This is a genomic window from Novosphingobium sp. NBM11 (assembly GCF_015390225.1).
Classification (GTDB): Bacteria; Pseudomonadota; Alphaproteobacteria; order Sphingomonadales; family Sphingomonadaceae; genus Novosphingobium.
On sequence record NZ_VUOG01000001.1, the window covers coordinates 680867 to 738537 of the forward strand.

Here is a 57671-nt window from a genome sequence, read left to right on the forward strand (position 1 = left end):
CATTCTTGGTCAGAAGCGACGGCACGGACTTGGCAGCTTCTTCTACATAGGCGGCAAGTTTGAACCGCACTCCCGAAGCCCCCAGCGGCTTACCGTATCGATTGACGAAGATCCGCTCGTCTGGCGCACGCGGGTGGCGTTCCAGCAACTTCCTGAGCAACGTCACAGTTTCCGGCCAGAGTGGGCAGATCCGTTCCTTGCGTCCCTTGCCATAGAGGCGCGCGCAGTACGGCGCATCGAACCGGATCGCGTTGGAACACAGATCGAGGGCCTCCTGGATGCGCGCGCCGCTGTTGTACAGGAATGAGAGCAACACATGGTCGCGCATCCCTACGAGGGTCGTCCGGTCGGGCCGGGCGAGGATCGCCTCGACCTCGCTCGGCTCGAGATAGCAAGGTGCTGATGTCGGTTCCCGCTTGAGCGGGACGGTCAGGACCTCGGTACATTGCGCGACGTATTCAGGATCTTTGTCTGCCACGAAGCTGAAGAAGCTGCGGATCGCGGCAAGACGGCAGTTGCGTGTGCCGATCGTGCCCCCGCGCTCATGCTCGGCATGGTGAAGGAACGCGCGAACCTCTCCGGCCGAGATGTCGGCCAGTTTGATCCGCGCGACGCCGCAGCCATTTCGCTCCGCGATGAACCGCAGGAGCAGCCGCCAGGTGTCGCGATAGGATCGGATCGTATGGATCGAAGCACTGCGTTGCTCGGCCAACCATTCCTGGAAGAACGCCCGCAACAACGCGGGGAACGGATTGCCCTTGGTCATGGCCGCACCTCCATGGTGAGGCATCGGGCACCGACGGCACGGAACCGCTCGCTTGCTTCCTGCAGCAGGTCCTGCGTGACAGTGATATAAACCAGCGTGGAGTGGATGTCCCGGTGGCCCATGTAGGTGGATAGGAAGCGCAGTTTGTCCTGCGGATTGACGCCAGATCGATACCATTGGAGGATTCGGTTCACGACCATCGAATGGCGCAGGTCATGAACGCGCGGCCCCGTCCGCCCGGATGGGGGCTTGAACCCGGCGCGGCGCATGACCTTGGTGATCATCGTTGAGACCGACACCGGGGTATAGCGATCATTGAAGTGCTCGTGCCAGAAGAGCCCGGATTGGGGATTCTGCGGCGCACCAGCGCACCGCCTTTCATCGATATAGTTGCGTAACTCGGCCACGACGCTTGCGTTCAGCGGCAAGATTCTGGTCTTGTAGAACTTCGTTTCCCGGATCGTGATTGTGCCCGATTGAAGGTCAACATCGCCCAGATCGAGCCCAGCGAGTTCGCCGCGGCGCAGTCCGGCACAATAGGCCAGGACCACCATGGTGTAGAGAACCATCGGCCGCAGCGGCGCATCCGGTGACGGATAGGACCGGGCAGTGTCGAGCATCTGCTGAACGTCGGACGGGCTAAAGATATGGGGCCGCCGATGTTCACGTGCTACTTCCCGCTCCAGCCGGGCGTTGAAGCGTTTCGGTGGGATGCTGGGATCAAGGCGATACCGTGCCTTGGTCAGGAGGCGCCCGAGCTTCTGGCATTCAGCCGCGTGATTGCGGGTTGGTTTGGCCGCTTCCCAGCGCGCCAGCATTGTTTCAAGCGACGCTCCGGCAAGTTCGGGATTCGCCTGAAGGAACCGATCGAACCGTAACAGCCAGTGAGCCTGCGTCTCATACTGGTAGCCTCGGCTGCGCATCAACGCGACATGATCGCGCATGAAGTTGCCAAGAACGCTGCCGTAGGGCGCAGGCCGTCGCAATGCGGAAAGGGCCTCGTCGGGATTGGCCGAAGCCAGCGCCCGCCAGATCGGCTTGTTCTGTTTGACGTTGTACTGAGTGCGCAACAAGGCGATGGGGTTGTTGGCGATCAGCCCGATTTCAACGAGGTGGTCGAGGAAGCGGTCGACAATGCAGACCTGGTTCAGCAAAGCCGAGAGTCGCCAACGCTTTTCCATGTCCTTCAGCCAAGCCTCCAGCATTGGTCGATCTACTGCTGTATGCCGCAGAGCGGCTTCCTCAAAGCTGCGGAGGAACCAGCGATAGGTGGGTCTGCTTGCCGGCCGGAACTGCGATATTTCCAAGAAGGCGTCGATGACGGTGTGTTCGGGATCGTGCCAGGCGCTCATGACAGCACCTCCGATCCGGGCACTTCGAGCGCCACGGCTCGGAGATCTTCGGTGGCCAGCTTGAGATAGGCGTTGGTGGATTCGGTGGATCGATGCCCGAGTACGTCGCCGATGATCTTTTGCGGAACCGACGCCCGCAGCAACTCGACCGCCCGCGCGTGGCGGAACACATGCGGCCCTCGTTTTCCTGGCAGCTCGACGCCTGCAGTTGCCAACCGCCCGCGGATCATGCCGTACAGGTTCGTCATTGCGATATAGGGTGCGCAGGATCGGACGAAGATTTCCCGCACATCAACCTGGGGGCGACCAAGGCGCAGATAATCGAGCAGCGCCTCACCAACCGGCGCCATAAGCGGCATGTAGGAGTAAGCATTGGTCTTCGTGTGACGGATGCGCAGGGATTCTTCGCGCCAGTTTACGTCCTCAAGCCGAAGGCGGCAGATCTCGCCTTGTCTCAGACCGTATGTGGCAAGCATTTGAAGGATCGCATAATCGCGCAGACCCCGCGGCGATCCGTCCTCCTTCGTCGCGGCCAACAATGCGGCGATTTGGCTTTTATCCAGCGTGGAGGGCACATCTTCGTAGGCATAGAGCATAGGGCCGATGATGTGAGGTGTGAGATCGGACGGGATGCGCCCCGTCCGGTGGAGATAGCGGACCACCGAGCGGAGCCGCTCAGCGACATCGGCCAATGATTTGCGCCGTAAGCCAGGCGCGCGCACGTCCATGTAGAGATCGACGTCCACGATACTCAAAGCTTCGAGGCTGGCAGCACCGCCGCGGTCGAACTGCCATCGCAGGAAGTTTCGCGCCTCCCACATCAGCGCCTCAATGGACGCGCTTGCCAAGCCGCGCTCCTCACGCAGCCATGCCTCGTATTCGAGGCAAATTCCATGTCGATGCACGGCGTCGGGGCCGATCATCTCTGCATCCGGTGGCCATTTGCCTTGAGCAAGCCGAAGTAACTTGGCGATTACGGCGCGTGGCAACATATGCCATCGCGCACTGGGAGGTCGGCCGTACTGGACCTCAAAATCCTGAACCGCATAGCAAAAATACTGATCGACCTGTGCCGGCGTCACCGTCTCGACCGGCATGTCGCACTCGGCCAGATAATCGAGGAATGCGCGGGCGTAGAGACGGTGGTTCGCCACGACCACGGGGTTGTAATTCTGGATTTCGAGAAAATTCGTGATTTTGGCGATCAACTCGTCGTGCAACTTCAACATGCTTGCCTCCTCAGCTGGTCCAGGGACCGCCGAGGTTCGCAACCAGTATAATGCGCAGCAACTGCGCCCACTATCACGGGAATTCGGTGGCTACGCCGCGTTCCTGCGCATTACCGCGACCTCGCGATAAGCGATGATCCAGCGCAACATCGGGGTAACGAATTTCCGCCTCGCCGAGCGAGGGCTTGGTAATGATGCGCTGGCTAATGCTATCGACCGGCTGCGACAGGCGATTGCCACGCTCGAGTTGGTGGACGATGCCCCTCTCCTGGTCACCAGTTGGCATGACCTCGGCAATGCCCTGAGACTGCAGGGCGAGCGTCGGGCCGATGCCGACATTCTACGCGAAGCCGTTGCGCTGCTGCGCCAGGTCGCGGATGTCCGGTGGCAAGCGAAAGAATTGAACCTGCATGCAGCAACCCAGGCAGACCTTGGCGCGGCGTTGTTCAAACTCGGCGAGGTTGAACCAGGAGCGACCTATCTCGTCGAAGCTATCCTCACCTGCCGTCTCGCTGCCGCAAGGCAGGCGGCCCTGTCGGGCACTGACCAGGAACTCGCGACGCGCAATACGCTGGGTGCCGCGCTGCGATCGCTAGCCTTTCGCGAAACGAGTCCGGAGGCGGCGCGGGACGCGGTGGAAATCCTCGAAGCCGTGCGGATGGCGGCAATCGCAGGTGGCACCCAGGCCTTACTGATATCGGCGACGAACAACCTGCTCGCGTCGCTGATCCTTCTCGCAGATCTTGCCCAACAGCCGAACCGTCTTGAAGACGCCATCGTCCTCGCCGAGGAGTTTGTCTCCGACGACCTTCGGCATCGATCGCCAGGCGAATGGGCGACGATCATCAGCCATCTGGCCGAGGCGCAATGCGCCCTGGGCCGGATCAGGGCGGACACGTGCCTTCTCGCAGCGGCCGCTACAAATTACCGCCGGAGCCTCGAAGAGCGCACCGAAGATCGCTGGCAAGTCGGCTGGGCGGCGACACAAAATAATCTGGGTACTGCTCTGCGCCTACGCGGCGAGGCCGAGGCGGACCAGCAACTGCTGGAACAGGCCGTCGACGCTTATCGCGCGGCGCTCCGGCATCTCGACCCAAACAAAATTCCACTCGAATGGGCCCGCGCCACCAAGAATCTCGGCAGCACCTATTCGAGGCTCGGCCGTTTCGACGACGCGGTGGCGCTGTTCGATGGCGTGATGGCACGCCTCGTTCCAGTCATCGGGTCGGCGAAATCGATCGAGGAAGAACACGCCTTTCTGCTCGAAGCTGCCGGCATCGCTGACGAGACGGGCTTCGCCCTGATCCGACTGGGACGAAACGCGGACGCCCTGGCGGCTGTCGAACGAGGCCGATCCATATTGCTCAATCAGACGAGCGGGCGCGGCTCAAGCGACCCTGCATTGGCCGCGCGCGAGCACTGGCGCAGCAGCAGCGAAGCTGCCCGGCGGCAAACCGGTATCGTTCTGGGTATGTCGGAAGCAGAGTTGTTGCGCGAAACAGGGCCGGTTGAAGCCCATGCGGCCCTGCACGCCCTCGCCGACACAGCCCATGCCGTTTTGCGCGAGCTTACGCGCGACGAGGTCGATACCCGGTTGCAGCTTGAAGATATGATCAACACGGCAGGTCCGCCCGGAGGGGCGATCGTCGTGCTCGTTGTGGCCAACGCCGGCGCAGCAGCCATTTGCCTTACTGGTGGGACCGACCGAACGATGTGCGCATCCGTGGTTGAGCTGCCTGGGGTTACGGCTGACACCGTCAACGCCCTGCTCATCGATCCGGCGTTTCCTGGAGCCGGATGGCTGCATCGATATGCGAAGCTTTATGGTGATATCGACGACGTCGGATCGGCCCAGGCCCTGGCACAATGGAACGCTTTTGTGGGTCCGTTTCTGGAACGGCTTTGGGATCTCGTCATGGGTCCCGTCGATACGCAGCTCCAGTCTGCGGGTGTGGTGGCGGGCAGCGAGATTACTCTTATCGCACCGGGACGCCTGTCAATTCTACCGCTCGCTGCTGCGCGCGTCCGGGAGAATGGCGGTTGGCGTCATTTTGTGGAGAAGTGGGCGACCAGCCTTGCACCCAGCATCGGTACGGCGGCGAAAGCGAGGCGCAAGATCGCCTCGCACGATTCTAGGACGGCTAGACTCCTCGCCGTGACCGACCCTCTTGGCGACCTGGGCATGGCAGAAAACCCGGCTTGGGGTTTTTTCGCACCGGATGCGCGCCTTCGGCTCGACGGATTGGCGGCAACGACGGAGGCGGTGATGCGAAACCTGCCAGAATATTCCCACCTCAGCTTCTACGGCCATGGCGAATGGGATGCCGAAGATCCGGAAAACTCCGCGCTCATCATGGCAGGTGCCGATCGGCTCTCAATCCGGCAACTGCGGATGCTCGACATGCAGTCGTCGCGCCTCGCAATCCTTGGCGCCTGTGAAACCGGCGTTATCGGCGTCCATCAATTACCCGACGAGTTCATTGGCTTGCCTGCGGCGATGGCCAAAGCCGGCGTCCCGGCTATCGTGTCGACGCTCTGGCCGGTCGATGCCGCCAATACCGACCGCCTGATCCGATCGTTTCTGGCGGCGCATCTCGGAGGAGAATCCCCTGCGAGGGCGCTGCGACGTGCGCAGCTTACGGCGCTCGCCGGCGACGCGGGGGGCACAGTCGACCGGATCGTTTTGCAAGGTGCAGGCAGCCAGCCGACCGATGGTCCAGCATTGATGCGTTCGAGCGAGCCGGCCATGTGGGCGGCCTTCACCGTGACGGGGGTGTGAGGTGGGTGAGACCGGCAGTCCTGAACATGGTCGTCGCCTGGGGCGAAGGCCCGGCGCCTATGGCAAGATAGATCTTAGGGCGCACCTCGATATTGTTGCCGATTATTTCCCCGACAAGGCTGCTGCGCAATCGATCGATGGCCTGTGCCGGGCGATGCGGCCCTATCTGGGCATATTATCGGAGCCACCCAATGTCGTCGCCGTGACCGGCGGCCGAAAGCCGCTAACGCGCAAATTCCTGCGCGCGCTGCACTGCGCCCATGCGTTGAACGAATTCGGTCTTCCCTCGGAAATCTGGCTGAGACCGGAAGCATCCTTCCGGGAATTGCTCGAGAGTCTCTTCTTGACGGACCCGCGAGCGGCGCTTCGACGTCTTGTCGGAGCTGAGTCTTGGGCAACGTTGAGGACATCGCAAATCCTTGGCGCCGGCGCGCCGGTGGCGACAAAAGGTCCTTTCGTTCATGTCGGCGACCGCATTCAGATCGCGTTGCGCCTGCCTCGCACAGGCTATGTCACGATCATCAACGCGGATCCATCGGCCGATAGCGCACTCTATTATTGGCTGAACCCGTGGCTTGAAACTCCGCACGAGGAGATTGTGGCCGGCGACTACCTGCTTCCCCAAGAGGAGCCGTTTTTGCCAATCGGGCCGCCGGACAACGTCGTCAGTTGCCTGATCGCCATTGTCGCCGACGTGCCGCTGACCCTCGACTGGTCGCGCCCCTCTACCCGGTGCTGTCCGCCGGTCGATCTTGCCCGGATGAGGGTATTGGCGGCAAGAACTCTTGCGCTGCCAGCGAGTGCGCGCGCGGTGGCTATCATCGACTATACAGTCCGGCCCGGCCGATCGGTGCCAGCATGATCGGGGCGCCTTGGCGTCGGCTGGCGTTGGGTAGGCCCGGATCAACCCACTCGTCCTCGCTTCACCTGTTGCTAACGCCGGCCACGACCGCTCGCGATGCGTCCAGTGACGCTCCGCTAGTCAGGGTCAGATAGCGAAAGGTCCGCCCGTCGGCTTCGAGCGACGGCTTCAGATGCCGATCGTAGGGACTGTTCTGGAACGTACCGCGGCCGAGACCTACCACCGTGCTGACGCCGGTCACCGCCAGTGACAACAAGGACGGCAGGTTAACGCGCCCGTCCGGATACACGCGGACCACTGCTGTGGCGGCAACCTCCCCCGCCTGCAGTCGTCCGCGCGCGACGAGCTGCTTCAAGAGGCCGTGGCCGCGATACGGCGTGTCGACAACGGCACCGCCGATATAGATCGCGCCCGGCTCGGGCTCAGTGAGATAGAGGCCGCCCGCGAAGCGGGCCTGGCCATCATTATCGTGCTGCTCGGCGAGGATCAGGGTCGCACCGTGCGCCGCGAGCCACGCGCCGTCGAACCAGAAGATCCCCTGACCGTCGGGCGCTCGGCTGACGCGGTCGATGCAGTCGAGATAAGCGCCATCGCACGCAAGGTTGGCGGCGCTACCCGACCGGAAGTGGAATTCGTTGTTCATGACGTCGCTCCCATCTGTGTGGGGCGACCCTGCGAGCTTGCTTGGCCTTAAAAAATTATTCTAAATGATGCGCTTTTGGTCATGGAGTGTCGTTGCGCTCGACCCAGCGGTGACTCCCGCCCTGACGCTAATCCAGCATCGCTGTTGGACAATTGGGATCCCTGAGCCTTGGGCGGCGGCGGCCAAGCGATGTTCTACTGAAAGAGCCGATCTCGAGCTGAGCCCTGTTTCTGCTGCGGGATCAGGTTGTGCGTGTGGTCACAGCGGCTTTGCGACGATCATAGGCATTTAGCCATTTCTCGCGAACTTGTTCGTAGAGGGCGCTCGGCAATTGGCCATAAGCGGCGCTCGATGGATCGTCTGGTCGAGAAATACGCAGGTCGGGACCGGGCCAGATGAATCGATTTCCTTCGGTCACAATGATCCAGGATCGTGCGTCGTCCAGCCCGAGACGGCGCTTTGTCGCTAGTGGCAGCTCGACGGCAATGTCTGGATCAGTCGGTGGCGTGTGGGTGACCGGGAGCGCTATGACCAGCGTTTCGCCGGCGTCGGTCGTGGAGGTGAGGAGAACAGCGCACGGGCGGTCCTTGGTCCCTTCTTCCTGCCCTCGCCGGGCTTCGTCGCTCCAGAGGAATGCGTAGCGAATGACGAGTCCGGGTACCGGCGTCGGGAATGTCACGGTCAGGCGTCGAGTTCGGAATCGAACGCCGCAGCCTCAGAAGGCACCTTGCTCGCCACGACGGCGGCCCTGTCCTCATCGGTAAAATCGTCCATCGTGAGAACTTGGCGATCACGGCGCTTCAAACGGTCATATTCTGCCGCGGACATCAAGACGAGGCTCGCGCGACCATGATTGGTGATCGTCAGCGGCGCGCGCATCGCCTCGCGGCCGAAATGGCCGACGGCCTTCTGAAACTCCACTGACGAAACGCTCGAATTGGGCATGGCGGCCTCCTTACATCCGTATAATAGAGATTATAAGGATTTTTTCAATCGGAATCGGGTGCTGGAAAATCGGCCCATCACGGATCCGGGATGATGATTGTCAGGATGTCCTCCGCCTGATCGGCGGGCACGAACATCCGCGTCTTGTAGGCTATGATCTCGACGAAGCATCCGAGCGATTTGAGCCACTCGCGCCGCTCGGGCGGGAAGTCCCGAATTTCCAGGCGGCGCTGACCATTGACGAGCGCCATGACGAGGCGCGAGGCGCCGAGTCCTGGTAGTAGCGCACCGGCTCCGCCTCTCGCGGCGGCAATGATCTGATCGGGCGTGAGAGAGAGTTCCGCATCGATACCGAAGGTGGACGCGAGATCGCCGATCGCGTGGTCAGGCACGATACGTCCGAGGAGACTGTTGCCGGCTTCGTCAGACACGCGCCATACGCGCACATCATCGGTGGGCAATTTGTGCCAGACCGGCAGGAGCAGGCCGGTCGCGATACTGATCGTCTCGACATCGACCTTCGACTGCGCCTCGACGACTTCTTCGTCCCAGCGCGATTGGAATTCGGCTGGGTCGATGGCCGTCCAGTGCGAATGCCATAAGGAGGCCGCATCATGGCGATCGCTGCCGGTCGGACGCACCATGCGGCACATTGGAATGATGCGGCCTTCCTCGTCCGTGACGGACCAGGACGGAACCCGCAGCGCGACACGGCCGGATCGACTGTTCCACAAATAGCCGATGTCGGGAGTTTCGCCCCAGACCGTCATCAACCTGTGAAAGCTGGTGGCGTGGCGTTTGATGTGCAGTTCGAGACGCTGCAGGCGGGTTTCGGCGCCGGTGACCGGGTCGCGCCGGAGAAGCTGGTCGTCGAGGAGGATGATCTTTTCGGCGAGGATAGTTTCGACGCCGACATCGAGGGTCCCGGCTTCGCGTGCCGCGTCGACCCGGGCCTGGATGAGCCCGAGATATTCCTCGAAAATGGCATTTTGCGTGGCGATGCGCAGCGCAAGGATGCGATTCAGCCAGCGCTGGATAGGCGGAAGGTGCTCGAGCAGCGAACCGTCGTCGGCATTGGTGAGCTTGAGGCCGGTCAGTTCAGCAAAGGCTTCAAGCGTGGTGCTGGCGAGTTTGCCATCGTGGAGCAGGTGATACCATTGGTTCAGCGCTTCGCGGGCATAATCGCTCTCGAGATTGTCGGCCGGGTCGAACAGATTCTGTCCGCCGGTCTGCCGCTGGCCGCGGGTGAGCGCCCCAAGGCTGTCGAGGCGGCGGGCGATGGTGGAGATGAAGCGGCGTTCGCCCTTGCAGTCGGTGGTGACGGGGCGAAACACCGGGGGCATGGTCTGGTTGGTTCGGTGCGTGCGACCCAGCCCCTGGACGGCAGTGGCCGCTCGCCAGCCTGGTTCGAGAAGGAAATGGATGCGGCGTCTCCCGGCGCTTTTGGCGTTGCGCTCGGCATGATAGCTGCGCCCGGTGCCCCCCGCATCGGAAAAGACCAACACGGCTTTGCGCCCGTCCTGAAATGCGTCGGCGTCGGCGATGCTAGCGCGGGCGCCGCGCCGTTCGAGCTTCTGGCGCCCGGTTCGGTCGACAATGATACGACGGCTGCGTCCGGTGACTTCCGCGACGGCGTCGGTGCCAAAATGGCGAAGCAAGGAGTCGAGGGCTGCGGGGATAGCCGGCATCGAACAAAGCTGCTCGATCAGATTGTCGCGGGCTCGGATCGCCTCCTGACAATGGACGGGATTGCCCTGTTCATCAACCATCAACTCCGACCGCAGATCACCCCCATCGGTGCGGAAGGTCCGCATCTGCCGTGTTGGAAAGCCGCTGCGCAGATACTCGATGAGCGTGTCGAGCGGTGAGAGCTCAAGGTCCAGGCTGGCGCGCTCTTCGTCGGAAAGGCCGGCAAGGCGTCGATCGAGGATCGCTTCCGCCGTGGTGACAAGCTGGACGACGGCCGCATGACCATGGCCGAGCTCGGCCTCGATGGCTTTGATGAGGGTCGGCATCTTCAGCGCGACGAGCAAGGCCGAGAAGAACCGCTGTTCTGTCTCATCGCGAGGTGTATCATTTGCGGTAATAGATTGATAAATCACAAGGATTCCCTGTCCGGGCTAAGAGGGCGCATTATTAGGCCGCGCTCTGCTCGGAGGGGCTTCTCTCTCTGGCCGCAGCAGCCTCGTTGATGACCGGCAGCACTCTCCCTCTGGCCACCGGGAAGCGGGGGCCGTGATGGGCCAAGTGGGATCAGGCCGGGTTGTCGGGGTCTTCAGGCCGCAAGCGAACCGGACGCCGTGCGTCCACGAGCTGCCGAAGCAACCCGGCGTTCTGTTTTTCCGCGCGCTCCAACCGGCTCTCCGCCTCGCGGGCGCGTCGAAGCAGACCTGCATTTTCGGTCGCCAAGGATGCGAGCTGGCTTTCAAGATCGCGGATCTTCATGGCATCCGTGCGAGCGGCATCCTCCCGCTTTTCGCGAACGGCGGTGCGCGCGGCAGATATCGCGCGGATGTCTTCGAGTATGTCGGTATGGCCGACGTAGAGAACATTGCGCCCGACGCCGGCTTCGCGTGCGACCGCAGCGGCGGTGATGGGCGCCGAAGATGTGCTGGAGGATAGCGCCTCGAGGGCAGCGCGCAGCTTGGCCTTTGTCCGAGCGTGGCGACGCTGCTGCGGTGTCGGGGCTTCAACCTCCCCCATCGGCAAGGTCCGTTTCATCGAGCATCGCAAGGAGGCGTTTGCACTCGTCGGCGCGCGACATCGCCAGCGTTCGGCTCTCCAGGTCGAGGTCGCTCCTTTCGAGAAGGGCAAGGTTCCTGCTCAACCGTCCCGCCCATATCGGCCGATGCTTTTCGGTGATGACGAAGTTGGCGCAGGTGACACAGACGCTCTGGGTGCGAAGCACGGGATTGGGTTCGCGCTCGGACCCAAGGCACGCCGAGGTTTCTCGCCGATAGAGGCAGTAACCCCAGTCGCAGACGCCAAGGCGCATATCGGTTTCGGCCAGAAGTTGCGTAATGTAGGCGTCAAGGTCGCCACCCTGAGTGCGACCGCGGAACGGGGAGCGCTCCGCGAGCATCTTGCCGGCCTTTCCCGCGAGCCGGGGGGCGACCAGAAGATCCTCAAGCGCCGTGCGCGTATCGGCCATGACCTGGTCATCGATCAGCTCCGCCAGATCGAAGTCGGTGCCGACGTAGCTGCGGTCCGTCATGGCGCGGGTGATGTGACCAAGGTGTTTGCTGAGCGCCGCCAGCGCCGTACGATCGCGGCGGCCGACGAACCGCGCGAACGTCTTGCGCCCTTGATGCGAGGTCACACGCCAGCGCTCGCCTTCATGTTCCGGCAGATCTAGCATCGGGATGAAGCTCTTGTTCAACCGCATATTCACGGCAGCGATGCTGACCGTGTGGATAGGCAAGGCCGATGCTCGCAATGCGGTGCCGGGTTTCTCCTGCACCAGCCACAGTTGCCGCCCACCATGGATTGCCCGCCAGAGCGCGGATAGCTGATCAAGGACAGCGATGGCTCGGACGACAGGATCGGGAACCACCCATCGGTGCGCAAGCCCCTCGGGACCCGGCGCGCCTTTGCGGATGGCCCCTGTCAGATAGGCATAGGCCTCACCGTCGTCCCCCTCATGCCACTCGATGCAGCCTGTTTCGAGGGCGAGGATCTCCGATGCTCGGGCACCCACCAGATATGCGATGACGATGAAGCAGGCGTCATAGAGCCTAAGGATACGATCGTTCAGCCCGTCGATGGGCCTGTGGGTCAGTGTCTCGGGCCGGCCTGGACACATCTCTATGGGCGGCTGCGATCGGAGATAAGCCGAGGCTCGGTATGTTTGTGCGTCATACGTGCCCCCCTGCTGCTTGGCTTCATCATAGATTGCCTGCGCCGCTTCGCGCATTTCGATGATCTGGTCAGCGGGCTCGCCGATCAGATGGAGCGCAGCAGATATCAGCGGGACCGCGACCGCATCCGGCGTATGCGGCTTCTTCGTCCCGTCGTGCCAGGTGCCGAGGCGTGTGAGCATTGGCAACGGTTGCGGCGGAGCTTCCGCCAGCTTGAAGCGCTGCTCATAGAAGGCTCTGATGATCCTGTGGTAGTTGCGTACGGTGCTATAGGAGAGCCCGCGTTCGCCGAAGTCGTAGAACAAGCGCTCGATTGCCCGGCGGTCAAGCCCGGCCCAGCTTTCAACCCGGTTTGCCACCATCCACTGAAGGACGACACGCAGATAATCTGCATAGCGGGCAAGAGTATGGAGCGCGACCGCTTTGCGGCCGTCAGGTGGATCGGCATGCAGCGACCAGATGAGCTGCTTGGCCGGCTGTCGTAGTCGACGCCATTTATCCTCGTTGAACCGGCTACCGTCCGGCATCCTGAACGACCAGTCGATCCTGAAGGCATGATCCCGATGGCCCGGCACATCACGGGCGAGTTGCCACTGATCGTCGGCAAAGTCCGATTCCGGGGATACGCGGACCGGAAGGCCGGGCGTTGCCGCGATCTGTGGAACGATGTTCATTCGATATCCGGTAATGCGGGAAGGCTGTCGGCGAGCTGTTCGGCATCCTTGTGCAGTTTTGCCGGGAACGCAGGCAGCAGATCCTGCTCAAGAACGCGCAGGCTCGGGGCGTAGAAGATATTCCACCTCTCGGCATCGATCCGATCCCGGGATGCCAGTAAATGGCGGTGAGCCTGAACAACGCGCGCGCAATGGTCGATATCGAGCGGAACGATCAGGCCAGGACATGTAAGACAACCACCCAGGTGCCGACAGACACGCTTGCCGCCCGCGCCATCGCTCTCGACCGGCATCATGCAGCGGTGCCCGAACAAGGCCGTCACGGCGCCTGGACCGGGCAGCGACGTATCACCTTCTTCCGGTTCCGGCGTCATGACCCAGGCGACCATCATCCGCTGGAGGCGGACAATGGTCTCGCGCTCAAGCCGACGCGCTGCCGGTCCTTCCACATAGGCGTCGGTCGTCACCGGGTCGCGATGATTGAGGATGGCGGCCGTCGCCAGGAGATCGCCACCCGAGGCCAGGTAATGCTGTGTCGCGACACTCCCTCTCAACTGGCCCGGTGAGAAGCGAGGCAAGGATCGCCGAGGGCGATCGGGATGATCGAGATTCCATTTGGCGATCCTCCGGTTAGCTCCCTTTATGAACCGATCGAGACGGCCGAGGAGTGTGCTGAACGAGATCAGCCCGGCAGGACTGCCATGCTGCCTTTGTGGTGCGCCCGTCAGATAATATACGAGGAAGAGACGTTCGCGATGCTGGTCAGGAACGTGGAGCACGAGGGGCGCCGTCATCGCCAACAGCATTTCAATGAGGCGCGGCGCGGAGCGCGGCCGTCGAACATCGAACGAGCGGCGCTGCATCTTCGGATTGGGCGCGGTCTTGTGCTTTAGCCACTCGACCAGCACCCGGTTGTCGTCGATCGGGTGAGCGACAAGACAGTCGCGGCGGATCTCGCGAAGCGGGTCCGGGTTGGCGGCGAGCTGGATAGCCAGGGCGATATAGAACGGAACGACCGTTCGCGTGGTCAGGTGATAATGCTCCGCGATGCCGCTGCGCCAGCCCCAGCGCAGAAGCCGGCTGTGCGGCACGCGAGCTTCCTTCAACTGGTTCCAGGTCGGCGCAAGACCTCCTGTCAGGCGATGAAGCCGCCAGATCGCGCTGTCCAGGCTCTCCCCGCGTTCGGCACGCGCAGGCGCCTCTGCCGCAGCGATAATCACCTGTCCCCGCTGGAACGTCGCCCATGCGGCATCGATCTCTTCGTAACAGGCCATGAGGATGGCCTGCAGATCCTCCTTCGACAGTCGCGCCTTGGAGTCATGGTGGCGACTGCCGGGAACCGGATTGTAAGGGATCGCGAGAGGCGAACCGAAGAGGTGCGGATCAGCCTGCTCGGCACGCTCGAGTAGCGGACGGATCAATGCCAACTGCGTGGCTATCGTCGGCCGCTTGAGCCGTTTTCCTGCCTCGTCGGGTCGGGCGAGGAAGGCCAGATAACGCTTCATCGTGCCGGCATTCACCTGAGCGGCGCTGGTCACGCCCTCGCTCGCGAGGAACCCGGCGAAGCGGCGCAGCGCACGCCATCGGGTCGGGCGCGTGCGAACCGTTGTCCCTGCATCGTTCAGGCGGAAGGCGGCCATCAGCGGACCCACCATATCTGGTGGTAGAGACAGCGTGGCGGGGTCGAAGCGCTGCACGCTGCCATCGCGAGCATCGCGGAAGATGACGATCTCTGTCGAGGCGACGGGATCGGATGTCGCTGTCGGGCGCCGGATACGCCGATCGAGTTTCCGGCTATTCGGCATCGGGAATGAGTTCGCCGTAAAGCCATGCAAGGCTCTCGGAGAGATCGCGTTCGTGGACCTCGACACACCGCAGATAAATGGCGGTCGTCGCGATCGAGCGATGACCCATCAGCACTTGCAGGACCTTCAACGGATTGAGATCGGGGTTGTCGCGCGCCTGCTGCTGAAGGCGCGCCAGCATCACCATCGCGAACGTGTGCCTCAGCCAGTGGAAGCTGCCCTTGAGCTTGGCGTCGGCGAAGCCTTTGGCGAACAGCGCCGTGAGCCGTTTCGGCGATAGAGCCGTCCCGTGGGTCGTGAGGAGAAGATTGGCAGGTGGCTGATAGCGCCGGTCGCGGGCACGGGCGCGGCGGACAACGCGCGCGCGGTCCTCGCCCGCATACCAGTCGGTGCGGTCGATCAAGCGGATCGGCGGATAGACCGTGCGGGGGCGGTCCCCCTTGGTGATGCGCAGCGGGATGCCGACGAGCGGCTGATCTTCGGCGGATAGCTGATGGCTGTCGGGCACCATGTCGAGGGTCATCCCGCAGATTTCCTTGCGACGAAGCCCCGCTGTAAGAGCCCACTCGGCCGCAAGGTGCGGCGTAGGACCAAGGTGCGCGAAGAGCCGATCGAGTTCGGCGGCACGCAGCGGTCGCGGCAGCTTCTCGGGCTGCGACAGCGTCAGCATATTGGTCGCCGCAAGACGAGGACCATGCCCTTCTTCCTTGAAGGTCACGATGACGCGCTCGCGCCGCCGGAAGGGAAGCTCGCCGATCAGCCCCTCCTCCAGCGCCCATTCATAGAAGCGGCAGACGCTCATTACGCGCGCATTGATCGTCGCCCGCTCATAGGCCCTGTCCGTGTGCGAACTCGGGTTTGCGATCATGCGGTCGCGATATGCGCCGATGACGCCTTCATCGACCGATTGCCAGTCAAGATCGGACTGCTCGAGCGTGTCGAACCAGTCGTAGATGTGTTCGGCGTAAGTTCGCACCGTATCTGGCGCGCAGCCGCGAAGCGAGGCGTGCTCCAGCAGCCACGCAAAGGCCGGTTCGATGATCGCCATCCTGGCATCGAACAGGATCGGGAACCCGAGAGGTATTCCCGGCACGCCGGCGACAGCGCGGATAATTGAGACCATGGCGCGCGTCTCCTCCGCTCATGAGGATCGAGAACCACTATAGCAGAATGAAGACACTATAAGGTCGCGCGTGCGATGCGTAGATCACTATTCAGGGTAGTTAGCGCGCCTCATGATGCCATGAGCGGGCGATAGTCAGCGTCGCCACCCATTTCCTCGGCCCAGATGGCCATCCTAAAATCGTCCAGCGTGAGGCCGCATTCTTCCAGCATCTGCGCGGCCAGCAACGGATATTCCGCAATCGCATCCGCAAAGTCATCACGATGGCCGTAATAGTGGTCGTGCCAGCCCCACCGATCGTCTTCCTGCTTCGAGGGATCGCGCTCGATCACCAGCAAGGAAGCATCGAGGCGTAGCATCGCGGCAAGCAACTTCTCGCAATGATCGACGTCGAGCGTTTCCCTGGGGCCGTGCTGCCCCTGATAGCCCACCGACAGGTTGGTACATTCGGGTATAAGGCCCGCATATTCGTTGGTGTCGGTATAGACGCCCGTGTCGTCGGGTCTGTAGCGGAAGCCCGGGTTCAGGCCGTTGAGCGCGGACGCCAGGCTAATCGCAAAAGCGTCCGAGCATGTCCGCCCGTAGCTTTGATGCGTGATGACGTCGCCCGAGCCGGCACGGTCGAAGGCGATGGCCGCATCGATATCCTTCAACAGGTCCGGCGTATGGCGCTGGATCCAGCGGGAACCGAGGCAGCCTTGCTCCTCGCCGCGATGGAACAGGTAAAGGCCGGGCCGGCCTGCCGCGATCATGTTGAGCATGATCCAGACACCAGCACCATCATCGGCGCCAAGCGACATCCCGGCCTTGCCGTTGCACAAGCCCGCGATTCCGAGCTGGTCGATGCCCACGTCCTGCTGTCCGCCGCGCGCCGCCACCGTGTCGACGTGGCAGCTCCACATCACGTGAGGCTGGTCGCCGATAGCGATCATCCGATTGCCGAAGGCGTCGGCCGTCATGCCGGGAACCCGGTCGAGATACTCCCGGCAGAAGGCGCGTTCGATCGCGCTGTCATGAGGCCGGGCCCACGACAGGATTTCGAGCAGGCCGGTGCGGCCCGCGACATCATGGTAGATCATGGGATCAGGCTCCTGCGAGGGAAGCGGCTGCCGCCAAGTGCGGCGCCGTCATCGCGATGGCGGGAAGGAAGTTTTCGGGGGTGCAAGGCGACTGATCGAGACCACCTTGCGAACAAGCAGCATCGCCCGGCTCACGGACATCGTGCCGAAGTTCTTCGAGGCGGCGCCGCTCTGCCTCGTCCCGCTCGCGCTTCAGCCGCGCCTCTCGGGCTCGCTCTCCAGCGGCTTGCCATTTGGCAACCTCCGCATGGATCGCCGCCATTTCTTCGTGGAACTGCCGGTAAGCAAGGATATGGGCATTGGCGAGAGCGGCATCGTCATCGTCGAACGGCTCGGGAAGCTGATCCTCCGACAGCCATTCACCGTGATATTCGGTGAGATCCTCTATGTGGAACCATTCGGCGGAACCATCGCATTGGCGACAGCAGCCGCTGACCCACCATTCGCAGCGATCTTCGAGATAGACGGCGCCAAAATCCCCCGCATCCTCTTCAAGGACAGTATGCGAGGCATTGTCGGCATAGACGGTGACGAAGGTCTCGACGTCGCTATAGGAACGCTCGTTGTGGTCGCAGAAGGTCGTATGGTTGTTATAGCAACTGTAGCACCACTCTTCAGATGAGCCGTCGGCGTAATAGACCTCGTCATGCGACCTGGTGTCGTCGTCGCAGCGCGGACAGTACCAAGGGCTATGACCCAGCCCATTGGTGTTCTCGGACGAGATGCTCCCGCGGCCGACAACGAGGTATTTGCCATCGTCGGCGAGGTCGTCGCCTGCATCGATATACGGGACGACGAAGTTGTCATCATCCTCGATCCGCCGAACGCGGGCGCCGTTCAGACCGCCCTCGGTGTAGCCGGCGTTCTCGAGGAGCAGCCTCAGACGCGAGACGTCGCCATAAATGCTCGTGTAGATCTTGCGGCTCGGCCAGACGATGCTGCGGGCCTTCGCATCTTCGCGGGAACCGATATAGGCGAGCGCCGTGTCCGGACCGGCATAGACCCGGACAGGATGGCATGAACTTTCGAAGTCGCTCGCCTCATGGGCCATGCAGCTGCTGGGACCGCCGACATAGACGTCTTCGATTTCGTCGGCGTCCTGGGTGATCTTGAGGGTATCTTCCTCCAACTGCACCGACAGCCTGGCGCACCAACCCTCGATCGCATTGTTGTCGAGATGGTCGGAGAAGAAGCGATTGAGGTAGCGACCGGGCGACATCACCAGCTGGCGGTCGATCTGCCCCTTCGCTGCGTTTTCGGTGAACGCGATCTTCCCCGCCTGCTCGGTGGAGACGTGGCAAAAATGCTCGTCATGCCGTGCCTGATACCAGGGCTCGTCGTGCCAGGGGGTCTGCGCGTAAGTGCCGTCGGCAAAACGCAGCTTCTCGCGGACCTGCCAGTCGATATCGTCCGCACACGATCCGGCGACCGCTATGCGAAGTTGGGATTCGGGCGAGCGTTGGAGCAGTCGTTGCCGAGCAGCCTCGGCATCTTCGAACGATGGCCAGAGATATTGCTGGTCACCGGTCGGCGCCAAGCAGAACTCGATCGTTATCGGCCGCCACTCGGTAGCCGAGTGCGGATACAGGATTTGGAACTGTGCCATGGGCGTGACTCCACGCAGCCGCGCGCGGTCGCGCGGGCTGGATTGATTGATTGAGATTGCGGGTGGTTCAGCGCGGGAGCGGCAGTACGACCTTGACTAAGACGCCGGCGGCGCTCCCTCGGTTCGCCTCAGGCGGCTAAGCGATGGCTTCCATGCGTCGCTGCGCGACGCGAGGGACGGGCCGACCACCGCCAGCTCTTTGGGTTAGCGCGGCGGTCGGCCCGCCCCTCATCGCGACCAAAGGAGACAGTCTCTCGGAGAGGACCTAACCGTTGTTTCGAGCTTTCGAAGCGGCTGAGAGCCGAGCTGCGCGCCTGGGCGTTGAGGACGTCGCCCGACATGCGATCGACGATTCCGGAGGCTTTCAGCACCTCGTCGAGATTTCGGTGGATTATGCTTTATCGCGAGGTCGCGATAATGTGAAGGAACGCGGCGTAGGCGCGCAATGCCGGGAGACTGACCACCACGTCCTTCGCATTATTTCACAGGGTGTCGAGCCACTCCATCAGACTGGCATCTCGCTTCCACGAAGGTGGAACGTTGCTCGCCGAAGGCGCACCCACCAGCTCCAAGGCCTTTCGTTTGGTCTCCAGATTGGCCTGTGCGTAGTGGTTGGTCGTGTCGAGGCTGACGTGTCCCAGCCAACTGCGTATGACGGTGATGTCGACCCCGGCAGCGACAAGGTGAACGGCTGTCGCGTGCCGGAAGCTGTGCGGCGTCACATGTTTTGACCGAAGCGTTGGTACGGACTTGGCCGCTTCCTCTACGTAGGCGGCAAGCTTGAACCGCACTCCCGAGGCGCCCAGCGGCTCACCGTATCTATTGACGAAGATCCGCTGATCTGACGCGCGTGGGTGACGTTCCAACAACTTCCTGAGCAACGTCACGGTTTCCGGCCAGAGTGGACAGACCCGTTCCTTGCGGCCCTTGCCATAGAGGCGAGCGTAGTGCGGCGCTTCGAACCGGACCGCGTTGGAACACAGGTCGAGAGCTTCCTGGATGCGCGCGCCGCTGTTGTACAGGAACGAGAGTAGCACATGGTCGCGCATCCCCTCGATTGTCGACCGGTCGGGCTGAGCGAGGATCGCTTCGACCTCCTCCGGCTCAAGATAGCAGGGTGCAGCGGTGGGCTCCCGCTTGAGCGGGACAGTCAGGACCTCGGCGCATTGCGCGATGTATTCGGGATCCTTGTCAGCCACGAAGCTGAAGAAGCTGCGGATCGCGGCAAGCCGGCAGTTGCGTGTACCGATCGTGCCCCTGCGCCCATGCTCGGTATGGTGGAGGAACGCGCGAACCTCTCCGGCCGAGACATCGGCCAGTGTGATCCGCGCAACCCCGCCACCATTTCGCTCGGCGATAAACCGAAGCAACAGCCGCCATGTGTCGCGGTAGGACCGGATCGTATGGACAGAAGCACTGCGTTGCTCGGCCAACCATTCTTGGAAGAACGCCCGCAACAACGCGGGGAACGGATTGCCCTTCGTCATGACCGCGCCTCCATGGTAAGGCATCGGGCGCCAACGGTACGGAACCGCTCGCTTGCTTCCTGCAGCAGGTCCTGCGTGACAGTGATGTAGACCAGCGTGGAGTTGATGTCCCGGTGACCCATATAGGTGGAGAGGAAGCGCAGCTTGTCCTGCGGATTAACGCCGGATCGATACCATTGAAGGATTCGGTTCACGACCATCGAGTGGCGCAGGTCATGAACGCGTGGTCCCGCCCGCCCCGTCGTGGGCTTGAACCCGGCGCGGCGCATGACGTTGGTAATCATCGTTGAGACCGTCACGGGGGTATAGCGATCATTGAAGTGCTCGTGCCAGAAGAGCCCGGACCGCGGATCCTGCGGGGCGCCGGCGCGCCGCCTTGCATCGATATAGGCCCGTAATTCGGCCATGACGCTGCCGGTTAGCGGCAAGATCCTGGTCTTGTAGAACTTCGTTTCCCGGATCGTGATCGTGTCCGATTGAAGGTCCACGTCACCCAGATCAAGCCCGGCGAGTTCACTGCGGCGCAGTCCGGCACAGTAGGCCAGAACCACCATCGTGTAGAGGACCATTGGTCGCAGCGGAGCATCCGGCGACGGTCTGTGGAGAATCGATAAGCGCATATGACATTGGCGGTTGCAGGCAGTATCTGGCGGCCTTCGAGAACCATAAATCTCATTCGCAGAATCGGTTCTCGATTCGCCGGTGGCCCCCGAGAATCGATAAGTGATTCTGCCCCGGATTACTCGATGGTGTAGCCGAGCGCGCGATATCCGGCCTGACGCTTGGCGGCCATGCGTGAGAGCATCGGGACCGCATCGTCGACATAGTCATAGACGAGCACGTCAGTTTTCCCGGCGTGCCGCCGATGCAGGCGCCCGACATACTGCGCGAGCGTCCCTTTCCAGGAGATCGGCATGGTCAGGAACAGCGTGTCGAGACGGTCGTCATCGAACCCTTCGCCGATATAGCGGCCCGTTGCGAGGATGAGCCGCTCCTCGCTGTCAGGCACACGCAGTGCCGAGTCTGCCACCTTGCGTTCCGCTGCGCTCATCCCACCCCGCAGCACCACGAGATTACGCACGAACCGGGATAACCGGCCCTGCAGATATTCGAGATGGTCCTTGCGCTCTGTCAGGATTACTGGCGAGCGCTTCGCCTCCAGGGCACGGAGCACGTCATCGAAGATAAGATCGTTTCGGGCCTCGTCCTGCGCCAGCGCGGCATAAACCGCCGGCATCGGCGGTCTGTCCATGATCGCGAGCGGCTGCGGCAGCCGGAATGCTGTGCGTCGTTGCCGTGTGCGATGGGCGATCCCCCGGCGAGCGGCCTGGGTTCGCGCATCTACCCGATAGCGGATCGGGCCGCATTGCATGAAGATGATCGGCTGATGCCCATCCTTGCGCGCAACCGTGGCGGACAGGCCGAGCACGAACCTGGCCTTGGCGCGCCGGGCTACAAGTTCGAAGCTCGCCGCGGACAGGTGATGGCATTCGTCGACGATGAGGTGACCATAGTCGCCAACCAGATCCGAGACCTCGCCGTGCCTTACGAGGCTCTGTATCAGCGCCACGTCGATCACGCCCGTAGGCTTTCGCTTGCCACCGCCGATCGTCCCGATCAGCTTCGGATCGATATCGAGGAACGTTCGCAGCCGTTCGACCCATTGGCTGACCAGCTCCTTACGATGGACGAGCACGAGTGCATTGACCCGCCGCTTTGCGATAAGGTGTGCGGCCACCACCGTCTTGCCGAACGCCGTCGTCGCGGCCAGCACCCCGTCATCATGTGGATCGAGCGCCTCGACCGCCCTTTGCTGGGGTTCTTCGAGATCACCCTGGAAGGACAGGCCGTCCGGGAGCGGAGTCCCTGCCATTCGCTGGTCGTCGATCCTGACAGTGCTTCCATGAGCAGCTATAAGCGCAACCAGTTCGTCGAGGCATCCTCGCGGCAGCCCGATATGTTTCTGGTGAAGCTCCGCGCAGGAGATGATCCTCGGTTTGCCGAACGTCGGCAGGCGCATCGCCTGCGCCCGATAGAACTCGGGATTCTGGAACGCCGCGAGCCTGACGATCTGCGCGGTTAGCGCCGCCGGCAACCCAGTCCGGTCGATGTAGACCTGATCGCCCAGCACGATCCCAAGTGTCTCGGGCAGCGGTTCGGCCACAGGCAACAAGGGCGGCCGCCGGGACGGTGTCATCCGCCAGGGCTCGGCGGCATGCTCGTCCTCCACCGGCATCCGCACACCCAGCACCCGCCCGCGCATTTCCGCGTCGGCCACCATGCGCGCGGCGTCGTGCGCATCCAGCTGCGACAGCGAAGACAGGAACGCCCATTGATCGGGATAGGGGCGCAACTGCTCATCCACGAACAGGCTGTTTCCACGCCGGCGGGCATGCCCCTGCAGCGGCAGCGCGATCAGATTGCCGAACCCGCCGAGCGGCATGGTGTCCTGGCTCGGGAAGAAGCGATCATAGGAGCCGAACCCGATCTCCGGACGCCGCTCCATCGTGTCGGTCAATAGCGATGCGCCCAGCGCGCGGGCGGTTCGTGCCGGCACGGCGTCGGCGAAGAATATCCAGACATGGCCGCCATTGCCGGATCGGGATCGCTCGAGCGCGGCGGACACCCCTCGCAGGCGGCAGGTTTCCATCATGGCGAGCGCGTCCTCGGCCCAGCTCGCCTTGTCGAAGTCGGCCGCGAGGAACCGGCAGCTCTCGTCCGCAAGCAGCGGGTAAACGCCCGCCACAAAGTCGCCCGCGTCGGATCGCGATACCGCCCGCCCACGCAGATGTTTGTCGATCACCTCGTCCGTCACGGGCAGGAACGCCTGGTGCGCGCACTCGCCGCATTTGACCTGCGGCTTGTCACAGAGTCCGCGTTTCCACTCATTGCCGCAGGCGGGCGCATAGCCGCCGCGCCCGGTCTTGCGATTCTCCCAGCGCAGTGGGAAGACATCTTCACGACCGGCGAACAGCCTGCGGAACAACGCGACCTTCTTGCCTGTCGGCGATGTCGCAGTTACCGGAGGATCGGAGAACAGGGAGATCGCATCAGCTTTTCGGTGCTCGGTCGATTGTTGCGTCGCGACGGCATCCAGCGCTGCGATCACCGCCGCCCGCTCGTCATCCAGGGCCTTGAGCCGGGCCCGCAGCCGCGCCGCTTCATCTGTGCCGGCAGATCCGTTCACATCGCTGCAGTCGTTTCGGGCAACCGATCACGATAGACTCCACGGATCACTTTTTCGGCGCTCTCGCGGTGATAGAAGGGCTGCAGCTTTCGGCTTCCAACGATCGCCGGCACCAGACCGGCGCTTCGCAGATGTTGATGAACCCTGACGGCATGGGTAGCTTTGCTGGGGATACGCGCCAACTCGGCAGCACTGACGAAGCGCGCACCGAACGCTTCGACCTCCGCTCGCCGTAAGGCGGGCACGATCCTGAGCCGTGTCTGTTTCCTGTCGATTGTCAGCCATCCCATTTGTTTGAGCTTTGCAACCGTCGGGATGGTCACGCCGAGGTGGCGCGCGGCTTGCGCCATGAGCATGAACACCGGATCATCCTTATATTCGAGGCCGGCGATCACCGCGTCGGTATCGACCAGTATCTGCGCAATGCCTCGTTCGCTGCGTAAGCGGCCCGTTGCCCTGATCTGGCCGCGCAGCAGCCCGCCGATAATCGCCTCCGAGGACCGATAACAGATGCGCACGGCGCGCAGGATCGTCTCGCTGCCCGGTGGCGGCGCTGTGACGAAGGGCGCATCGCCGTGCAATGCAATGAGGAAGCGGTCGAGATCGGCCAGACGATACTGTGCCGGGATCGACGCTCCACCAAGCGGGAAGGCGCGGGGAAGATAGCGTCGCGTTATGAGCGCCTTGAACAGCCCGAGACCGACGCCGAGATAACGCCGTGCCTCCTCGGGAGAACAGGACTCGCGGAAGAAGGCCGTCAACGGCTCCTCGAGGGATTTCGGCACGACCATACCCCGGGCGTTGCTGGACAGCGAGTCGATCAACCTCAATGCCGCAGCTACGGTCGCGACCCGTTCAGCGGATACGCCGCAGAGCTTCGCCAGACCGCCTAGCGTGGTGAGATCGCCTTCTGTTGCGGGTTGGCGGAACAACATCGTGCCTGCTGTTATCGGCACATTCTTCACCACATGATTCTTGACGGTCTCCCGGATTGGCTCGAGAGCCGGATTGGTGGACAGGCCGAGCCAGTATTGCAGACGCCCATAGACACCCACGGGCGTCAGGCGCTTGAGCGGACATGCTGCCAGCATCCCGTCCAGCATCTTTTCGAACTGGTTGGGGAAGTCCTCGCAGACCGCAAAGCCCGCCGCCATGGTGCGGGCACGCTCCGCAGGCTCCTGCCGGCGCCAGCTGACGATTAATCTGCCCCAGCGTGCGACCGAGCCCACCCATTGCATGATCTCGGCGGCGTCCGCGAACGCCAGGCTGTCGAGGAACGCGTGGGAGATGCAGGGGCCATCGCCAAGCCTGCCGACAAGATAGGCATCGCCGATCTTGCCGTCCGACGTGATCGCTTCAGTACATTCCTGCGTCAGATCGTGCCCACATGTGCAACGCGCTGGTGACAGGTCCGAACGGCGGAACGCGTGCCGACAGGCAGGACATGTCGCCAGCAGCGCCCGACCATGATGAGGACAACTCGATACCTTCGCCAGATCCCACCAGGAGCGCCGCCACGGTCGACAGGCGACCGGCCCGTGACCCTGCTCGATATCCGATCGCATGCAGTCCGGGCAGATACGGGCGAAGTGACAACTATAGCTGATATTGCCGCTGCGGCTCACCAGCTCACCTGCAAGGACGCTCCCACCCTCGGTCTGCATTATCGAGTTACGAAGCAATGTTTCGAGCGGCACGCCGCTGAGCCGCGCGATATCGTGAAAGCGTCGCCCACGCTCCATATCCCGAACGAAGTCGGTCCGGTCGACCAGCGGCACCTGACGCGCAAATTCCAGCTGGGTTTCACAGCCATGCCGCAGGGCAAGCCGGTTGAACAGTGCCCAGCCTGGCTCGAACGCTGCCGGCCGCACCCGCAACGCAAGTCGAGTTGCCGATGCTGTCATAATCCCTCGCGCACGAAGGGCCGCAGGGGTTGCGCGCCGCTTCCGCGCAGCTTTGTGACGCGGCTCATATTCCTGGGCGACGGAGGTACGGTGTCGCGCAGCCAGATCTCGCGTAGGCGTTCGGCCGAACACAGGAAGGGGTTGTCGTGGCGGGCCGGGCCGCCGCTCGGAACTGACGGTTCATCCTCAAGGATCGCATCGAAGTCCAGCATATCCCTGACGTCGGGCTCATAAATCGGATGCCAACCCGCATGAACTTCTCCCAACAGGTTCAGATCGATCGACCGTCGGCCGATCGCCAGTGCCACGCTCAGCGCCTGGCTCAGATATTTGGAGACGATCCCGATCTCGCCGCCCGTCGCGACGTAGATGCGTTTCGCCATCTCATGCTTCGCGAGGCCGGACGCATCCGGCAACCCCATCATCTTCTCCATGACGCCAAGCACGCCAGAGAACATCGTGCGGCCGCTCCGGGTCGCCCAGTCATAGGGCTTGAGGATGATCGTCGGTTGCAACCGACGGCGCAGTTGCATCGTCTTCTCGCCCGGCACGGAGATGTCGAGCAGCCGGGGAAGACCCGCGATCACGATCTGGACTTTCACACGGTTGAGCAATGACTTGATGAACTCGGTCACTTCCGCCGTCATGTCGGGATTATTCTCGTTCACCATGTGATGCCCTTCATCGATGAAGATCATCTCGGTGCCCGTCTCCTCGGCATAGAAGGCGATCTTCTCGATCACCTCGCTGGTGTTCCAATGGTCCCGCGCACGATAGCCGTAGGCGCCGAGGATCGCCCCTACCAGCGCCCGTCGCGTCGTCCGTTCCGGTGCTTCAACATAAACAATGCGGCGGATATCGGCGTCCTCTGTGGCGCTGTCGGGATAGTCGGCCATATAGTCCTCGAGCGCCGTCGTCTTGCCGGACCCAGCAGAGCCGATGATGAGCAGGGCCCGGGCCTTGAAGCGTCGGCTGTCCTCGCGCGGGCGGTATCGGCCATGTAACTCGCGGATCGCCGCCTTCGCTTCCATGTGCCGCGTATGCGGGATCACCGTGGTCTCGAACGCAAGCACGGCGTCGGGCACCGCTGGCCGTGCCGATAACTTCGCGGCGCGATGATGTGTCATCGCCTCGGGTCCGACCATTGTGCAACCAGAGCCTCGATGTCCGCGTCGAGATCTATCACGGGAGGCGACGGCACCGGTGGCTGTTTCGTCGCACGTGGTGCGGTTTCTACCGCCGGTGCCTGCGTTCCTATTTCAGGCGGTCCCTTTTGGCCTTCGATCGGCGTGAAGTAGCGACCGTCGGTCTCGTACCGCGCTGCCCGCGTCTTGCTGCGGACTTTACTCGCCTCACTTTGCAGCTCTCCCGCCGTCTGTTCGGCAAAACCGCGCGCTGCTTCGAGATCGGCGACCGTCACCGGCGCATTCTTCGGCAGGCTTCGCTTTGCGATCGAGCGATGGATCTTGTGCTGATATTTGGAGACGCCCCGCGATATGCTCTGGTCGACACACGGGATCATCAGCCATTCGCCGCGCTCGTCGTCGAGCAGCCAGACCTCACCCAGATCATAGGGATCATAGCGTAACTCCCAGTCTTTTTCCAACCCGCCGCGGCGCGCCAGCAGCGGTTCGAGCTTCTCCCGATCAGCATAGAGCAGCCCCTCATATTGGATGCCGATGTTGGAGATGCGCCGGAAGAAGGTCTCTCCGGTCAGCCGTACAATATGGTCGAAGTCGGGAACTGGGCGCACCGGGTAAAGCGCGCTGAGTTCTCGCCAGCGCTCATAGGGCGTGCATTTCAACGTATCGTGGACGCTGTGATGATAGTCGTCGACGATCCACTTGAGGATACGACTACGCACATCCTCGAGCGACAGCCTTGCCCGCGCCACCGGATCATAGAGATCCATGGTCCGCGACAATGTCGTGCCTTCCTCATGGCTGAACACCTGCACGCCGATGGTCTGGAACACGCGCTCGACCGCGCCCTTCAACCATGGCATTTTCACCGGCAGATTGACGATGCCGATGTCGAGCATCCTGGCGGCCGACTGCAGCGATTGCGACCGGAACTCCTTGCCGTTGTCGCAGATCAGCCATTCGGGCACGCCGTGGCACGGCCAGTCATGCTCAATATCGGCGAGCCCGGAGAGATCCTTCTTCCACAGGGAATGGGCAAGCGCTCTCTGAAGTGAGGCATAGGACGGCGCCTCGAAGCTCAGATGCACCCCTATAATCATGCGGGTGGCGCGATCGAGAAGCGCGGTGAGCCAGGGCCGCCCCAAGGCGCGGCCGCTGTCCGGATGCACCACCACCAGATCGATCAGGCAATGATCCACCTCCACTTCTTCGAGCGGCCGTTCGGGCGGGCTCCGCCGCTCGAAGATGCCGAACTTCAGCCAGGCGGCGCGCCGGCCGAAGCGACGCTCATATTCCTGCCGCTCGGTATAATTGTCGCGGATAAACACGCGGAAGGTCCGGTCGCTGACCGCAGGAACATTCTGTTCGCGGCACAAATCGACATAGCGGCGATAGGCATAGTTCTTCCGCCGCCGCGGCATGCCCAAATACCAGACTTCGACGGCCTGCCGCATGAGCTTGTAGGTATCGGGATGATCGCCGTCCTCGCGCGCATAGCGGGGTTGGCGTGCCCCGCGCCGATGATAATGCGGGATCAGGAGCCGGACATCCCGGCCGTGCCGGCTCCATACGCTATACCACGCCCGCACTGTATAGGGATTGGGCCGGGCCGCTTCCTTGGTGCGGCGCGGCTCGCCGTTCCCTTTTCGCCGCTCCGCGGCCATCCGGGCCGCAAGCGCGGCATCCTCGCGTTCCCATTGTTCATGATGCGCGGCGAAGACAGCCTCAGCGGCAGCGGCATAGGCGCCCATGAGTGTCGGGTGCTCGCCGCGAATCGCGTCGACCATGCGTACATAGGTGTCCCTGCGCTCGGCCTCGCGGCGGATTTCTTCGGGCCAGAACTCCCAGGTTTTCTCCAGCGTCTCGGCGATCACCTTGGGCAGGCCGTCCGCATTGCAAGGATGATGCGCCAGCCGCCGGGCGCCATAGACGATGTCGATTTCATCGTCGCTCCATGTTCGCGCATCGCTGCCGCTCTGCGGTCGCAGAAGATAGCCACGGCGCTTGCGCTCGATCACCAACCAGAGCGCCACCTGACCTTGATCGTCCCGGATCGAGAGCGTGTCGCCTTGCTGGAAGCACATCGGCGTTGCGTTCATTTCGCATTCCTTCCCCGCATGAGGACCGTGTCGTCATCGAGCGGTCGATCGAGATCCACCACAAGCTCGCCGACTGCCACGAGGCCGAGCACAATGTTGACATGCACGGGTCGGCCGCCGAGTGCCTCGGCGGCTGCGCCCAGGTTCGACGGAAAGGGGAGGCGGGTGATTATGGTGTGTATCGCGAGGAGGTTTTCTGCCGCCAGCACCGCCACCGTTGCGCGCAGCCGTCGCGCATTCGATAAGCGTGGCTGTCGCCGGATATCGGTGTCGAGCCACATCTCGTGCCGGGCCCCACGTGCGACGCACTCAGCTTCGATTGCTGGCAACCGTCCGCCCAAGGTCGGATCAGCCGCCAATCGTGTGGCCAGTTTTACCTGCCGGTAGATGACTTCGCCGCTCACCGTCTCCAATCGGATATCGGGGGTGTAACGCCGCTGTCGGCCTGCTTCCGTCCAAACGAACGTTGCCGGTTGCACCCCGAACTGCGCAACATCGGGATCGAAGTCGAGAAGCAGCAGCGCATCGCGCTCGAGCAGGCTCTCATAAGGTAGCGCATCGCCAGCCTTGATCGACTGATACCAGCCCGTGCACGATCTTTGCCCCGGCCGTCCTGCCGGATTTCGGGCGAACCGCACCGTTGCGCCAGAACGCAAACGGGCAGATTTGTCGGTCACGCCGGCATCCACTATTCTCCTTGCGGGAACGACTCGAATTGCCGGTTCAGTATAACTGCTTCCGCAAAGGGCGTTAATCGGTTCCGCTCAGAGACGGATACGAGCGGGCAACATCGAGCAACCGCCGGATGTCGGCCGGACTGAAGATATGCGGCCGTCGATGCTCGCGCGCCACTTCCCGCTCCGGCCGGGCGTTGAAGCGTTTTGGCGGGATGCTGGGATCAAGGCGATACCGCGCCTTGGTCAGGATGCGCCCCAGCTTCTGACATTCAGCCGCGTGATTGCGGGTCGGCTTGGCAGTTGCCCAGCGCGCCAGCATTGTCTCAAGCGATGCCTGGGCAAGTTCGGGGTTCGCCTGGAGGAACCGATCGAACCGTAATAGCCAGTGAGCCTGAGTCTCATACTGATAGCCCCGGCTGCGCATCAACGCGACATGCTCACGCATGAAGTCCCCCAGCGCGCTGCCGAAGGGAGCAGGGCGTCGTAACGCGGCCAGGGCTTCGTCGGGATTGGGGGAAGACAACGCTCGCCAGATCGGCTTGCTTTGTTTTACGTTGTACCGGTGGCGAAGCACGGCAACGGGATTATCGGCGATCAGCCCGATTTCGACGAGGTGGTCGAGGAAGCGATCGACAATGCAGACCTGATTGAGCAGCGTCGGCATTCGCCAACATTTTTCCATTTCCTTCAGCCAGACGTCGAGCATCTGCCGGTCAACCGCCGGATGACGTCGGGCTACATTCTCGAAGCTGCGAAGGAACCAGCGATAAGTCGGCCTGCTTCCCGGCCGGAACTGCGATTTTTCCAAGAAGGCGTCAACAACGGTGCAATCGGGATCGTGCCAGGCGCTCATGACAGCACCTCCAGGCCAGGTACGTCGAGCGCCACGGCTCGGAGATCATCTGTCGCCAGCTTGAGATAGGCATTGGTGGATTCGGTGGATCGATGCCCGAGCACGTCGCCGATGATCTTTTGCGGGACCGACGCCCGCAGCATTTCGACCGCGCGCGCGTGGCGGAAGACATGTGCCCCTCGCTTTCCCGGCGGCTCGACGCCTGCGGCTGCTAACCGCCCGCGGATCATGCCGTACAGGTTTGTCATTGCGATGTAGGGCGCGCAGGACCGGATAAAGATTTCTCGCCCCTCGACCTGAGGGCGCCCATGACGCAGATAGTCGAGCAGCGCTTCACCAACCGGCGCCAATAGCGGCATGTAGGAGTACGCATTACTCTTCGTATGACGGATACGCAGGGAGTCTCCGCGCCAGTTAACGTCCTCAAGCCGAAGGCGGCAGATCTCACCTTGCCGCAGCCCGTATGTGGCAAGCAGTTGAAGTATTCCATAATCGCGCAGACCTCGCGGCGATCCGTCCTCCTTCGTCGCGGCCAACACAGCGGCGATTTGGTTCTTGTCCAGCGTCGAGGGCACGTCTTCATAGGCGTAGAGCATGGGGCCGATGATGTGCGGCGTGAGATCCATCGGGATGCGCCTCGTCCGATGCAGATAGCGCACCGCCGACCGGAGCCGCTCAGCGACATCGGCCAATGATTTGCGCCTTAATCCAGGCGCGCGCATGTCCATGTAGAGATCGACTTCCACGATGCTCAACGTGTCGAGGCTGGCAGCACCGCTCCGTTCGAACTGCCATCGCAGGAAGTTCCGTGCCTCCCACATAAGCGCCGCGATGGTAGCGCTTGCCAGACCGCGCTCGTCGCGCAGCCATGCCTCGTATTCGCAGCAGATCGCCTGCCGGTACACAGCTTCCGGTTCGATTATCTCCGGCTCGGGCGGCCATTTGCCTTGAGCAAGCCGGAGCAGCTTGTTGATCGACGTGCGGGGCAACATCTGCCAGCGCGCACAGGGAGGCCGACCGTACCGGGCTTCGAAATCCTGAACTGCATAGGCAAGATACTGATCGACCTGAGCCAGCGTCACAGTTTCCACCTGCACGTCGCACTCGGCCAGATAATCGAGAAACGCGCGGGCGTAGAGGCGATGGTTCGCTACGACCACCGAGTTGTAGTTCTGCGTCGTGAGCAAATTCGAGAGTTCGGCGATCAACTCGTCGTGCAATTTCAACATGCTTTTATCCTCAGCTGGTCCAGAGACCGCCGAGGTTCGCAATCAAAATAATGCGCAGCAACATCGCCCCGCATTAGGAGAATTCCACGCCGCTGCCGCGTTCCTTCACATTATCGCGACCTCGCGATAACAGGTCTTATGCGCAGCTGCGCATAAAATGGCCCAGCTATCCGCAAATGCATCGTAGATATCGATCTGGTCAGCGGTGAGCTGGTGCTCGAGCGCCTCATATTCGACGCCGGCAAAGCTCAGCGCCCGGGCGGTATAAAGGCCCATGGCCTTCAGGTCTCGCGCGACGATCTCCATGGCGGCAATGCCCCCTTCGTCCATTGCCGCCATGAAGGCGTTCCGGTCGGGAAAGGCTGTGCCCGGACCCCAGAGACCGAGACGCGTGGCGTAGCAGAGATTGGCCGGGTCCGTGGCGCCTGTCGCGGACAGATAGAGGATCCGGGCACGCGGAAGCGCATTCTGGAGCCGGACGCCGGCGAGCCCCTGCTCGGATCCCTTGGCGGCACCGAACTGTGTTTCGGTGCCGGCGGCGTTGGCGAGCGCATGGGCCTCGTCGATAACGATGATGCCATCGAAATCCTCCCGGAGCCAGTCGAGGATCTGCTGGAGCCGCGAGGCTTCATCATAGCGCTGGGAGCGCAACGTCGCATAAGTGCAAAAGAGGATTCCGGACGGCATGGTGATCGGTTTGCCCAGCGGGAAGACGGGTGACGGCGAAGGGGCTTTAGGTATCGGGGCAGTGAGGGCCTTTGCGGCGAGGCCGCGCAGCAGTCCGCTCGGTGCAGTTCGGATCGGCAGGCGAGGCGTGATCGCTGCAGCCGTTGGCGCCGGCGGTGGCTGATCAAGCGAAAGGTGCGGCGGCAGTGCCAGTACCAATGGCAGGGCACCGGCGAGATCCGGCGCGCGATGATGTTCGGTGACGCCTGACCATCCCTTGTCGAACACGAGCAGGCGGACATTGATCGATGTGCCATGCTTCACATAGGGGCTGCCCTCGATGTCGATTTCGACGCGTGGCGTCGCGATCTCGCAGACCGCTTCATAGCCAGGGCCGCCCGTATTGGCGCGGGCAAAGCCTGGCGACATGATCGCGACGCAGCGCCCACCGGGTTGAAGCCGAAGCAATGAGGATCGAAGATGACGCGCGCCGGCGTGCCGGTCATGCCCGCGCGAGGCGCTGCGGCTGAACGGTGGATTGATCAGGATGACCGTGGGACGAGCGGTTTGGGGAAGAAGATCGTCGATGAGCTCGCCATCATGGTCGGTGACGGTCTGGCCGAACATATCGCCGAGCAACGCCGCGCGTTGGGGATCGCGCTCGTTGAGGATGAGCGAGGCGCCCGCACGGGCCGCGTGGACTGCCAGCAGGCCGGTGCCGGCGGACGGCACGAGGACGCAGTCGGTCTTGTCGATGGCGGCTGCGAGCCCGGCGAGCCAGGCAAGGGTGAGCGGGGTACTGAATTGTTGCAGATCGACCTGGCGTTCCGAGCGGTAGGTTTGCGTCGGGAGCGAGCGCTCAAGCGTCAACAGGGATTGGAACCTGTCCTGTGGAGTCGCGCCGGAAAGATGGCGGCAGTCGTCTTCGCGCAGCAGCAGAACCTGCGCTGCTTCGAGCGCCTCGTAAGCGTCCCGCATCGACCAGGCGCCGGACGCATCCGTTCCGCCGAAGCGTTGTGTCATCAGCTTCTGCAAGGCCTGGCGGCTGATTACGCCCTGCCGGAGGAGGTGCTGATGGATCGAGCGGGCGACATCGAGCAGGTTCTCGTAGGGGCGCTCGTCGGTGTCGGGCGGGATGAGCGCGAGCAAGGGCTGGGACATAAAGAGTTCTCCTTATGATGCGCGCGCGTGGCGCACCTCACCCCTCCCCGCTCTCTTCCCTTCACGGTCGGAATCGGTGGCGAGGGCTGGTGGATCGAAGTGTGGGGTTGGCCAGGAGCCCGGCAGCCGACCGAAGCCGGCTGCCGGAGCGGCGTCAGGCGGCGTCGGCGAGCGGTGGAACACCGTCTTCGGGCGCGGTCACGACATCCGTTGCGTCCTCAGTCGGCTGATCCGCGACGGTTTGGGATTTGTCGTTGGAGTCCCGATTGATGCCGAAGCGCATCGCGTCGGGGACCCAGCGCAGCGCCTTGTCCTTCACTTCGGCCTCGACGATGATGTCGCCGGCGAACAGGCGTTCGGCAGAAGCCGCGAGGTCGTGCTTTTTGGACGCGCCGTAGCGTTGTCTGAGTTCGACCCCACCGACCTCTTCGAACAGTCCCAGGATCGCCGGCTTGCTGATGCGGTCGAAATAGGTCCGCGCGGTCGGGCGCCACCACGTCGCGACATCGATGGCGAGCTTGGTCCCAAGATGGTCGAGGAAGTCGCTACCGGTTTTGCCGCTCGGAACCGCGTCGATCGTGCGGGCGATCGCCCAGCCCAGCCAGGCAGCGCGCGCAGCATCGTCGAGGGTACAGAAGGCGTCGTAGCGGTCCTCGATGGTTTCGTGATGGATCCAGCTGCGATCGAGCGCCGCGTCGAGTTTCGTCCATTCAGCTGCGGCCGGCGTGCCGCTTTCGAACCCTTGCACACGCGCTGTCGGGCGGGTCGCCCGAAGCTCGCTCGCAAGATCATCGCTATTCATCGCTCGGGACGCCGCCTCGATCATGATGAAGGTGCCGAGATCGAGCGCGAAGGCCGGATCGCTGGCGATGTGGATGGCGATAAGCTCGGTCTTCATCACCGCCAACTCGTCCGCGAGGCGCTGGCTGATGACAGGCTTGGCTTCACTCGCCACGACGTTTGCCTCGTCGCCATCGAGGGCCGGGCCGTCGCCATCGCTGTGGTCCTCCGTGGGGCGCGGTTCGGGCGCGACATAGAGCTGCTCGTGCACGCGCGGGGCGCCGTCCGGACCGATGACGACATAAGCGACGGCTTCGGCCTTCTGCGTGTCGGTCAGGACCGGCGTCCGGTTGGTGATCGACGCGAGTTCCGCCTCGAGCGCCTCGTTGCGCCGCTCGTCATCCTCGTTTGGCGTATGATCCTCGTCCTCACACGCCGCGGCGATCTGTTCGAGCTCGGCTTTGATCTCGGCCTCGCGAGTCTGCAGGTCGGGCGCGAGCGGCGGCAGGTCACCACGAAGTGGCTGAAGCGCATAGGTCTCGGTATAGGGAACATGCGTCGCCGCAACGACCCGAACCTCCTGGAAGCCGTCGCGTTCGCGGATGGCTTCGGCGGCGGCTGCGAGGGCCTGCTCGGCGAGAGTGTCGACGATCTGGGTGTCGAGCCAGCTTTCGCTGTCGGCGTCCGAGAACAGATCCTTGTCGATCCGGCCGCCTGCCGCGAGATAGGCATCGCGGCCAACCAGTAGCGCGCGCGGATCGCTCGCGCGGTAACTGAACGAGGCGAGCTGCCGGCGGATCTCGCTCACATTGGAGCGATGATAGCCCTCGCCCATCTGGCTGAAGACAGCTGCCTGGCGATCGGTGTCCGAGGTGCTGGCGTAGGCCATGGCGATATCGAGGGTGATGGAGTTGGAGGCAAGCGCGTCGAAGACAGGTTCGGCGAGACCCGCGAGGCGCAGCCGCCCGAGGACGAATTTTTCGGTCACGCCGAACCGCTTCGCGACATCGGCCGGGGTCTTGCCCTCGGTCTCGATGATATCCTGAAAGGCGCGGCAGGCCTCCCCGGGATTCATGGCCAGGCGAAAGAAATTCTCCGCGAGGCTGATTTCGATCGCGTCCTTGGCGTCGGCGAGCGGCAGGACGGGCACGAGATAGTCGGGATCGAACACGGCCTTGTCGATGAGCCGGTGCACGGCGTCGAGCCGGCGTCCGCCCGCAGTGATGCGATATTGGCCCTTCTTGCGGGCGACGGGCACGCCGATGAGATTCTGGATGATGCCCTTTTCGGCGATGTTCGCTTCTAGTTGCGCATCGGCGACGGGGTCCGTCGATTTCCGGACGTTGGTCGGCGACTTGGTTAGCTTCGATGCCGGCACCAGGATGGGTAGCTGGGACATGGATATTCTCCGAAGGCGGTCGCGACCCGACTGTCAGGCCGCCTGCCGCCTCCGCCCCCCACCCCTCTCCCCTTCCCGTCGAAGGACATCGTTCCAGTCGTTCAAGCCGTGCCAGGGCCAGATCGTTTCGATCGTCCGTCCAGGTACTGTGTGCGCTTCCCGCGCGAGCACTTCTGCACGACGGCCTGGTCGATCATTGTCGGGGAGAAGAATGAGGCGATCGACGCGCGTTGGGATGGCAACCCGGCCAAGCCGCTCGTTGCCAAGGGCGGCCCAGACGGGGATGCCGAGCAGGATCATGGCGGAGAGCGCGGTTTCAACGCCTTCCGCCAGGCCAAGCGCGTCGGTGGCTTCGGCCAGCATGACGGTCCCGCGTGCCGGGCGCCCCAGCATTCGGCGGGGATTGCCGAGGTCACGAGCGCGACGTGCGAGCACCGTATCTAGGAACGTCCGCTGAATGGCGATCACGCGCGAGCCTTCTTGCACGGCTGCGAGCATGGCAGGACGAAAGACGATCTGGCGCCGCGGCCCGAGCGGGGTACGAGGGTGAAAACGAAGCGCCGGGGAGAATTGACGGATCGCGCGGTTCAACAAGTATCGTTCAACGGGTGTATCGGTGATCGCGCGGGCCTCTTCCCACAGGTCCATTGCGCGCGATTGCAGCCAGCCTTCGTCGGCACCGGGGTGAGCGGTGTAGCTATTCAGGGGACCGGCAGTCGGAAGTGGGCCGAGCCGGGCGATCGCGCGGAGCACGTCGATCGTGTCGCAGCCGGCGAAACATTTGAACAAGAGGTCTATATCGCCGGTCCGTACCGAAAGACTCGGGCTTCGGTCCGGGTGCGCGGGACAGCGGCACATGCCCTTCCCGGCAGCCCAGTGTCCGCCCAGATTACGGACGAGTGCCATGCCGCGCGCTTCGAGCTCTGCGCGGTCAACGGCGTGGAGCAGTACAGACATCGATATGGCTTTCGTGGAAGCACCGATTTTCGCGTCCAGCCGGATGTCGTGCGCGGCGACGGCGCCCGGAAGGGCTTCTCCCAAAATGGAAACGAAAATTAACGGTTTCGGTCTGGTCGATGGATTCAATCAACCATAGGGTAAGGGTCATCGCGCCCGCCTGCGCTTCGGTCTGCGTGCGGACCGGATCGTGGCGCGTGGTTGTCTCCCAGGCGTCGAGGTGCGCATGTGCCAGCTATGAAGGTCGTATGATGGGAAATGTCGTTCCGTTCGGTCGTGATGAAGACATTGTGTGCAGGGAAAATCCCGCGGTGGTGAAGGCGGTGCGCCTCATGAAGGAGGCGCTCGCGACGCTCGACCGCGGCGGCGCCGGATGCACGGCTTTCGCTTGTCATCTGTCCTTCGCCATCGATGTCGCGGAACAGGCGCCCGTTCCGAAAAACGAGAAGGAATGCCAGGCAATGTTGGACGCGTTGCTGGCGTCGGAGCCTGACGCCGGTCTTATGGCCAAGATGTAGCGCATCGTCTGGAGAACGATATTTCCCGCATCGTCGGCGCCGGTGGCGTCATCTATTTGCGCTTGGAATCGAGGGAAGCGATTGCGATCAGTATTGCGCGTCGGACATACCGGCGCGGTACGTCCAGAAGGAAAGCGATGTCCCGCGTGGTGATGGCGTAGGCGGTCCTCAGAAAGAAAATCTGGCGGACCCGAGGCGGAAGCTGGCTGAGCTTGACGATACTCGGCGCCAATATGTCGGCGAGGCGTGCGGGAACGTCGCCATGCGGTACGAGGACCCACGCTCGTACCTCGATCCCGTCCGTGTGAAGGCGACATTCTGTCTCGAGCGGATCGATCGTGACATGTCCGTGATCGGCATATCGCGACCGTGCCAAGGCGATAGCGGGGGGCCCAGGCTGGTCGGCTGCGGCCCTCAAGATTTGGCTGCGTAATAGGGCGCGCGCCTGCGCCCTGGCCCGGCGGCGGGATCGCGACCAGATTTGGATGAATTCAAACGCCATGAACCGACTCCGCGATGGAATTGGCGCTGGAATCATCGGTCTGATGCCTGTCGCCGATCCAAGCGCGCGCGCCTCCCCCCTCTCCTTCACCTTCTGCTCGCGGTCTGTATGACGGCGTAACCTAACCCTACGGCGTGCCCCGAAGACGCCCTTTCGATCCGAAATGGATTGAGTTTGTTCCGGGGGCGCGGGGCAACATCCCTGCCACATCGGGTCAACCCTCTACCTAGCGGGTATGAGGGTCCAGCATTTTTGGATGACCGTGATCCCGTTGTAATCGGGAGAAAATCATGATCCAGATCTTTCACGGTGCACGAGCGCCTGGCACCAACGCGATTCTCGACGCTATGCATCGTGATCGTAAGCTTGTCTTTGTCGATTTGTTGAAATGGGATGTCCCGGTCATCGACGACTGTTTCGAGATCGATCAATTCGATGACGAACGGGCAATCTATCTGGTCGCAGTAGATGGCGACGGAGCCCATCGCGGGTCCATCAGGCTATTGCCGACGGACGGCCCTCATATTCTCGGGACGATCTTCCCGGATCTGTGTGACGGTGGCGTGCCGCGTTCCCTCAATATCTATGAAATCAGCCGGGGATGCCTGTCGATGCGGCTTCGCGCGCCCGAGCGGCTCGCCGTCCGCAACGCGCTGACGACTGCGGCGGTCGAATTCGCGCTGTTGCACGAGATCCACGCCTTCACCTGCATCGCCGATTCGGGTTGGTTGAGCCAGGTGCTGGCGCTCGGTTGGGACTGCTGGCCGCTTGGCTTGCCGCGCAAGATCGGGCGCAGCCTCACCGGCGCGCTCCGGATCGATATCACGCCGGAGACGCCGCATCTGTTGCGCGAGGCCGGCACCTATGTGTCGGCGCCGCTGACCCTGGCCGAAGCCGGTGCACGGGTGCTGGCATGAACGATATGAGAGCGATCGCGGGCGACGCGCGCCGGAGCGACCTCGGGGTGCATACGGAGTTGCTGCAGTCACAGGGTTACTGCGTGATCCGCGATGCCATGCCGCCGGAAATGGTGCGAGCGTTGGCGGGTGATCTCGAGCCGGTGTTCGACGCGACCCGACTGTCGGTCGGGCCCTTTTATGGCGGCACCACAAAACGGTTTCACGGCCTGCTGCGCCGGAGCCCGCATATGGCGGCCTTCGTGCAACATGTCGGCGTGCTGACGACCGTCGAAGCGATCCTGGGTCGTCATTGCGACAGCATCCAGCTCAATCTCACACAGGCGATCGAGATATTGCCCGGTGGCGAGGCGCAGCCGCCGCATCGGGATCAGGACATGTGGCCAATTCACAGCCCCGGCGTCGAATATCTGGTCAACGTGATGTGGCCCTTCTCGTCCTACACGCCGGAGAATGGCGCGACGATCATTTGGCCGGGAAGTCACCGGCGGCAGGACGAAATCGTCATCGATGCCGAAGAGGGTATCGGGATCGAAATGGAGCCGGGCGCAGCTTTGCTGTTCCTTGGCTCGACCCTCCATGCTGGCGGCGCCAACCGCACGCATAGGGCGAGGCGGGGGATGATCGTGAGCTACAGCCTTGGCTGGTTGAAGCCTTATGAATTGCCCTGGCTTGCATACCCACCTGAGATCGCGAGATCGTTCGATCCAGCCCTTGCAGCGCTCGCCGGTTATCGCGCGCATCGGCCTAATTTGGGCACCTATGAGGGACGCTGCCCTTCATTGATGCTGACCGGAGACGCAGGCGACCTTGGCGCGATCGATGTCTTGCGGCCTGAGCAAGAGGAACTGATTGCGCTCTATCGTGCTGGCGCGATCGTTCCCCAAGTACCTTCGTCGGTCGCCCTCCCATAGGAAAATGGCGGGCGCTGGGATCGCAAGCCCCCGACTCTTCGCAACTCTTGGTGAGATTCTGGAGATGTTTATGAGCGCCGACGTGCCGGCGGGCAGGCGCCATGAAGTGTGTCGGCGACTTATCGCCGAGCGCAGGCTGGTTGGCATCCAGCTGGGATTCGACCTTTGCCCGGCACCGACCTGGGACATGCTGCTGGACTTGTATCTGGCGCATCAGGAAGGACGAAAGATATATCTCTGGTCATTGTGCATGGCGTCGCATGTGCCGACGACGAGCGCGCATCGCAAGATTACCGAACTGACGAGGAAAGGGCTGCTCGTGCGCCGTGCAGATGGCACGGATGGCCGACGCGTTTCGATAGAGCTAACCGAGCAGTGTCTCAGCCGTCTTGATAGCCTTCTCGATTCGATCTCAGCGCAGCTCGGATTACAGCCATAGCGCCATCCATCCGCCGACCACAGGCGATAGTCCGAAACTTGGTGGGTTTCCGATCGAGGCCAACGTCCATGGCGGGACAGCCGATAGTCTTTGCGCCGGGAAGATATATTCTTAGCTTGGGTCGCAGATCGTCCCGCAATCGGCAAAGGGCCTGTCCCTATTCTAATTCGTCGAATGATTGGGAGCCTCAGATCAAGGCGACGAAAAAATCGTCGAGCACGTCTGCCATACCCGGGGCACACTTCAAATTGTGGCTTCGGAGCGGCTCGAGTTTCGGAACTGCGCGATCATAGATTGCGAGATTCGTTTGGCCATTGAGGCGGGACGGACAGAGAATGCCGTCGACCGCTGCCGGATGACCGTAGAATGCCACCGACCATTTTCGGGCGAGGGCCTGCTGGCTCCCGCGCAGAACGTCGCTCGGTATCCCCATCCGCACCGGCCCATCGCCGGTCAAATCGAGTAGGCGGAGGGAATCGCGAACCCGAACCTCCGCATAAAGCCGGTCGTCCAGTTCCTTCTCTTCAACCTCTACGTCCCCGACCACGCCATCGCGATCATCCCGAAGAATGGTTTCGAGGAAGCAGACCTTTAACGATGATCCGAGGTAAAGCACGCCGAAGCGCGAGTCCGGGACGCGCCGGCGAGGGTCGCTGAAGCGTGTCGGGTTCTTCCCGAAGCTCAGGGAATCGGGAAAGGTCAGTCGATGGATTCGCCCGAACTCCATACCTGCGGCGATTGGCGCGATATCGAGTGGGACGCCGGCGAACGCGGGCGTCGGTGGAACGCCTGGCACTAGGAGAAGTCGCCCCGCGCCAGACTTTCCGCAGCCTGCAGCACCTGCTCGGTCTTGCCGCGGCCCAGGGCTTCTCTGGCCGTCGCGCCATTCAGCACCGCGTGACGCTGGGTGAGGAAACGATAGACACCCCAAGGACTGTCCCCGAGGAGTTCGAACAATTGGGGGAGCATGCCGAGGGGCTTCCCGTCCTCATCGACCTGCCACGCGGGAAAGCGAAAACCCCGCTTGGCCCCATCGAGGCCGAGCAATTCGTGCTTCTGCCGCCGCGCATTCACGGTGACTCGGGAAACCCCCAGCCGCTCGGCGAATGCCTCGGCCGTCAACATGTCGGCCTGATCCAGAATTTCAGCGGCCCGCAGGCGCCCGCGCTCGCGTGCGGCCCGCAGCGCGTCATCGAGTCGATCCTCCTCCGCCACCGGTTGCGCCGCCACCGGATCAGGCAAGGCCGACACTTCAGGATTGCCCTCAGCATCGATCATGACGGTGAAGCCGCTGGCGCGACCGTTCTTCTGATTCCGTGCGATCGTCTGGCCGAGGGTCTCCATCAGCCGCTTGATCGTCGGCTGACGGGCAGACAGGGTCTTGAGGACGCTGGACGGCAATTTGATGGCAAACGCGTCGTCGTTGGACATGGCGGAGCCGCTCCGCACAAGCATCGCACTCGTCGCGGCCGAGTGCGCGACGCGAGCGCCCTTTATGCGCTTGGCCTGTGTCGACACGGATTTGGTAGTCGCCATGAGAATCTCCTCGCCGACAAGATGGCGACTACCTGTCATCTCGTCAATACCGTTAACTTGGTAAAGCAGGCCCCACCACTTTTTTAGTAGGAGAGAGTTGGCGACACCTGTCAGGTCAGGGTTGCCGGCGCCTGGACAACCTCCCGAACAACTGGAAGCGACGGATCTGGCACCGTCGGTCGCAGGTGGAAGCCGGGGTGACCACAACGGATCGTGGCGACGGATGGTGGGACAGGCCGTCCTTCCCGTTCGGGCCTGTCCTGCTGCAGCTTCTGACCAATCCCGGCACAGCGCGCGTGTCGGTCGATGTTGATGCCGAATATCGCGCGCTGCTTCCTGCGAACCACAGCTCCTCTCCACCTTCCCTTCCCGCACCGGCCCACGACGGCTCGACGGATTGGTCGGTGTGATAAACACTTGCGTCCAAGACCGAAGCAGGCAAATTAGCGCCGCTCCCGCGACACTCGGGAGTGGGGCATGGAAACCCCTTTCTCGTGAACTCGGTCACAGTCTCTGCGGCCGGGTGGCATGCGCGTATGTCCAGCCGGCTTGCCGGTAAAGGCGCATGCGCCTGCCGCGAGACAGGTTTCCAACATCCGGCTTTGGCCGTCGCCCCGAGTGGACATAGGGCGCGACGAGATGGACCAAGGCCGACAAGACGACACAAATCTTTATAATCACGCTGAAGGCGGAAGCGCCGCGAACCGCGCGGATGCCGCAATGCTGGATTCGTGATGGCGCTCGACGACGACGGCGATCATGCCGGAGCGAGAGAAGCAGGAAATTCGAAAGTCTTGGACGTTTCCGAATTCGATGCCATTTACCGATCGGAAGTACCCGCGCTGGTGCGCTTCTTCCGGCGACGGCTGGGATCATATGACGAAGCCGCTGATCTGGCGCACGAAGCGCTTGCCAGGTTCCTGCGCGTGTCGCCGCTTACACAGGTTTCGACGCCCCAGGCCTATCTGAGACGTATCGCGACCAATCTCCTGCGAGACCGCGCGGAGCGTGCCTCGACCCGCCTTGCGGAATTGTCGGTGCCGCTTGTCGAGGGGCTGGACCATCCGACAGAATATGACCAGCACCGGGAATTGGAAGGGCGCCAGGAATTGCTTCATTATGAAGGCATCCTGCGCCAGCTTAAGCCGAAAACGTTGGAAATCTTCCTGCTCAGCCGCGTCGATGGTTTCACGTATAAAGAGATAGCGAGTAGACTCGGGATGAGTGTTTGGGGTGTTAAGCGACAGATGCTGAAAGCCATCGCACATATCGATCAACACCGGAGGAGCCGGTGAGCGGCCAGCCGAACAAGATCGAGCGGCAGGCCTATCGATGGCTGATGAAGATGCTCGACGATCCCGGTCGGCATGCCGCTGCGCTGGAGCGTTGGCTGTCGAAAGACACCGAGCATCGCGCGGTCTATAAGCGCGTGGCGATTGAGGTCGGCCGCGCCAGCGACAGTGCGGTTCACCTTCCATCATTGCGATCCGACGCAACGATGAGATCTGAACCATTCGGCTGGGCGTCGAGGAGCCGCATGGTCGTCGTCGGTGGTGTGATCGTTATGAGCGTAGCGGTGATCGGGATTCTCGGCACCCATCATGCCTTCTGGAGCGGCCCGGCGCCTTGGGAAAATCATAGGTCAGAATCGCGAAGCTATGAGGCAAGCGCGGAGGACAACAACCTCAAGCTCCCCGATGGCTCGGCCGTAACATTGTTCGCAGGGTCGAGGATCGTCACGCGTTTCACGGAAGGCGAGCGTGCCGTTGACCTCTTGCGGGGCCGGGCGCGCTTTGCGGTATCGCATAATCCTGCTCGACCGTTTGTCGTATATGCCGCAGGCGGCAAGGTGACGGCGACCGGAACGCTGTTCGAGGTTGCGATTTCGCGTGGTGTCAACGTCCGGCTTATCAGCGGCTCAGTTGTGGTGAGCCTTCCTCAAGCAGCGAAACAGAGGCCGGCGAACATCGTCCGTCTGATGCCAGGTCAGCAGGTTTCTTACTCGGCGCCGGAAACCGCATCACAGGTAGCCGCCGGACCATTAGCGTCGGACGCCTCACAGCGTTTGGAGAGCTTCGACGACGTCCCTGCTGCCGAGATCGCTGAAAAGGTGAACCGGTCTTCGGCAATCAAAATTGTCTTTTCTGATCCTGCGCTGGGCAGCCGGAGAATCGTAGCGGATCTTGACATCCAAGACCCTCAGGCCGTCGCCCAGAAGCTCGCGTTGGTTTTGGGTCTGGTGGTTGACCGCAGCCGGCCGGACCGACTTCTGCTCGAGCTAGCCAAATAATTTCAGGGAGCGGCAGGACCGCCCCACATTTCAAGCCATCCCGTCTGGCCAATGCACCCGCACGACAGCGGGAGAACCCAAGGGGGCATTGGAATGAGGCGGAATCGGATCGGAATATACATTGGCGTGATGGCCGCGGCCTTGTCTATAAGTTCGGCGAGCTTTGCGGAGGAGCAGCCTGCGCGGGATTATGACGTCGCCGCTCAGGATCTTAAAACCGCGCTTCGCGAGGTTGCGCGAGAATCAGGACTCGAACTCCTCGCGATAAGCGATGATCTGCGGGGCCGACATGCGCCCGCGCTGAAGGGCCACTATACGCCTGTGGATGCAATCGCGCAGCTATTGCGCGGCACAGGCCTCAACGCAGAAATCTCTGGTGGAACGATTTACATACGGGGGCGATCGGGACCGCCAACAACGGCGGTAGCAGGTTCGAGCGAAACATCCGACATCGTCGTCACGGGATCTCGAATTCGCGGGTCCATTCCAACGTCTCCGGTCATAACGCTTTCACGTGAAGCGATGCACGACGCCGGGCAGAGCACCTTGGCAGGCGTCATCAGCACAATCCCCCAGAATTTTGGTGGCGGGCAGAATCCGGGCGTAGGCCTGAACGTGCCGGAAAGTCGGGGAATAAGCAGCGGCTCGTCGTCGACCCTGAATCTGCGCGGGCTCGGATCCGATGCGACTTTGACCCTGCTGAACGGTCACCGGCTGGCGTATAGCGTCGCAAACCAATCGGTAGATGTGTCGACGATCCCGGTTGTGGCCGTGGAAAGGCTGGAGATCGTCGCGGACGGCTCCTCGGCACTTTACGGATCGGACGCCGTCGGGGGTGTTGCAAACGTCATCCTGCGACGTGACTATCAGGGGCTCTCCACCACGGCACGGCTCGGCGGGTCGACCGACGGTGGCAATCAGCAACAGCAGTATGATGCGATTGCAGGAACCAGATGGGCGAGCGGCGGCATCATGCTCGCTTATGAGTTCGAGCGCGACACGGAGATCAAGGCGAGCGAGCGATCTTACGCAGCAACACGCTCGCCCGGCCTTTTCCTCTATCCCGCCATCAAGCATCACAACGTGATCGCGAGTGCGCACCAGAACGTCGGGGATTCCGTTACTTTTGAAATCGACGGCTTGTACAATTCGAGATCAAGCCACACCCAATACGCGCTGGACTCCCGTGGGGATGTTTCAGCCAATGGCGCGAAGACCGACTACCAGACCGAATCGTTCGCCATAGCGCCGGTATTGCGCATGAGGTTGTCGCCCAAGTGGGAGGCAAGCCTGGTCGGAAGCTACGGCGAGGACCGCTCGCGTTACGACCTATCCTTGTTCGCGAATAATGTGGCGATCTACAAGCAAGCCGGCTGCTACTGTAATGCAGCCGCATCGGTCGAGGGCAATGCGAACGGGACATTGTTCGCCCTGCCGGCAGGAGAGGTCAAGGCGGCAGTCGGAGGCGGCTGGCGCAGCAATGATTTCCATGCGCGTCAAACTTCGGGCGGCACGCAGAACATCAACGTCTCGCAGGCCACCTATTACGCGTTTGGTGAGATCAGCATTCCGGTCATCGCACCCGAGCAGGACATCGCCTGGGCGCATCGCCTGACATTCACTGCAGCCGTTCGATGGGAGGACTATCCGGGCATCGACAAAGTGGCGACGCCGAAGCTTGGCGTCGTCTTCGCCCCCTCGCCCGATTTCGACCTGAAGGCGACGTGGGGAAAGTCGTTCAAAGCACCGACCTTGTTTCAGCGCTATAACGTCGAATTCGCAACGCTATACAGTGCGGCCAGCCGCGGCGGCTCTGGTTATCCGGCGAGCGCGACAGCGATCCTGCTTACGGGCGGTAATCCCGATTTGAAGCCCGAGCGGGCGACGACATGGTCCGCAACAGTAAGCGTTCACCCGCGGCGCCTGTCCGGAGCCCGGTTCGAGTTGAGCTACTTCAACATCGACTATCGCAATCGGATCGTAACGCCGATCCCCTTCCCGACGCAATCGCTCAGCAACGCGATGTTCGCCGATCTCGTGGATTTGAACCCAGTGGCGGCGCAAATCGCCGCCATCACCAGTGGGAACGTTCTATTCCAGAATGCGACAGGAGCGGCGTTCAATCCCGCGAATGTCGTCGCGATCATTCATAACACCAATCTCAATGCAGCGACTCAACTGATTCGAGGCGTCGATGGAAGCGCTAGCTACGCGTTTTCGCTCCCTCACAAGGGGACGCTCTCGTTACTGGCGGCGGCAAGCTACATTACCCTGTCCCAACGCCTCAGCCCGCTCCAGCCGAATACCGAACTCTCCGGCGCGATCTTCAACGTTCCCCATGTGAGGGCTCGCGGCGGCGCGGTCTGGAAGCAGGACGCGCTGACGTTCGCCGGCTTCGTCAATTACACTGGCGGGGTTCGGGACGTTCGCTTCACGCCGGTTGCGGACGTGGCGGCGATGACCACAGTCGATATCGCGGCGCACTACGCGATAGGCGGCGGGCGGAGGTTGTTCTCGAACTTTGAGCTTGGCGTTTCCGCTCAGAATTTGTTCAACCGCCAACCCAGTCTCATTCGGTCCAGTCAGCCCTATGAGGCGCCATACGACTCCACCAACTATTCGCCCTTTGGGCGGGTTCTGAGTGTGAGCCTGACCAAGAAATGGTAGCGGCAAGCGCCCTGCGACGTGCGCGTCGCAGCATCATCACCGCGTGCTTGCTGTCGAGCGCTCATTGCGCCCCGGCGGCGGCAGCCCCTTGTGACGGAATGGACCCTCGAGAATCGACGGAGGTGGCCGCTTCGCGTCTCATCAAAGAAGACGATCTCATTCGCTTGCGCGACATCGGGTACACCTATCTGTCTCCGGGACAGAAGCTTTTCGCGCTTTCTCCCGATCGTCAGCAACTGACGTTCTCGATGTATCGCGCCGATCCATCCAGCAACGCGTACTGCGAAGCGGTCTATATTTTCGACCGTGCGCGGGGCCGGCTGCGTCAGGTTGATTCGGGGATCGAGCTGATCCTCGAAGCCTATCCCATCCGAGGGGTGAGGGTCGATTACGGCTATCCGTCAGTGATCGTGCCGGCCTGGTCACCTGATGGGAAATGGTTGGCGTATCTGAAGCGTGCTGGCGGTCGGACCCAGATCTGGCGCGTCAATGTCGACGGCGAGCCCGCGCAACGTGTTTCCGACGCGCCGATCGACGTAGACCGGTTCACCTGGACACCAGACGGCAATGCTCTCGTCTACCAGACCAGGCCAGGCATTGCCGATATCGAACGCTCGATTGACCAGGAGGGCCTGCGAGGATTTCTCTTCGACGAGCGGATCGTGCCCTATAGCAGCAGCCGACCTGCGGTGACGTTGCCAGCCCTGCCACGCTATTGGCGCCTTGATCTACGCACGGGCCGGAGCAGCGTCGCAAGCGAGGGAGACGCGGCGTTGCTCGCGCCACTCCCCGCGATGGACCCGGCGCAGAATATGCGATCGATTCTCTCGGCAAGCGGACGTCGGACGTGGACTGAGCGTCGTGATCCGCAGGCCTATCTCAGTACGGTCGATCTATGGGCCGAGGATCGCGCCGGCGTTAAGCGACGCTGTCCGGACAGTGTCTGCAGCGGAACGCGGTCGTTCGGTATTCAGCAGTTGTGGTGGGCCTTTGGCCAGCTCGAGGTGCTTTTCTTGAGACGCGAAGGTTGGGGCGGCAGTCAGACAGCACTATTTCGGTGGTTCCCAGGCGAGCGGAAGGCTCGCCGATTGCTCCTGACCGATGATCTCCTTCTCGGTTGTGAGCTCATAGAACCGGAGCTTATCTGTGCGCGCGAGGGTTCGACTGATCCGCGCCGTCTGGTCTCGATCAACGTGACCACCGGACGCGAGCAACTGCTTGTCGACCCGAATCCCGAATTCCGTGCGGTCAAACTTGGGAGCGTGGAGCGACTACACTGGCGAAGCACTGCCGGGGTGGAGACATTTGGTGATCTCGTACTGCCGCCGAATTATGCGGGACAAGGGCGCCTGCCCCTCGTCATCGTCCAATATATCAGCACCGGTTTCCTGCGCGGCGGTGTCGGCGATGAATATCCTGTCCAGCTGTTCGCGAGGCAAGGTTATGCCGTTTTGAGCTTTCATGCCCCGCCAGCGTTCGCAACATGGGATGGCAGCAAGAAGGACTTCGAACAGGCAGTCGCACAGACGTCGCGCGACTGGTCGACGCGGCGGATGATCTTCACATCGCTCGAAAGCGGCATCAAGCTGCTGATCGATCGCGGCATCGCCGATCCGTCGAGAATCGGTATCAGCGGTCCCAGCGATGGGTCGACGACTGTGCAATTCGCGTTGATCAATCGGCCCGGCCTGTTCGCGGCGGCATCGGTTTCTTCCTGCTGTACCGATCCCAGCTTTTTCATGCTTTATGGCGGCATCGGCCTCGCAGAGGAGCGCACCAAATGGGGTTTCCCGCCGGCGCGCGGGCCTGGGTCAGAAGCGTGGCAACCGCTGTCGCTCGCGCTGAATGCGAACAGCATCAAAACGCCTCTGTTGATGCAGCTTGCCGATCATGAATATCTAGGAGGCTTGGACAGCTTCATGTCGCTGCGGGCCGCGCGCCGTCCGGTCGAACTTGTCGTCTATCCCGACGAATATCATCTTATGTGGCAGCCGGCGCACCGACTAGCCGCATATCGGCGAAATCTCGAATGGTTCGATTTCTGGCTGCGCGCGCGCGCGGACGCAAATCCTGTCGATACCGGCCAATATGAGCGATGGCGAACCTTGCAGGCTTCGGCACCGCATTGAGCGCGAATGAGATCAGGCCGTATTCCTGTTGGATCCTACCGTCTGCAACCAGGCCTCGACGTCGGTGAGCGCCATGATTCGCCAATAGCCGAGACCACGAACAGGTCCTTTGTCGACCAGGAAGCTTGCGATCTCGTCGCGATTGACGATGCCGTTTGCCGCCAGAAGACCGTCACATAGCAGCTGCCGTATTCGTTCGCGGTTCGCTTCGAACAGCTCGACGACAAAACTGTCAGGAGTGCCCTTCGACCGTCGTTCGAGAATGTCGGAAGGGAGCGCGTTGGCATAGGCACGCCGCGCGAGCGCCCTGTTCTGACCGCCACGGCTCCACATCCAGCTTGGAATCCGCAGGCACAATTCAATGATAGGTAGCGCCATCAAAGGCCAGACCGTCCTGTGCGAACGCTCGCGCCCATAACCCTCGAGATGATTGAGAATGCCGATAAGCCAAGCGACGTGGGTGGCCTTTCCCGGCAACGCATCTTGTGGAGCATCAGCCCATAATGAAATGCATGCGGATGGCCCCTCGGCGGCCATTTGGGCTGTAAGGAACGCAAGTTCTGGGCGCCAGCGATAGGTCCTGCTACCGAAGCAGGCGCGCCGAACGCCGCTGCGCAATGCTGTCCAGATGCTGCAATCGGCAATCTGGGAGATGTCGCGGGCCGTGGGCCATAACTGACGGAGCCGCCCAGTCATCAGGCAGTCTGCGACCGGAGCAGCGGATTGGAGATAACAAAAAACATTGTCGCCGCCGCCTCCACTGAAGAACGTATCGGCGCCGACATTGCGGGCGACGGCAAGATTGCTGCGGTCGCCGGACTGGGCGAAGCCGCGGGCAATCGGGCGCGGCAAATGAGCAGCATCCGAACGCGTGACATCGACATGGGCGACGTCCTCGAACATTTCAAACAACTGCACGCCCAGATGGCCCGCAAGGATGCGCGCGAAACGGCGCTCGTCACCGGCGGCGTCCCTAGTGAACAGCGTCAAGCAGGACAATTTGGCACCACTTTGGGCAAGCGCAGCCGCGACGATCGAGGAATCGAGCCCGCCGGAGACGCCGAGCACCGCGTGATTGGTGGTTCGAGCGAGCGCGCCAACACACCCGTCTACACAGCGTCGCAGCAGCTCGACGGCCTCTACGTCATCGGTAAGATTATCCCTCCGGTCGGTGAAACGCCAAGGATTCCACGCCTCGAATAATGTGAATTTCCCGCTCGTGATGGAAAGGCCATAGCCACCCATCAACTCGGCGACGCCGAGCAGACAGGTGCGGTGCATCCGGAGGTTGGGCGCAATGACGTGGCGTGCGACGCTATCCCAGTCGACCCCGCCCGGCATTAATCCCAGATCACCTAGGAGGCCGACATCGGGCGTGATGGCGATCCCGTCTTCGGCACTGACATGGTAGGCACCTAACGAACCGAACGGTGCGCGCAGAATGGTGAGATTGCGCCCGTCACTTTCCACAAGCGCCGCAACATAATGGCCCCAGAAGTCGCGGATCAGCGCATCGCCGCGGACACCATCGACGATCGCGCGTTGCGCGGCTCGCGGGAGCGTGTGCGCAGTCTCAAAGGGCGGCTCGCGCGAAAAGAGTTCGCCGATGATCACGCCGCGGCCGCCGTCGAGCATGACGATCGGCAGGTCGGGCGAGCTGAGGATAAGAAGGTCGTCGAGCTCGAGTACGATCCCAAGATCGTGGCGAGGGAGGCCATGCATCAGCCGTGCGCGAAGGTCTCGGCAGCGCCCGGAGAGGATCAGATATCGTCCAGGCATCAGATTACCAAAATCGGAGTATAGCTATGGATATTCTCGAGGTGGTCATTGAGAACAATATGTTCGTATTGCACCCAGCAATGAGCCCGGAATGGCCGCGCTGCGACGCCGAACACCATTTCGACGCCGACGTCGCGCGACAGCAAGAGTTTCGCCATCGCCATCGATCTTGGCAGGCAGCGGTCTCGAGCCGAAACCCAGCGACTCAGCGCGGAAAACGCTTCGACAGCGGCATGAAGTTTGAGTTCAGGGTTCGTAAGAGGGGTCAATCGTGTCTTGATCCAAGCGATGCGTCCAACCATTCGGTGAAGCGTCATGAAGCGCAGTTGCGCCTCTGCCTGGGCAAGCGCGAGCGAAGCGGTTGCCAGCGATAGAGGTGAGGGGCGCGGTGTCATGACATCGACCATGCTGTCACGAGGTGGATGAGCGGGCGCGCACGGCCGAGGGCGCGTATCGGGCGGCCCCTCGATCAAAACGCCAAGGCCTAGCAAACAATCCACCTCGGGTCGGGCTGCAAGCGAGCCTTTTTGTACGACCTCCTGAAAGGCCATGTCTGCCTTCGAGGGGAGGCTGAAATAGCGATCAGCGCGCAGGTCGAGAAAGACCGTGCGGTCACCTGACCGGCAGAAATGAAGGTCATCTCGTAATCGAAATCCCATTGGCGCAATCCCGGCTGTTCCGGCGCGCGGTTGCCCGCGCGCCGGCGGACCTCAGTCCTCGGACAGCCCGGCGCCGAACGACAGACCCACGGTGTCGCCCAGGGGCGCGATCGGCCCTTTGGTTTCCCGTGTCACCGAGCCGAGATCGATGACCTCGTCGTCGCGCTGTTCTTCCACACGCTCCATGTCACTTCTCCTTACGTTCACCGCGAAATGCGGTGTCGGAGAGAATAGAGTGTCAACGGCATATACCTGAGCTTATAAGTATCCGAAATGAGAACATATAAGCGTGAGCACGGCGGTTCATTCGAAGCCATTGGTGGATCGTCAATAATATCCGTAGCACGTAACCATTTGTTCAATTCGGGCTTCGGTTCAGTTCTCTGATGAGTGCCGGAACCCGGCGCAATCTCCGCCGATGATAGGCCCAGATGGCATCGCGAACGGCCGACTCTCGACCGTCTGTGGTCACTGTCCATACCGCGCGAAGTTCGCCGATGCGGTCCCTGATGCCTGTCTCGCGCAGGCGAGTCGCGTAAAGGAGGTCGGCGGCTTTCGCTACGGCTGCTGTATGTTGCTTATTGCGTGAGATTGCAGCGAGGCGGGCAAAAAGCTCTGTGGTTGCGTCGGCGATCGCGCGCGTGTCCGCCGGGTCGAGAGCGTCGAGGATTGATGACATGTCGATGCTGATGCTGGGGCTTGAGCGATGTTTGATCGCAAGACGCAAAACCTGGCCGTGCCAGACGTAGAGATCCCGCAGATCATTTTCCATGAGAATGGGGAGCTGGAATCCCCCGCCTTGATGTGCCTCGATAAACCCCTCCCCCACCAGCCGGTGAATTGCGTCGCGCACTGGAGCGATGCTTGTGCCAAATTCCTCCGCGAGCGCCTGGGCGACAAGAGTTGTGCCGGGGGCATAATAGGGTCTGACTCAAATTCCGTGCAGATTTGACATTTCTGCGCTGTGTGCGGCCAACTGGATTGGGGGTCAGCAAGGAGCACACGTCGATGGCCTCGAAAGCATGGGACAGTAGCCTGCAGTTACCGGGATTAATCGTGGAAAGCCGGACTGTGATCGACGGAATCGTCGAGATGTCGGGCCGATTGGCGGCCGTGGGAGCGGATTGCCCGGATTGCGCGATGCCATCGACGTCTCTCCACAGTCGATATGACCGCATGCTTTCGGATTTGCCGGTCAGCGGCAGCATCGTCAGGCTGAGACTGTCGGTTCGACGGTTTCGGTGCACGCATACCCTTTGTCCAAGGCGCACGTTCAGCGAGCCGCTGGCGCCGCCGGTTGGCCGGCGATATGGCCGCAGGGTGGGTCGTTGCGACGCGCTAGTGCGCGCGGTGGCGGTCGCGCTGGGTGGTAGGCCGGGCTCGCGCATGATGGCGCGTCTGTCGGCGCCTTGGTCGCGCGACACGATGCTTCGAGTTCTGAGACGCAGCGATCCTGCCTCCGTGCCGCCGCCACCTGCGCGGGTGGTTGGCATCGACGACTTCGCTTGGCGCCGCGGCCACAGCTACGGGAGCATCGTGGTCGATCTCGAACGACGCGAGGTGATCGACCTGCTTCCCGATCGTCAGCGCGACACGGTCATCGCCTGGCTGCGCCAGAACCCGCAAGTCGAAATCATCTGTCGCGACCGTGGTCCGGGTTATGGTGCGGCCGCAAGCGAGGCGGCGCCGCAGGCACAGCAGGTGGCCGACCGCTGGCACCTGTTCGAGAACGCCTCGGCAGCATTTCTGGCGGCAGTGCGTTCGGAAATGCCATGTTTGCGGCGCGCGCTGGCGCCGACGGGGCCGGTCGATCCGGCGACCCTGACCCGTGCCGAGCGCATCCAGTGGGATGGCTACCAATTGCGCGAGGCCCTCAACCGCCAGATTATCGATCTGGCCGGGCAAGGCGTGCCGATCAGGGTCATGGCACGCACGACCGGCGTGTCGCGCAAGACCATCCGCAAGGTCCTGCGCGGCCAGCGTCACGACACCTTCCGCACGCGCCAGAGTTCGCTCGATGTCTGGTCGCTGACCCTCGAGGCGGAGTGGAATGCAGGCTGCCGGATTGGGGCTGAACTGTGGCGGCGGCTGAAGGCTTCCGGTTTTGGCGGTTCGCTGCGCGTAGTCAGCGAATGGGCGACCCGTCGTCGTCGCGACGAAAAACTTGGCCACACCGGCGGTGCGGGGCTGAGTGCACGGACCATCGCGCGCAGCATGACCACCGAGCGCGACACCGGATCAGCGCAGACCGCCCTGATAAACGCGGTGATCGAAAAGGCCGTGCCAGCGCTAATCAGCGCACGCGAGGCTCTCGATTGCTTCCACGCCATGATGCGCTCAAAGGACAAGGCCCGGCTCGATCCTTGGATCGCCATGGCGGCCGAGACCAAGCTTGCTGGGTTCGCTGCCGGCGTCGAAGCCGACAAGGACGCCGTTGCCGCCGCGATCTCGACGCCGTGGTCCAGCGGTCAAGTCGAGGGCAAAGTCAACCGCCTCAAGGCCATCAAGCGCCAGATGTACGGGCGCGCCAAAATCGACCTTCTCAAAGCCAGAGTTATGGCGCCAGCGTGACCTGGATTGCACGGAATTTGAGTCAGACCCCATAATAGCCGCCGACGATCGCGCGCCGCAGGCCCGTGTAGACCCGCTCCGATGTGAGCGCTTCGGGCGCCATGACCCGCAGGACCTCAAGCTTCGGCTTCGGGAGGCGACGATTTCGACACTGGCGGCCGTAACCGACTGGAGATCGTATCGACATAATAGTCGCCGATGCAGCGAATGCAGTATTCCTCAAGGGCTGCCATATCGTCGAGGAGCAATTGCCGTGGAAATGCCATCTTATGATCCATGAACATCAGCGGGATCAGGAAATAGGAGGCTGGAAGCCCCACGCCGGATGCGCAGCGCAAATGATCCTCGATCGAGGACTTCGGATTACCCGACTCGATCTCTCGTAGCCAGCGCACGCCGATGCCGACATCGGATGCCAGCTGCTCCTGCGTTTTCCGTTCTTTCCGTCTCCGCTCTTCGATGCACTTTCCCGAGATCACCTTGATCTGCGCAAGGACAGTCGCATCTCCAATGCTGGATGTGCTTTGAAGCGACACGTGCAGGTTCTCCCTGACTGTTGCTCAAAGCTCCCTTTGCACAGTTCGACAGGACAGAAACTGGTGTTAAATGTGCCCGCGGTCAAATCCAATCGTTTCCAAATTGGAAGACGGCAAGGGTCGCAACACTGGAAGTGCGTTTGCTTAACTAACTTGGATACCGTTAATTTTTCTTTGCTCGTCTTGGCCCCCGGCCCGCGACGCGGCGATAAGCCTCGGCGAGGTCCTTATCTTCCGCGGTTCGGAATGAAGCAAGGCCAACGATGTAAAGCTTGCCGAATGGCGGGCTCTGCGCAAATCGATCGGATTCGATCAAGCGTTCACACACCAGTTGCATGATCTCGGCAAGTTCCGCTGAAGATCCAACGAAGCAGGTCTTGTCGCCCGCGCATTGCAGGCAGGAGTGCGTCTCGAGCTCGGCCGCGATATCATCGGCATCCATGCGTTCGAGAAGTGCGACCGCGACGGAAAATGTCGCCCCATACGGAATGAAGTCGCGCAAAAGCTGTGCCAGGCGGTAGTGGCACGCGAGGAACAGGTCGATTCCCTGGTCCGATAGCCGCAATTTATAGGTCCTTGAGCCCGCCTTTCCCATTTTCCCCTTCCCTGCGACTCGTGCCTGTCTCCTTATGGCTTGACGAGATTTGAGCCCAAATGGGCACGTGATGAACGATTAGAGACCCAAATTGCGGCACGGATGTGCCGATTGCGGTCCGCGATTGCCGCCTCCGGCACGGCAGTGCCCTGCCTATTGCGGCATCACGATTACTTACTTCATGACGCGGTCATCCCGATTTGGGGTGACGGCGAGCACCGTTCGACAACTCAACGCTCCCAGCCCGATCCCGATCAAGTTCCCCCGGTCATCGCAGACGCGATTCCCGGACAGAGGAGGCGTGTCTGATGACCAAACGAATAGTCTTGAACAGCTTGGGCGGAGTCTCGCTTGCGCTCGTCACTATGCCAGCTTCGGCCTGTCCCCGGCAAGTTGCCGCGCCCGTCAGCGCATCGGCGCCGCGGGTCCGGGTTATCGCGACGGCCGACGGCTTTGCCCTCGCGACGAAGACGGAAGGTCCCGCGGCGGCTGCGCCCCGCGCCGCCGTACCGCTCGGCGTGCAGATGCAAATCGATCGTGATGCCTTCGAGTGCAGCACGCGTCGCTTCGCGAGTGCCCGCCCGTGAGCGGCGCGACGTCCAGGGCGGTTCGACGTCTGTCGCTGATCGCTTGCGCGATAACCTTTGGTCCGAGCGCGATCGCGCAGTCGGCGCCAACCGCGAAGCAGAGCGATACGGCGCCGCTCAGTGCCGCTGCGGAAGAAGCGCAGCAGAAGCTGCAGCAGACCTTCATCAACCTAAAATTCGAGGACTTCGGACCTGCGCCGATCAAGGGCCCGATCTACCAGGCGATGGCAGGCGGACGGGTCATCTATTATGCTGCGGAGAGCGAGCAGATCCTCTTCGCCGCTGTCTACGACAAGAACGGCGTCAATATCACCGCGCTGGCTCAGGATGCGAGCGCCCGGAAGAAGCTCGGCGCGCTGGATCCGGCGAAAGCGCTGGTGATCGGACCTGCGGGTGCGCCGACGGTGATCGAGTTCACCGATCCCGAATGCCCCTATTGCCGCGCGCTCGAGAAGTTCTGGATCGCCAAGGCGGCGGAAGGCAAGCCGGTCCGGCGGCTCATCTATTTCGTGAGCGGCATTCACCCTCAGGCGGCGGTGAAGTCTGAGCACATCCTGTGCTCGCCGGACAAAGAGGCCGAGTTCAAGGCGATCTACGGCGGCGCGCAGCCGGCGGTGCTGCGCAAGTGCGCTGCGGGCCGCGCCAAGGTCGAGGGCGATGCGATCGCCGTCAAAAAGATCGGCATCACCGGCACCCCGACGCTCATCGTCGATGGCAAGCTCGTCTCGGGCTTCCAGCAGGGCGAGCTCGAGCAATTCCTCGCGGACCATTCGGCAAAGACCGATGCGAAGCACTGACGATCGTCGCGCGCGAACGCGCGCGCCCCTCCTTTTTGGCGGCCGTTCGGGGGGCCGGTCCGGGCGTAGCGCCTCGGCTCCACCGACACGGGCCGGAATGCCGACGGCCGTGGCTCCCCTGGAGCCGTCCACCACGCCGCTCGGCCGCCAACGTGTCCTCACGCTGTCGGCAGGCATCTTACCGGGCGGCTCCGCAAGCGCACGGAGTGGCAAAATGATCAGGAAAATCGGCAAGCATGTGTTCGGGGTCGCAAATATCGGCGTCCCTTTGGTCTTGTTCGCAACGATGAGCGGGGGCGCCCACGCGTTCACCGCGCCTGCGACGGGCGACCTTGGCTACGACATCTACAACATCGTCGTGAACAAGGGCGTCAAGGGCCCGATGGGGTTCGTCGCGGGCGTCGCGGCCTTCCTGTTCGGCGTGTCGCGGCTGTTCTCGAACGTCATGATCGGGATCCCGACGATCGTCGCCGCGGTCTGCCTCATCAAGGCGGACGCCATCCTCCAGACTTTCGGGATGGTGATCTGAGCTGATCGGCCGTGCGGGCGCCTCAGCCCCCGCGCGGCCCACGAGCAGGCCGCAAGGCCTGGACATGACAACCCGAGCTCTCGGGCTGTCTTGAAGCAGGAGGAGAAGAGCGTTGGACGAACGTCTGCCCCAGTATCTTCATCTGCCGGTCCAGATCCTCTGGTTCGGCGCGGATGAATTCATCCTGGTCATGTCGACGATCTTTGTCGCCGTCATCGTTGGCGGCGTGATCGGGTGGACCCTGATCGGCGCTCTTCTCCTTTTCATCCCCTGGAAGCGGACCAAGCCGCGCGGGTTCATCCCGCATCTCGCCTGGCGCTGGGGGCTGCTGTCGTTCCGTCATTATCCGGGTCCGACCCAGACCCGCTTCTTCGAGTAGAACGGCCATGGCGCTCTTTCGCACATCACGCCCGAAGGATTGGGATCCGCTCGCGGACAAGCCGGCCAGCTGGGGCATCCACCGCTATCTCCAGGGCTCGGCCAATCTCTTCGAGGAGAACCGGCTGCTCAAATTCGCGATAGCCGGTCTGTTCGGCATCACCGCGGTGCTCGGTATGCTGATCTACACGTCGAACCAGAATCAGAGGACGGTCATCGTGCCGTTCGGGACGGGCGGCGACCTCTATGTGACGGGAAATGCGCCCTCGGCGCCGTACCTGCGCACGATGACGCGCAACATCGTCAGCCTGTCGGGTACCTATTCGGCCTATTCCGCCGATCCGCAATTCCAGGAGCTGCTGAGCATCGTCCACCCCTCGGCCTATAACAGCATCCGCGACAGCCTGACCGCCATTCTCGACGAGCTCTCGGACAATCCGACGCTTTCGATCGCGACCTATATCCGGCCGGATCAGCCCGTCCTGACCACCAGCACCGACATCGTCGTACCGGTCGAGAAGGTCCGTGTGATCGGCGGCGTGATCCGCAAGTTCCGTGGCAATCTTCGGATTGGCTACGCGATCGATAACGGCCGCTTCTGGCTGACGTCCCTGCATGAGGAGAATTTCGATGCCGAAACTCGGTAATCGCAGCCGTGCGAGCCTGCTGACGGCCGGCCTCATCTTCGCGGCACCGCCGGCATTCGCCCAGACGATCACCGCGCTGCCCGATCAGACCGCCTCGATCCGGCTGTCCAATCGCGACGTCAACCACATCATCTGCCAGGGCGGCGAGATCGAGGATGTCAAATTCTCGGCCGAAAAGGCGATCGCGGTCGAGCGTGGTGGGTCCGACGCGTGGATCAAGTTTTTGGTAAAGGAAGTCGACGGCGACGGCGCACCGACACGGACCTATGTGACCACGCCTTCCGAATTCTTCGTGTCGTGCAATGGGGCGATTTACCCGCTTTACACCGAGCCGTCGGACATCCCAGCGCAGACCGTGATCCTGGCCTCGGGCACCGCGCAGCGTGCCCGTGCCAATCAGGATCTGCTCGGCCCGCTCGT

The 57671-nt window shown here is 62.3% G+C and carries 49 protein-coding genes and 2 pseudogenes (2 of these 51 running past the window's edge); 18 read left to right on the forward strand and 33 right to left on the reverse strand.

What is annotated here, in order from left to right:
- The 3 genes in view from F1640_RS03270 to F1640_RS03280 are tightly spaced (each overlapping or abutting the next) and all read right to left on the reverse strand, a layout consistent with a single transcriptional unit that may run on beyond the window.
- Positions 1-766 carry the 5' portion of a tyrosine-type recombinase/integrase gene (locus tag F1640_RS03270; protein WP_194917584.1) on the reverse strand. It extends 239 nt beyond the left edge of the window, so only the first 766 of its 1005 coding nucleotides appear in the window; it begins with the start codon at positions 764-766; the stop codon falls past the left edge of the window.
- Positions 763-2118 (reverse strand): tyrosine-type recombinase/integrase, encoded by a 1356-nt coding sequence (locus tag F1640_RS03275; protein ID WP_194917586.1) that lies wholly within the window; start codon positions 2116-2118, stop codon positions 763-765. Before F1640_RS03275 ends, F1640_RS03270 begins: the two co-directional genes overlap by 4 nt.
- The gene (locus tag F1640_RS03280) at positions 2115-3347 is read right to left on the reverse strand and encodes a site-specific integrase (protein ID WP_194917735.1); all 1233 of its coding nucleotides are present in this window, start codon (positions 3345-3347) and stop codon (positions 2115-2117) included. Before F1640_RS03280 ends, F1640_RS03275 begins: the two co-directional genes overlap by 4 nt.
- 133 nt (positions 3348-3480) lie before the next feature.
- On the opposite strand from F1640_RS03280, the gene F1640_RS03285 reads away from it, so the two are divergent.
- Positions 3481-6126 (forward strand): CHAT domain-containing tetratricopeptide repeat protein, encoded by a 2646-nt coding sequence (locus F1640_RS03285; RefSeq protein ID WP_194917737.1) that lies wholly within the window; start codon positions 3481-3483, stop codon positions 6124-6126.
- Between the two features lies 1 nt (position 6127).
- A complete protein-coding gene (locus tag F1640_RS03290; protein WP_194917738.1) occupies positions 6128-6988 on the forward strand; it encodes a hypothetical protein in 861 nt (286 codons plus the stop codon).
- Positions 6989-7049: 61 nt separating this feature from the next.
- On the opposite strand, the gene F1640_RS03295 is transcribed toward F1640_RS03290, so the two are convergent.
- The 22 genes and pseudogenes from F1640_RS03295 to F1640_RS03400 form a co-directional block, all read right to left on the reverse strand.
- Positions 7050-7631, reverse strand: coding sequence for a hypothetical protein (locus F1640_RS03295; RefSeq protein ID WP_194917740.1), 582 nt, complete (start codon positions 7629-7631; stop codon positions 7050-7052).
- Positions 7632-7872: 241 nt separating this feature from the next.
- Entirely contained in the window at positions 7873-8310 is a 438-nt protein-coding gene (locus F1640_RS03300) for a hypothetical protein (RefSeq protein WP_194917742.1), read from the reverse strand.
- 2 nt (positions 8311-8312) lie between these two features.
- Positions 8313-8576 (reverse strand): type II toxin-antitoxin system prevent-host-death family antitoxin, encoded by a 264-nt coding sequence (locus F1640_RS03305; RefSeq protein WP_194917744.1) that lies wholly within the window; start codon positions 8574-8576, stop codon positions 8313-8315.
- Between the two features lie 77 nt (positions 8577-8653).
- On the reverse strand, positions 8654-10678 hold the full coding sequence (locus F1640_RS03310; RefSeq protein ID WP_309229186.1) for a strawberry notch C-terminal domain-containing protein: 2025 nt from the start codon (positions 10676-10678) through the stop codon (positions 8654-8656).
- 151 nt (positions 10679-10829) lie between these two features.
- On the reverse strand, positions 10830-11297 hold the full coding sequence (locus F1640_RS03315) for a hypothetical protein (RefSeq protein ID WP_139139449.1): 468 nt from the start codon (positions 11295-11297) through the stop codon (positions 10830-10832).
- Complete coding sequence (locus tag F1640_RS03320; protein WP_070158095.1) at positions 11266-13107, reverse strand: hypothetical protein; 1842 nt, start codon at positions 13105-13107, stop codon at positions 11266-11268. Before F1640_RS03320 ends, F1640_RS03315 begins: the two co-directional genes overlap by 32 nt.
- Positions 13104-14912, reverse strand: coding sequence for a hypothetical protein (locus F1640_RS03325; protein ID WP_070158094.1), 1809 nt, complete (start codon positions 14910-14912; stop codon positions 13104-13106). Before F1640_RS03325 ends, F1640_RS03320 begins: the two co-directional genes overlap by 4 nt.
- A complete protein-coding gene (locus F1640_RS03330; RefSeq protein WP_070158093.1) occupies positions 14902-16035 on the reverse strand; it encodes a tyrosine-type recombinase/integrase in 1134 nt (377 codons plus the stop codon). Before F1640_RS03330 ends, F1640_RS03325 begins: the two co-directional genes overlap by 11 nt.
- A gap of 110 nt (positions 16036-16145) precedes the next feature.
- Positions 16146-17114, reverse strand: coding sequence for a M28 family peptidase (locus F1640_RS03335; RefSeq protein ID WP_070158092.1), 969 nt, complete (start codon positions 17112-17114; stop codon positions 16146-16148).
- A 4-nt stretch (positions 17115-17118) separates the two neighbouring features.
- Positions 17119-18720 carry a hypothetical protein gene (locus F1640_RS03340; protein ID WP_070158091.1) on the reverse strand — a complete coding sequence of 534 codons (1602 nt, stop codon included), beginning with the start codon at positions 18718-18720 and terminating at the stop codon, positions 17119-17121.
- Positions 18721-19202: 482 nt separating this feature from the next.
- Positions 19203-20207: a tyrosine-type recombinase/integrase gene (locus F1640_RS03345; RefSeq protein WP_194917746.1), complete on the reverse strand. Its 1005-nt coding sequence runs from the start codon at positions 20205-20207 to the stop codon at positions 19203-19205.
- Positions 20204-20803, reverse strand: a pseudogene (locus F1640_RS03350) (tyrosine-type recombinase/integrase); the annotation flags it as partial. The gene F1640_RS03345 and the pseudogene F1640_RS03350, both read right to left, overlap by 4 nt.
- Before the next feature lie 143 nt (positions 20804-20946).
- Entirely contained in the window at positions 20947-23394 is a 2448-nt protein-coding gene (locus F1640_RS03355) for a DEAD/DEAH box helicase family protein (RefSeq protein ID WP_194917675.1), read from the reverse strand.
- Complete coding sequence (locus F1640_RS03360) at positions 23391-25298, reverse strand: TniQ family protein (RefSeq protein WP_194917677.1); 1908 nt, start codon at positions 25296-25298, stop codon at positions 23391-23393. The genes F1640_RS03355 and F1640_RS03360 overlap by 4 nt, the downstream gene beginning before the upstream one ends.
- On the reverse strand, positions 25295-26425 hold the full coding sequence (locus F1640_RS03365) for a TniB family NTP-binding protein (RefSeq protein WP_194917679.1): 1131 nt from the start codon (positions 26423-26425) through the stop codon (positions 25295-25297). Before F1640_RS03365 ends, F1640_RS03360 begins: the two co-directional genes overlap by 4 nt.
- Positions 26422-28539, reverse strand: coding sequence for a DDE-type integrase/transposase/recombinase (locus F1640_RS03370; protein ID WP_194917681.1), 2118 nt, complete (start codon positions 28537-28539; stop codon positions 26422-26424). Before F1640_RS03370 ends, F1640_RS03365 begins: the two co-directional genes overlap by 4 nt.
- Complete coding sequence (locus F1640_RS03375; RefSeq protein WP_194917748.1) at positions 28536-29228, reverse strand: hypothetical protein; 693 nt, start codon at positions 29226-29228, stop codon at positions 28536-28538. The genes F1640_RS03370 and F1640_RS03375 overlap by 4 nt, the downstream gene beginning before the upstream one ends.
- 61 nt (positions 29229-29289) lie before the next feature.
- Positions 29290-30069 carry a hypothetical protein gene (locus F1640_RS03380; RefSeq protein ID WP_255530194.1) on the reverse strand — a complete coding sequence of 260 codons (780 nt, stop codon included), beginning with the start codon at positions 30067-30069 and terminating at the stop codon, positions 29290-29292.
- A complete protein-coding gene (locus F1640_RS03385) occupies positions 30066-31298 on the reverse strand; it encodes a site-specific integrase (RefSeq protein ID WP_194917750.1) in 1233 nt (410 codons plus the stop codon). Before F1640_RS03385 ends, F1640_RS03380 begins: the two co-directional genes overlap by 4 nt.
- 105 nt (positions 31299-31403) lie before the next feature.
- Positions 31404-33125 carry a strawberry notch family protein gene (locus F1640_RS03390; RefSeq protein WP_194917752.1) on the reverse strand — a complete coding sequence of 574 codons (1722 nt, stop codon included), beginning with the start codon at positions 33123-33125 and terminating at the stop codon, positions 31404-31406.
- A 154-nt stretch (positions 33126-33279) separates the two neighbouring features.
- Complete coding sequence (locus tag F1640_RS03395) at positions 33280-35304, reverse strand: ParB/RepB/Spo0J family partition protein (protein WP_194917754.1); 2025 nt, start codon at positions 35302-35304, stop codon at positions 33280-33282.
- A gap of 33 nt (positions 35305-35337) precedes the next feature.
- Positions 35338-36390, reverse strand: a complete 1053-nt coding sequence (locus F1640_RS03400; RefSeq protein ID WP_255530196.1) for a toprim domain-containing protein — start codon at positions 36388-36390, stop codon at positions 35338-35340.
- A gap of 119 nt (positions 36391-36509) precedes the next feature.
- Between F1640_RS03400 and F1640_RS03405 the strand changes: the two genes are divergently transcribed.
- From F1640_RS03405 to F1640_RS03420, 4 genes are all read left to right on the forward strand, one after another.
- Positions 36510-36779: a hypothetical protein gene (locus F1640_RS03405; protein WP_194917756.1), complete on the forward strand. Its 270-nt coding sequence runs from the start codon at positions 36510-36512 to the stop codon at positions 36777-36779.
- A 792-nt stretch (positions 36780-37571) separates the two neighbouring features.
- On the forward strand, positions 37572-38198 hold the full coding sequence (locus tag F1640_RS03410; protein ID WP_194917757.1) for an acyl-homoserine-lactone synthase: 627 nt from the start codon (positions 37572-37574) through the stop codon (positions 38196-38198).
- Positions 38195-39112: a phytanoyl-CoA dioxygenase family protein gene (locus tag F1640_RS03415; protein WP_255530197.1), complete on the forward strand. Its 918-nt coding sequence runs from the start codon at positions 38195-38197 to the stop codon at positions 39110-39112. Before F1640_RS03410 ends, F1640_RS03415 begins: the two co-directional genes overlap by 4 nt.
- A 70-nt stretch (positions 39113-39182) precedes the next feature.
- Entirely contained in the window at positions 39183-39551 is a 369-nt protein-coding gene (locus F1640_RS03420; protein WP_194917759.1) for a winged helix DNA-binding protein, read from the forward strand.
- A 187-nt stretch (positions 39552-39738) separates the two neighbouring features.
- Here F1640_RS03420 and F1640_RS03425 read toward each other — a convergent pair whose 3' ends face one another.
- Both F1640_RS03425 and F1640_RS03430 read right to left on the reverse strand, forming a co-directional pair.
- Positions 39739-40347 (reverse strand): RES family NAD+ phosphorylase, encoded by a 609-nt coding sequence (locus F1640_RS03425; protein ID WP_309229187.1) that lies wholly within the window; start codon positions 40345-40347, stop codon positions 39739-39741.
- A complete protein-coding gene (locus F1640_RS03430; RefSeq protein ID WP_206694616.1) occupies positions 40347-41087 on the reverse strand; it encodes a hypothetical protein in 741 nt (246 codons plus the stop codon). The genes F1640_RS03425 and F1640_RS03430 overlap by 1 nt, the downstream gene beginning before the upstream one ends.
- A 197-nt stretch (positions 41088-41284) precedes the next feature.
- On the opposite strand from F1640_RS03430, the gene F1640_RS03435 reads away from it, so the two are divergent.
- From F1640_RS03435 to F1640_RS03455, 5 genes are all read left to right on the forward strand, one after another.
- Positions 41285-41497 carry a hypothetical protein gene (locus F1640_RS03435; protein WP_194917761.1) on the forward strand — a complete coding sequence of 71 codons (213 nt, stop codon included), beginning with the start codon at positions 41285-41287 and terminating at the stop codon, positions 41495-41497.
- 324 nt (positions 41498-41821) lie between these two features.
- Positions 41822-42382: an RNA polymerase sigma factor gene (locus tag F1640_RS03440; RefSeq protein ID WP_194917763.1), complete on the forward strand. Its 561-nt coding sequence runs from the start codon at positions 41822-41824 to the stop codon at positions 42380-42382.
- The gene (locus F1640_RS03445) at positions 42379-43377 is read left to right on the forward strand and encodes a FecR domain-containing protein (RefSeq protein ID WP_194917766.1); all 999 of its coding nucleotides are present in this window, start codon (positions 42379-42381) and stop codon (positions 43375-43377) included. Before F1640_RS03440 ends, F1640_RS03445 begins: the two co-directional genes overlap by 4 nt.
- A 129-nt stretch (positions 43378-43506) precedes the next feature.
- Positions 43507-46044 carry a TonB-dependent receptor domain-containing protein gene (locus tag F1640_RS03450; RefSeq protein ID WP_255530446.1) on the forward strand — a complete coding sequence of 846 codons (2538 nt, stop codon included), beginning with the start codon at positions 43507-43509 and terminating at the stop codon, positions 46042-46044.
- 122 nt (positions 46045-46166) lie between these two features.
- Complete coding sequence (locus F1640_RS03455; RefSeq protein ID WP_194917769.1) at positions 46167-48173, forward strand: Atxe2 family lasso peptide isopeptidase; 2007 nt, start codon at positions 46167-46169, stop codon at positions 48171-48173.
- A gap of 12 nt (positions 48174-48185) precedes the next feature.
- Here the strand turns inward: F1640_RS03455 and F1640_RS03460 are convergent, their stop codons facing one another.
- From F1640_RS03460 to F1640_RS03475, 4 genes and pseudogenes are all read right to left on the reverse strand, one after another.
- Positions 48186-49952: an asparagine synthase C-terminal domain-containing protein gene (locus F1640_RS03460; protein WP_194917771.1), complete on the reverse strand. Its 1767-nt coding sequence runs from the start codon at positions 49950-49952 to the stop codon at positions 48186-48188.
- The gene (locus tag F1640_RS03465) at positions 49952-50611 is read right to left on the reverse strand and encodes a lasso peptide biosynthesis B2 protein (RefSeq protein ID WP_194917773.1); all 660 of its coding nucleotides are present in this window, start codon (positions 50609-50611) and stop codon (positions 49952-49954) included. Before F1640_RS03465 ends, F1640_RS03460 begins: the two co-directional genes overlap by 1 nt.
- 51 nt (positions 50612-50662) lie before the next feature.
- A complete protein-coding gene (locus F1640_RS03470; protein WP_194917775.1) occupies positions 50663-50797 on the reverse strand; it encodes a benenodin family lasso peptide in 135 nt (44 codons plus the stop codon).
- A 172-nt stretch (positions 50798-50969) separates the two neighbouring features.
- Positions 50970-51518: pseudogene (locus F1640_RS03475) on the reverse strand (GntR family transcriptional regulator); the annotation flags it as partial.
- A 101-nt stretch (positions 51519-51619) separates the two neighbouring features.
- Here F1640_RS03475 and F1640_RS03480 point away from each other — a divergent pair.
- On the forward strand, positions 51620-53182 hold the full coding sequence (locus tag F1640_RS03480; RefSeq protein WP_194917272.1) for an ISL3 family transposase: 1563 nt from the start codon (positions 51620-51622) through the stop codon (positions 53180-53182).
- 116 nt (positions 53183-53298) lie between these two features.
- On the opposite strand, the gene F1640_RS03485 is transcribed toward F1640_RS03480, so the two are convergent.
- Together F1640_RS03485 and F1640_RS03490 are read right to left on the reverse strand one after the other, a co-directional pair.
- The gene (locus tag F1640_RS03485) at positions 53299-53718 is read right to left on the reverse strand and encodes a helix-turn-helix domain-containing protein (protein WP_194917777.1); all 420 of its coding nucleotides are present in this window, start codon (positions 53716-53718) and stop codon (positions 53299-53301) included.
- Between the two features lie 163 nt (positions 53719-53881).
- Entirely contained in the window at positions 53882-54313 is a 432-nt protein-coding gene (locus F1640_RS03490; RefSeq protein WP_194917779.1) for a hypothetical protein, read from the reverse strand.
- Between the two features lie 308 nt (positions 54314-54621).
- Between F1640_RS03490 and F1640_RS03495 the strand changes: the two genes are divergently transcribed.
- From F1640_RS03495 to F1640_RS03520, 6 genes are all read left to right on the forward strand, one after another.
- Positions 54622-54900: a hypothetical protein gene (locus F1640_RS03495; RefSeq protein ID WP_194917780.1), complete on the forward strand. Its 279-nt coding sequence runs from the start codon at positions 54622-54624 to the stop codon at positions 54898-54900.
- Positions 54901-54971: 71 nt separating this feature from the next.
- Positions 54972-55697 carry a DsbC family protein gene (locus tag F1640_RS03500; protein WP_309229312.1) on the forward strand — a complete coding sequence of 242 codons (726 nt, stop codon included), beginning with the start codon at positions 54972-54974 and terminating at the stop codon, positions 55695-55697.
- Between the two features lie 214 nt (positions 55698-55911).
- A complete protein-coding gene (locus F1640_RS03505) occupies positions 55912-56226 on the forward strand; it encodes a hypothetical protein (protein ID WP_194917782.1) in 315 nt (104 codons plus the stop codon).
- Between the two features lie 112 nt (positions 56227-56338).
- Positions 56339-56605, forward strand: a complete 267-nt coding sequence (locus F1640_RS03510) for a type IV conjugative transfer system protein TraL (RefSeq protein ID WP_194917784.1) — start codon at positions 56339-56341, stop codon at positions 56603-56605.
- Positions 56606-56612: 7 nt separating this feature from the next.
- On the forward strand, positions 56613-57251 hold the full coding sequence (locus tag F1640_RS03515) for a TraE/TraK family type IV conjugative transfer system protein (protein WP_194917787.1): 639 nt from the start codon (positions 56613-56615) through the stop codon (positions 57249-57251).
- Positions 57235-57671: the 5' portion of a type-F conjugative transfer system secretin TraK gene (locus F1640_RS03520; protein WP_194917789.1), read on the forward strand. It continues 334 nt past the right edge of the window; 437 of the gene's 771 nt are visible here — the first part of the coding sequence; it begins with the start codon at positions 57235-57237; its stop codon lies beyond the right edge, outside the window. The genes F1640_RS03515 and F1640_RS03520 overlap by 17 nt, the downstream gene beginning before the upstream one ends.

Bases quoted from the DNA above. Each gene is read 5' to 3' on its own strand.
- F1640_RS03305 (WP_194917744.1), bottom strand. From the start codon at position 8,576: ATGCCCAATTCGAGCGTTTCGTCAGTGGAGTTTCAGAAGGCCGTCGGC.
- F1640_RS03440 (WP_194917763.1), top strand. From the start codon at position 41,822: ATGGCGCTCGACGACGACGGCGATCATGCCGGAGCGAGAGAAGCAGGA.
- F1640_RS03480 (WP_194917272.1), top strand. From the start codon at position 51,620: ATGGCCTCGAAAGCATGGGACAGTAGCCTGCAGTTACCGGGATTAATC.
- F1640_RS03330 (WP_070158093.1), bottom strand. From the start codon at position 16,035: ATGGTCTCAATTATCCGCGCTGTCGCCGGCGTGCCGGGAATACCTCTC.
- F1640_RS03450 (WP_255530446.1), top strand. From the start codon at position 43,507: ATGGCCGCGGCCTTGTCTATAAGTTCGGCGAGCTTTGCGGAGGAGCAG.
- F1640_RS03490 (WP_194917779.1), bottom strand. From the start codon at position 54,313: ATGGGAAAGGCGGGCTCAAGGACCTATAAATTGCGGCTATCGGACCAG.
- F1640_RS03345 (WP_194917746.1), bottom strand. From the start codon at position 20,207: ATGACGAAGGGCAATCCGTTCCCCGCGTTGTTGCGGGCGTTCTTCCAA.
- F1640_RS03360 (WP_194917677.1), bottom strand. From the start codon at position 25,298: ATGACAGCATCGGCAACTCGACTTGCGTTGCGGGTGCGGCCGGCAGCG.
- F1640_RS03515 (WP_194917787.1), top strand. From the start codon at position 56,613: ATGGCGCTCTTTCGCACATCACGCCCGAAGGATTGGGATCCGCTCGCG.
- F1640_RS03395 (WP_194917754.1), bottom strand. From the start codon at position 35,304: ATGTCCCAGCTACCCATCCTGGTGCCGGCATCGAAGCTAACCAAGTCG.
- F1640_RS03505 (WP_194917782.1), top strand. From the start codon at position 55,912: ATGATCAGGAAAATCGGCAAGCATGTGTTCGGGGTCGCAAATATCGGC.
- F1640_RS03285 (WP_194917737.1), top strand. From the start codon at position 3,481: ATGATCCAGCGCAACATCGGGGTAACGAATTTCCGCCTCGCCGAGCGA.
- F1640_RS03405 (WP_194917756.1), top strand. From the start codon at position 36,510: ATGATGGGAAATGTCGTTCCGTTCGGTCGTGATGAAGACATTGTGTGC.
- F1640_RS03465 (WP_194917773.1), bottom strand. From the start codon at position 50,611: ATGGGATTTCGATTACGAGATGACCTTCATTTCTGCCGGTCAGGTGAC.
- F1640_RS03390 (WP_194917752.1), bottom strand. From the start codon at position 33,125: ATGTCCCAGCCCTTGCTCGCGCTCATCCCGCCCGACACCGACGAGCGC.
- F1640_RS03415 (WP_255530197.1), top strand. From the start codon at position 38,195: ATGAACGATATGAGAGCGATCGCGGGCGACGCGCGCCGGAGCGACCTC.
- F1640_RS03495 (WP_194917780.1), top strand. From the start codon at position 54,622: ATGACCAAACGAATAGTCTTGAACAGCTTGGGCGGAGTCTCGCTTGCG.
- F1640_RS03315 (WP_139139449.1), bottom strand. From the start codon at position 11,297: ATGAAACGGACCTTGCCGATGGGGGAGGTTGAAGCCCCGACACCGCAG.
- F1640_RS03470 (WP_194917775.1), bottom strand. From the start codon at position 50,797: ATGGAGCGTGTGGAAGAACAGCGCGACGACGAGGTCATCGATCTCGGC.
- F1640_RS03365 (WP_194917679.1), bottom strand. From the start codon at position 26,425: ATGACACATCATCGCGCCGCGAAGTTATCGGCACGGCCAGCGGTGCCC.
- F1640_RS03370 (WP_194917681.1), bottom strand. From the start codon at position 28,539: ATGAACGCAACGCCGATGTGCTTCCAGCAAGGCGACACGCTCTCGATC.
- F1640_RS03275 (WP_194917586.1), bottom strand. From the start codon at position 2,118: ATGAGCGCCTGGCACGATCCCGAACACACCGTCATCGACGCCTTCTTG.
- F1640_RS03420 (WP_194917759.1), top strand. From the start codon at position 39,183: ATGAGCGCCGACGTGCCGGCGGGCAGGCGCCATGAAGTGTGTCGGCGA.
- F1640_RS03335 (WP_070158092.1), bottom strand. From the start codon at position 17,114: ATGATCTACCATGATGTCGCGGGCCGCACCGGCCTGCTCGAAATCCTG.
- F1640_RS03295 (WP_194917740.1), bottom strand. From the start codon at position 7,631: ATGAACAACGAATTCCACTTCCGGTCGGGTAGCGCCGCCAACCTTGCG.
- F1640_RS03380 (WP_255530194.1), bottom strand. From the start codon at position 30,069: ATGAGCGCCTGGCACGATCCCGATTGCACCGTTGTTGACGCCTTCTTG.
- F1640_RS03385 (WP_194917750.1), bottom strand. From the start codon at position 31,298: ATGTTGAAATTGCACGACGAGTTGATCGCCGAACTCTCGAATTTGCTC.
- F1640_RS03280 (WP_194917735.1), bottom strand. From the start codon at position 3,347: ATGTTGAAGTTGCACGACGAGTTGATCGCCAAAATCACGAATTTTCTC.
- F1640_RS03325 (WP_070158094.1), bottom strand. From the start codon at position 14,912: ATGCCGAATAGCCGGAAACTCGATCGGCGTATCCGGCGCCCGACAGCG.
- F1640_RS03320 (WP_070158095.1), bottom strand. From the start codon at position 13,107: ATGAACATCGTTCCACAGATCGCGGCAACGCCCGGCCTTCCGGTCCGC.
- F1640_RS03340 (WP_070158091.1), bottom strand. From the start codon at position 18,720: ATGGCACAGTTCCAAATCCTGTATCCGCACTCGGCTACCGAGTGGCGG.
- F1640_RS03430 (WP_206694616.1), bottom strand. From the start codon at position 41,087: ATGGCGACTACCAAATCCGTGTCGACACAGGCCAAGCGCATAAAGGGC.
- F1640_RS03410 (WP_194917757.1), top strand. From the start codon at position 37,572: ATGATCCAGATCTTTCACGGTGCACGAGCGCCTGGCACCAACGCGATT.
- F1640_RS03460 (WP_194917771.1), bottom strand. From the start codon at position 49,952: ATGCCTGGACGATATCTGATCCTCTCCGGGCGCTGCCGAGACCTTCGC.